Annotated in this window: 40 protein-coding genes (2 of these 40 cut by a window edge); 22 read left to right on the top strand and 18 right to left on the bottom strand. The window is 62.7% G+C overall.

Features of this window, described 5'->3' with window-relative positions; genetic code table 11:
* Positions 1 to 1265 carry the end of an adenylate/guanylate cyclase domain-containing protein gene (locus IVB23_RS01550; protein WP_247802297.1) on the top strand. Its footprint begins 1849 nt before the window's first position, so only the last 1265 of its 3114 coding nucleotides appear in the window; its start codon lies beyond the left edge, outside the window; the stop codon is at positions 1263 to 1265.
* 108 nt (positions 1266 to 1373) lie between these two features.
* Here IVB23_RS01550 and IVB23_RS01545 read toward each other — a convergent pair whose 3' ends face one another.
* Positions 1374 to 5198, bottom strand: a complete 3825-nt coding sequence (locus IVB23_RS01545) for a hypothetical protein (protein WP_247802296.1) — start codon at positions 5196 to 5198, stop codon at positions 1374 to 1376.
* 403 nt (positions 5199 to 5601) lie between these two features.
* Between IVB23_RS01545 and IVB23_RS01540 the strand changes: the two genes are divergently transcribed.
* The 4 genes from IVB23_RS01540 (at position 5602) to IVB23_RS01525 (ending at position 10000) form a co-directional block, all read left to right on the top strand.
* Positions 5602 to 6165 (top strand): hypothetical protein, encoded by a 564-nt coding sequence (locus tag IVB23_RS01540; RefSeq protein WP_247802295.1) that lies wholly within the window; start codon positions 5602 to 5604, stop codon positions 6163 to 6165.
* 81 nt (positions 6166 to 6246) lie between these two features.
* The gene (locus tag IVB23_RS01535) at positions 6247 to 7275 is read left to right on the top strand and encodes a hypothetical protein (RefSeq protein ID WP_247802294.1); all 1029 of its coding nucleotides are present in this window, start codon (positions 6247 to 6249) and stop codon (positions 7273 to 7275) included.
* A 309-nt stretch (positions 7276 to 7584) separates the two neighbouring features.
* Positions 7585 to 8607 carry a hypothetical protein gene (locus IVB23_RS01530; RefSeq protein WP_246515382.1) on the top strand — a complete coding sequence of 341 codons (1023 nt, stop codon included), beginning with the start codon at positions 7585 to 7587 and terminating at the stop codon, positions 8605 to 8607.
* Positions 8608 to 8770: 163 nt separating this feature from the next.
* On the top strand, positions 8771 to 10000 hold the full coding sequence (locus IVB23_RS01525) for a matrixin family metalloprotease (protein WP_247802293.1): 1230 nt from the start codon (positions 8771 to 8773) through the stop codon (positions 9998 to 10000).
* Positions 10001 to 10231: 231 nt separating this feature from the next.
* Here the strand turns inward: IVB23_RS01525 and IVB23_RS01520 are convergent, their stop codons facing one another.
* The 9 genes from IVB23_RS01520 to IVB23_RS01480 all read right to left on the bottom strand — a co-directional run bounded on the left by IVB23_RS01520 (position 10232) and on the right by IVB23_RS01480 (position 22310).
* Positions 10232 to 11818 (bottom strand): class I SAM-dependent methyltransferase, encoded by a 1587-nt coding sequence (locus IVB23_RS01520; RefSeq protein ID WP_247802292.1) that lies wholly within the window; start codon positions 11816 to 11818, stop codon positions 10232 to 10234.
* Between the two features lie 5 nt (positions 11819 to 11823).
* Positions 11824 to 14463: a type VI secretion system ATPase TssH gene (gene tssH / locus IVB23_RS01515; protein WP_247802291.1), complete on the bottom strand. Its 2640-nt coding sequence runs from the start codon at positions 14461 to 14463 to the stop codon at positions 11824 to 11826.
* 97 nt (positions 14464 to 14560) lie between these two features.
* Positions 14561 to 15625 (bottom strand): type VI secretion system baseplate subunit TssG, encoded by a 1065-nt coding sequence (gene tssG, locus IVB23_RS01510; protein ID WP_247802290.1) that lies wholly within the window; start codon positions 15623 to 15625, stop codon positions 14561 to 14563.
* Positions 15589 to 17556 (bottom strand): type VI secretion system baseplate subunit TssF, encoded by a 1968-nt coding sequence (gene tssF, locus IVB23_RS01505; protein ID WP_247802289.1) that lies wholly within the window; start codon positions 17554 to 17556, stop codon positions 15589 to 15591. The genes tssG and tssF overlap by 37 nt, the downstream gene beginning before the upstream one ends.
* Position 17557: 1 nt before the next feature.
* Positions 17558 to 18106: a type VI secretion system baseplate subunit TssE gene (tssE, locus tag IVB23_RS01500; RefSeq protein ID WP_156505323.1), complete on the bottom strand. Its 549-nt coding sequence runs from the start codon at positions 18104 to 18106 to the stop codon at positions 17558 to 17560.
* 183 nt (positions 18107 to 18289) lie between these two features.
* Entirely contained in the window at positions 18290 to 18775 is a 486-nt protein-coding gene (locus tag IVB23_RS01495; protein ID WP_061881606.1) for a type VI secretion system tube protein Hcp, read from the bottom strand.
* A gap of 50 nt (positions 18776 to 18825) precedes the next feature.
* Positions 18826 to 20328, bottom strand: a complete 1503-nt coding sequence (gene tssC, locus IVB23_RS01490) for a type VI secretion system contractile sheath large subunit (RefSeq protein WP_028178525.1) — start codon at positions 20326 to 20328, stop codon at positions 18826 to 18828.
* A 17-nt stretch (positions 20329 to 20345) separates the two neighbouring features.
* On the bottom strand, positions 20346 to 20873 hold the full coding sequence (tssB, locus tag IVB23_RS01485) for a type VI secretion system contractile sheath small subunit (RefSeq protein ID WP_028178526.1): 528 nt from the start codon (positions 20871 to 20873) through the stop codon (positions 20346 to 20348).
* Between the two features lie 123 nt (positions 20874 to 20996).
* On the bottom strand, positions 20997 to 22310 hold the full coding sequence (locus IVB23_RS01480) for a type VI secretion system ImpA family N-terminal domain-containing protein (protein ID WP_247802288.1): 1314 nt from the start codon (positions 22308 to 22310) through the stop codon (positions 20997 to 20999).
* A gap of 356 nt (positions 22311 to 22666) precedes the next feature.
* Between IVB23_RS01480 and tssI the strand changes: the two genes are divergently transcribed.
* The 9 genes from tssI to IVB23_RS01435 are packed head-to-tail and all read left to right on the top strand — an operon-like array spanning position 22667 to position 36290.
* Positions 22667 to 24535, top strand: a complete 1869-nt coding sequence (tssI, locus tag IVB23_RS01475; protein ID WP_247802287.1) for a type VI secretion system tip protein TssI/VgrG — start codon at positions 22667 to 22669, stop codon at positions 24533 to 24535.
* A gap of 5 nt (positions 24536 to 24540) precedes the next feature.
* Positions 24541 to 25104: a hypothetical protein gene (locus tag IVB23_RS01470; protein WP_131868666.1), complete on the top strand. Its 564-nt coding sequence runs from the start codon at positions 24541 to 24543 to the stop codon at positions 25102 to 25104.
* A gap of 12 nt (positions 25105 to 25116) precedes the next feature.
* The gene (gene tagH / locus IVB23_RS01465; protein ID WP_247802286.1) at positions 25117 to 26493 is read left to right on the top strand and encodes a type VI secretion system-associated FHA domain protein TagH; all 1377 of its coding nucleotides are present in this window, start codon (positions 25117 to 25119) and stop codon (positions 26491 to 26493) included.
* Between the two features lie 47 nt (positions 26494 to 26540).
* A complete protein-coding gene (tssK, locus tag IVB23_RS01460; RefSeq protein ID WP_026201979.1) occupies positions 26541 to 27878 on the top strand; it encodes a type VI secretion system baseplate subunit TssK in 1338 nt (445 codons plus the stop codon).
* Positions 27875 to 29407: a type VI secretion system protein TssL, long form gene (tssL, locus tag IVB23_RS01455; protein WP_197966267.1), complete on the top strand. Its 1533-nt coding sequence runs from the start codon at positions 27875 to 27877 to the stop codon at positions 29405 to 29407. Before tssK ends, tssL begins: the two co-directional genes overlap by 4 nt.
* Before the next feature lie 42 nt (positions 29408 to 29449).
* Positions 29450 to 33001, top strand: coding sequence for a type VI secretion system membrane subunit TssM (gene tssM / locus IVB23_RS01450; RefSeq protein WP_247802285.1), 3552 nt, complete (start codon positions 29450 to 29452; stop codon positions 32999 to 33001).
* A complete protein-coding gene (gene tagF, locus IVB23_RS01445; protein WP_197966448.1) occupies positions 32998 to 33699 on the top strand; it encodes a type VI secretion system-associated protein TagF in 702 nt (233 codons plus the stop codon). The genes tssM and tagF overlap by 4 nt, the downstream gene beginning before the upstream one ends.
* 6 nt (positions 33700 to 33705) lie before the next feature.
* Positions 33706 to 34482 (top strand): protein phosphatase 2C domain-containing protein, encoded by a 777-nt coding sequence (locus IVB23_RS01440; RefSeq protein WP_197966269.1) that lies wholly within the window; start codon positions 33706 to 33708, stop codon positions 34480 to 34482.
* On the top strand, positions 34479 to 36290 hold the full coding sequence (locus tag IVB23_RS01435) for a serine/threonine-protein kinase (RefSeq protein ID WP_247802284.1): 1812 nt from the start codon (positions 34479 to 34481) through the stop codon (positions 36288 to 36290). Before IVB23_RS01440 ends, IVB23_RS01435 begins: the two co-directional genes overlap by 4 nt.
* A gap of 7 nt (positions 36291 to 36297) precedes the next feature.
* Here IVB23_RS01435 and IVB23_RS01430 read toward each other — a convergent pair whose 3' ends face one another.
* Entirely contained in the window at positions 36298 to 37278 is a 981-nt protein-coding gene (locus tag IVB23_RS01430) for a DUF4424 domain-containing protein (RefSeq protein ID WP_197966449.1), read from the bottom strand.
* Between the two features lie 98 nt (positions 37279 to 37376).
* A complete protein-coding gene (locus IVB23_RS01425; RefSeq protein WP_061881617.1) occupies positions 37377 to 37658 on the bottom strand; it encodes a hypothetical protein in 282 nt (93 codons plus the stop codon).
* Between the two features lie 159 nt (positions 37659 to 37817).
* Here IVB23_RS01425 and IVB23_RS01420 point away from each other — a divergent pair, with 159 nt between their 5' ends.
* From IVB23_RS01420 to IVB23_RS01410, 3 genes are all read left to right on the top strand, one after another.
* Positions 37818 to 39551 carry a hypothetical protein gene (locus tag IVB23_RS01420; protein ID WP_197966272.1) on the top strand — a complete coding sequence of 578 codons (1734 nt, stop codon included), beginning with the start codon at positions 37818 to 37820 and terminating at the stop codon, positions 39549 to 39551.
* Between the two features lie 140 nt (positions 39552 to 39691).
* On the top strand, positions 39692 to 41482 hold the full coding sequence (locus tag IVB23_RS01415; RefSeq protein ID WP_247802282.1) for a caspase family protein: 1791 nt from the start codon (positions 39692 to 39694) through the stop codon (positions 41480 to 41482).
* 18 nt (positions 41483 to 41500) lie between these two features.
* Positions 41501 to 42163 (top strand): DUF4384 domain-containing protein, encoded by a 663-nt coding sequence (locus tag IVB23_RS01410; RefSeq protein ID WP_247802281.1) that lies wholly within the window; start codon positions 41501 to 41503, stop codon positions 42161 to 42163.
* 19 nt (positions 42164 to 42182) lie between these two features.
* Here IVB23_RS01410 and IVB23_RS01405 read toward each other — a convergent pair whose 3' ends face one another.
* The 4 genes from IVB23_RS01405 to IVB23_RS01390 all read right to left on the bottom strand — a co-directional run bounded on the left by IVB23_RS01405 (position 42183) and on the right by IVB23_RS01390 (position 47607).
* Positions 42183 to 43361, bottom strand: coding sequence for a hypothetical protein (locus tag IVB23_RS01405; protein WP_061881621.1), 1179 nt, complete (start codon positions 43359 to 43361; stop codon positions 42183 to 42185).
* A gap of 88 nt (positions 43362 to 43449) precedes the next feature.
* Positions 43450 to 44460 (bottom strand): hypothetical protein, encoded by a 1011-nt coding sequence (locus IVB23_RS01400; RefSeq protein ID WP_247802280.1) that lies wholly within the window; start codon positions 44458 to 44460, stop codon positions 43450 to 43452.
* 138 nt (positions 44461 to 44598) lie between these two features.
* Positions 44599 to 46482, bottom strand: a complete 1884-nt coding sequence (locus IVB23_RS01395) for a caspase family protein (RefSeq protein ID WP_247802279.1) — start codon at positions 46480 to 46482, stop codon at positions 44599 to 44601.
* Between the two features lie 411 nt (positions 46483 to 46893).
* Positions 46894 to 47607 (bottom strand): isoprenylcysteine carboxylmethyltransferase family protein, encoded by a 714-nt coding sequence (locus IVB23_RS01390; protein WP_247802278.1) that lies wholly within the window; start codon positions 47605 to 47607, stop codon positions 46894 to 46896.
* Positions 47608 to 47794: 187 nt separating this feature from the next.
* On the opposite strand from IVB23_RS01390, the gene IVB23_RS01385 reads away from it, so the two are divergent.
* The 5 genes from IVB23_RS01385 to IVB23_RS01365 all read left to right on the top strand — a co-directional run bounded on the left by IVB23_RS01385 (position 47795) and on the right by IVB23_RS01365 (position 55303).
* On the top strand, positions 47795 to 49582 hold the full coding sequence (locus IVB23_RS01385) for a caspase family protein (protein WP_247804728.1): 1788 nt from the start codon (positions 47795 to 47797) through the stop codon (positions 49580 to 49582).
* 20 nt (positions 49583 to 49602) lie between these two features.
* Entirely contained in the window at positions 49603 to 50163 is a 561-nt protein-coding gene (locus tag IVB23_RS01380; protein WP_061881624.1) for a hypothetical protein, read from the top strand.
* 520 nt (positions 50164 to 50683) lie between these two features.
* Positions 50684 to 51715 (top strand): TRAP transporter substrate-binding protein, encoded by a 1032-nt coding sequence (locus tag IVB23_RS01375; protein WP_061881625.1) that lies wholly within the window; start codon positions 50684 to 50686, stop codon positions 51713 to 51715.
* Positions 51716 to 51730: 15 nt separating this feature from the next.
* Positions 51731 to 53620, top strand: coding sequence for a TRAP transporter large permease subunit (locus IVB23_RS01370; RefSeq protein WP_247802277.1), 1890 nt, complete (start codon positions 51731 to 51733; stop codon positions 53618 to 53620).
* A 21-nt stretch (positions 53621 to 53641) separates the two neighbouring features.
* The gene (locus tag IVB23_RS01365; RefSeq protein ID WP_247802276.1) at positions 53642 to 55303 is read left to right on the top strand and encodes an acyl-CoA synthetase; all 1662 of its coding nucleotides are present in this window, start codon (positions 53642 to 53644) and stop codon (positions 55301 to 55303) included.
* Positions 55304 to 55362: 59 nt separating this feature from the next.
* Here IVB23_RS01365 and IVB23_RS01360 read toward each other — a convergent pair whose 3' ends face one another.
* Positions 55363 to 56340 carry a TRAP transporter substrate-binding protein gene (locus tag IVB23_RS01360; RefSeq protein ID WP_061881628.1) on the bottom strand — a complete coding sequence of 326 codons (978 nt, stop codon included), beginning with the start codon at positions 56338 to 56340 and terminating at the stop codon, positions 55363 to 55365.
* Between the two features lie 39 nt (positions 56341 to 56379).
* Positions 56380 to 57671: the 3' portion of a TRAP transporter large permease subunit gene (locus IVB23_RS01355; RefSeq protein WP_197966280.1), read on the bottom strand. The gene runs 22 nt beyond the window's last position; the window shows 1292 of its 1314 coding nt (coding positions 23-1314); the start codon falls outside the window, past its right edge; the stop codon is at positions 56380 to 56382.

Below are 57671 nucleotides of genomic sequence, written 5' to 3'. Positions count from 1 at the left end.
GTGCACGTGCCCAATATCAGCTTGCCATGGAGGCGCTGGATCGCGTGCCGCACCGCGCGCGCGAGCAGTCCCTGCGTTGGTGCTTGCTGGCCAATAAATTAGGTTTGGTGAGCGTATTCGACCCGCTATCGTTGGCCGACGACACCACCGTGTTCGAGCGGGCGGTCGCGATTGCGTCCTCGCTCGGCGACCTCAGTGCAATGGCCAGTGCGTATGAATGGCTCGGCTACATGTGCTACGCATTCGGGCGCTTTCGCGAGGCCGTGACACACACAAGGAAAGCACTGGAATTGGCACGCAAGCTCGGTGAGCACCGCCCGATCGCTCAGATCGAAGCTTCGCTGGGCCAGATACTCGCCGCAAGCTGCCAGTACGACGAAGCCATCACCTTGATCGACGCCGCCAACTCGACCAAGCAGCAACGCAGCCGCCGGCACGGCGCCCTCGCCATCGGCACCGCCTACGCGTTGTCGTGCAAAGGCAGTGTGCTCGCCGATCGCGGAGATTTCGACGGCGCTCACGAGTGCTTCAGAGAAGCGATGGCCCTGGTCGAAGGCTCGACCCACCCGGTCGTCGGTTCGGTGCGCAATTGGATTTCGGTCGTGCTCGTCTGGCAAGGTCGCTGGCAGGAGGCGGAGCGGCTCGCCGTCGAGGGAGCTCGCGTTGCCGAGAATATGCGCAGCCTGCTGCTGCTGGCGGATTGCCGCGCCGCGTCTGGATTGGCCCGCTGGTCGGCGACCGGCGATGCCGAAGGTTTGCAGCAATTGCGGAACGCCGTGCAATGGATGGAAAGGCGAAACTTCCACTTCTACACGTCGGTTCAATATAGCTGGCTGGTCGAGGCGGCAGCAGCCGAAGGCGATGTCGATACGGCACGGCGGTATGCCGTCCATGTCCTGCGCCGCGCGCGCGAAGGCGAGCGGCTGGGCGAGGCGGCGGCATGCCGTTCGCTCGCGAAACTCGCGGCCCTGCGCCAGGATTTCAGGCTAAGCCAACGCTGGTTGCAGCGGGCCGAAGCGTCCGCAGGCTGGCGGGCCTCGCTACGCGATGCGGCCCTGAATCTGGCAGCACGCGGTGAGCTTCTCGCGCAGCAGGGGCAGGGCGAGGCGGCCCGCCAGACCGCACTGGAAGCCGCCGAGAAACTGCAGGCGCTCGGCATGCGCTGGCATGCGGAGCGGGCGATCCGGCTTGTCACCGGCACGCCCGTCATCTGCGCCAACGATGAGCACGGCCTGCTCGGTGGCGGTCAGCACTATGCGATCTAGCCAAGCGCGACGACTGCGCGCAAAGGCGTCCCGCGTCCGGGGGGCGTCTCGAAAGATGCCGCAAGCGAGCTGCTCGCCTCGCTCCTCGTCACATGCGATAGCCCTGCTCTAGGGTGAGGGCGGCGGCGCGGGAACCCTGCCGTCCATCGTCAAGCTCAGTGGAATGGGGCCGGTGCGCAAGGGCAGCGGCGTCTCCACCAGTGCGCTGAAGAAACCCAGCATCACGGCAAGTGCCGGGTCTGCTCCGGGACACGAATGCGTGGGATGGCCCGTGATCCTGCGGTTGCCGCCGAAGGCATAATAGATGTCCTGACGCCCTTCGACGAGATTCTGCTGGGTGGCGGAGACTGCGCCGGCGACGATGACATCTCCCGGTCTGATCTCGACATTTCCGATGGTGTGCGAAACGATGGCTGTCCGCCAGATCAGTTCGGGCACCGCGCGCAGTTGCATGGCCGGGATGAAGTCGTCTCTCAGCCGGTTGAGGGCATCGGTGTAGTCCTTTGCCACGGTGCCGGCATAGCGGGCGCGCAACGCCCACAGGGTTCCTTCACGCAGCCATTCGTTCAATATCCTGCGCAGGTTTCCGTCGACGGTCGGAATGAAACCCATCATGGCGCCGGCGATTGTGCGCGCCACGAACGGGATGTCGTCCTTGCCCCGCGGAGAGTTGAAAACAGCATTCGTGACGGGTCCGTTTGTCGGCCCGAACCGCTCGAGGAACCCGACCATGGCGCGGCGTGCAGCGTCGCCATGTGCCGCGCCGACCGCCTCCACTTCCTTGTTCGGATGAGGCTGGAAGATGTAGCGCGAAGGGGAGAGGAAATGACCGGGGTAACCGGGCGGCTCGCCTGGCTTCCAATCCCAGCGATAGCCGGCGCGGCGGAAATAGCCGCCGTCTTCGCTCAACCCGAACCACCTTTCGCAGAAGGCTGCGAGCAGCGGATCCACCAATTCGTGCACGTCGACAGTCAGTTCCCAGCTCGCTTCGCCGTCGGCGGCGGCATAACCAATCGTCTCCTTGACCATGAAGCCCAGCACCTTCTGTGTGACCGCGCGCGCCAGCTCGAACGAGGCGAATTGGTCGAGGGACATGATCGCAGCGTTGCACGCCGCGGATTCCTGCTCGTAGGCCTGATCTGCCTGTCCGGCGTCGCGGCCGAGATAGAGGATGCCGAATGACCGCTGCATGCGGGGAAGATAGCCGGTGATGGTCAGCTTGGTGTCGGAATCGGTGAAGACCTGCTGGACGAGGTCGCGGTCGGCCACCAGAACCCCGAAGGGCGTGCGGAGCACGCCGCCGTGGCGCTCGCGGATTGCACCCCAGATCGACGCGTTGACGAAATGCGAGGCTGAATCCGGATCTTCGAGCGCCGTCTTCCACGCGGCCATCGCCGCGGCTTCGCCCTGCCGGCTTTCGATCAGGCGCAGACGCGCGATCTCTCGTTCACCGTCATCCACGCTCCACGTCACCGCCGGTTTGCACCCCTGGCTCGCCGCCCATTGTTGCAGATCGGCAAGCGCCTTCTTCGATGGCGCAAAGAAATAGGCTCCCCATTCCAGACGTACGAACGGACAGGGCTGGTCGTGGAGCCGGTCCGAGCCGTCCAGCGCGACACGAACGGTCTGGCCGCCATGCTCGAAACGAAAATGCCGAAGCCGGCCGGGTTCGGCGAGGCCGAGGAACGGATCGCTTTCCTGGGAGGAGGATCCCGAACTGTTGCCGCCGGCGAGCCAGCTTTGCACCACCTCGAACTGCTCGCCGAGGCTGGCATTGTAGGCCATGAAAATCAGGCCGCGCTCCGGTTGCGGGACCGATTTGGCGGCTTGCGGGTCGTCACGGTTGACGGGCGGACCGTAGGACATGCCGCGCCTGACGATCCGGGGGGGCCGGGCGCCGGCATCCGCCTTGGTGATCGGGATGCGCGGATTGGCGCGCCGTATGTGCGCGTGAAACGGGCACAGTTGGGCCTGCGCATCGGCGTCGTAGTTGAAATCGTTGCAGCCCTTGTCGGGAGGCGGAGTAGGGGTCAGAGGTTGGCCGGCCTTCGGATGTCCGGTCGGCCAGCGTCCCATCATCTTGGCCATCAGCATCTCGCGCGTCAGGGCGGGTGCGTCCGGGCCGGCCGCCTCGGTCGCCTGTCGCGTGGCGCGGGACAGGACGTCCTCGAGCTGCTCGACATCCTGTCGCAGCTTGCGCAGCGCCATGAAACTGCCGTCGCGGAGCATCGCGTGAGCACGATTGGTCGCATCGCCGAGCGGCGCCGTCTCGTCGGCGAGGTTCGGGTAGCCGCACAGAATCTCGCCGAGATGCACCCGATTGGAATAGCTCTTGCCGGCCTGGCTCTCGTACAGCACCGGATTCGAACTGCCGTCGGCGAATCCGAAATGGTCCTTCATGTTCTCGGAGGACCCATCGCGTTGCCGCTGCATCCACTGAATCGAGAGCGGCCTGACGCCAGGATCCACCTCGACCAGGCGGCTCATTTCGGCCATCAACGGTTTTCTCGCATCCGCCGTCGTCTGCGGGTCCTTGGACAGCAGGCGAAGCTGAAGGACGGCATGGACGGAGCTCATGCTGATGCGCGGCGAAGGATCATCTTCGCGCAGGTCCGGTGCGCCGATGCCGAGCGCCCAGTTGCTTGCCGGAAGGCGCCAGCGCTGGGGATGATTCCAGCGCACGTCGCCGAGCAGGCCGGCGCGTCTTTCCATGCCCTGCAAGAATTCTTCCGGCAGTGTGCGCACCTCTGCGTCGGACAGTCCGGCGTGACGCAGCCCCTCGATCGTGAATGCGATGTTGGTAACGATCTGCCCCGGGGTCAGAGCGTCGGTTTCGGACGTCACGTGCAGGACGTTGAGAAAAGTCGCCAGCGCGACCGGACTGGCGAACTGCAAGAGCAGCAGGCAGCCGTGATCCGACGCGGGGTAGGCGGTCAGAATCCCGCCTTGCACGTTGCCGAGATCCCGCAACGGCAGTTCAGCCGGCAGGGCGAGCGGCAGGTTGCGCCGTACCGGCGCCACGTCGGGCGGGGTCATCAACCAGAGCAGGGCCTCTTCATAGCGACGGCGGGCCCGCTTGACGCCTTCGGCGTAAATGGGGTCGTTGATCATGGTGACGAATTCCGGCAGCAGCTCGTGGGCGGCCCGATGCAGAACCACCCCGTCATGCGTCCCCGGCGGATAGAAGTCGGCCAGATGGTAGAGCGCCGCCAGCGCGCGTATGCCGTGGCGAAACGGAGGCCGGCCGGCAGCTTCGATGGTGAGCGGTTGACTGAAGCCGGCGTTGGTGGGATCGACGCCGATCTTGCCGTCGACCTTGAATATCGATCGTCGCGCAATATCCTCCGGCGACGGAATTCTGATCTGCGTGACGATCCGATCGGCGCCTGGGCCCGAGGCTCGCCGATAGACGCGCTCCTCCATCCGCAGGAAGCGCGTGTCATCCACGGTCAGGTCAGGGGTGGAATAGAGGAAATAGGCTTCGGTCTGCCTGCTCTTGAGCCAGATGCCCCAGTTTTCGTAAGTGTTCTCGTGACCCAGCTTGTAGCCCTCGGTATTGCAGAAGATGAGGTCGAGCAGACGGGCGGCCTTCTGCCAGATGACGCGGACATAGGCTTCCCAGGAGCCGTCGAACGTCGCGGTCAGCAGCACATAGTCCACGGCGTTCTCGGCATCGTCCTCGGGTTCGAGTACGGCGATGCCCACGGAGTGAATGCGTCCGACGCGGTCCACGGAGTCCGACAACACACGGGCGAGTTCGTATTCATACGCGCTGGCGCGTCCGCCATTCAGCGCCCGCAACACGTATTTGACGCGAGTCTTGTACGTGGTCGCATCCAGCGACGGCACGAACCCTTTCTTGATTGGAGCAAGGACCCTGAAATCGGACGTGCCGGCCATGCTGCCGGTCTTGATGGTCAAATCCCGGCGCATTGTCTCTGCCTCCCTCGTGCGAGCGGCGTTGCGCCCGCGAAAATGCAGCTACTACAATTTTGCTTCCGCAAACATGTAATCTGGCTCACAAGATTTCCGATGCGCTGATTGATTTTGATGCAGGCCTCTCGGCCGCATTGTCATCGTCGCGGCAGCAGTTCGAACCACAGAGCTTCCCAACTCTGCGGCTCCGGCGCCCTTGTTTCTATGAACTGGCCCACAATTCCGAACTTTCTTCTCGATCGCAGATCGAAAAGTCGCCGAAACAAACCAGCGCCGCCGCACCTTGCCTTTGAACTTCCCCGACCGCTCGCGTCACTACTAGTCATAGCCGTGGTGGGAACCGAGGCTCCCTCCAGTGCTCGGCTTTGCGCAGGACACGCCAGCAACGGGAGAAATGGCCATGGGACGCGCGCCGCAGCCACTGCCGCAATACACGCCGCCGGGCCCGGTGGAACAGATGCCGAATATGGCGACGCAACCGCGGTGCTCGCCACTTGCCAAGGTTCACAGCGCCGCCGTCTTTCCCTACGTGGCCAATGAAGTCGCAACGTCCCGCACCGAGGTCGGCCATCTCGGTGTGGACGTCAGTCTGGTCCCGCCGGCCGGCATTTGCCAATATCTCATCATCTGGGATTTCGGCGTCGACTGGCGGCATCTCAAGAACATTGCCAAGCGCGATCCGCTGTTGGTAGCGCAGCTCATCCGATTCGAGACCGACAAGTCGCTGCAGTTTCAGATCGTCGGATACAGCGACAGCGCCGGCGGCGAACGGAACAACATCTTCCTGCGCACGGGCCGCGCCAGGAACGTCTTTCGCCTGTTCGGCCCAAGCGCCCGCTCGCGCGTCTTCTCCGTCAAGCCCGCTTCACACTACGAGTATCTGAAGGACAACACGACCGTGATGAACAGGGCCGCCAATCGCGCCGTGGTCGTCGAAATCTTCGTCGGCGGCGGGACGATCTAGCCACTTCCCACAGGACGGAGGCTCTCATTTCCGGGCGCGAATTTGGCGTTGTCGGACCGGACGAGGACAGGAGAACCAGCCATGGCCGCCTTTCAAGAGGTCTTCCGCCGCTCCGGCATCGACGAGCACCGCAGCCCGCCGGGCATGGTGGTGCCGTTCGGGGGCTCCAACATCGTGGCGCTGATCGACCCCGGAAGAAAGCTCAAAGTCGATCCCAACCCCCATGCCCTCGGGATCAAGGAGATCGATGGCGCCGATATCCGTAGGCGCCTAGTGCAAGCCAGAGACACCTTCTCCGAACCCGATATCGATCCGCAGCTCAGGGCGGCGTCGCTTCCTGCCACCTTCAACAGCGATGCACGGTTCTTCGAAATCAATGGCCGGATCAAGCCGATTGGCTTTCCCGGCCTGGAGGTGGTGGCTCGGTCGGCTGGCCGGAAGATCGAAGCCAGGCTCCATGTGGCCGTGCTGCCAGAGATCAAGATTAAGGTGGCGTTCCGCAACGTCATGGTTCCGGGGACCGGCGGCGCTCCGGCGTTTCACGCCAAGAAGCCCTGCAACGAGCAAGATGAATTGGCGACGATGAACAGTATATGGAGGCCGCAGGCCAACATCCGTTTCGAGCGGGTGCCAAGCGACTGGCTGGTCATCGACGACTCGCAGGCTCGCGTCAAGCAGGAGCTCGCCAATGCCACTGGCATGAAGGATGCGAGCCTGGCGGCCCTTCCCGATGCAATCGAGGTCGAAAAACTGAAGAGCTTCTTCGTCAAACACAAGGTTAAGGGCGCCCATCTCACCATTTTCTGCGTCGATAAGCTTTGGTCCAATGGCTCGTCTCTCAATGGATCGTTCGCTCGATCGTTAGACCTTGCCTTCATTAGCTCACAACGCGGGCCCAACACGTCTGCCCATGAAGCCGGGCATTTTCTCGGCTACTACTCGAAGAGCGCGACCAAACCTTGGGACAGCCAAGGCCACACGCTGGAGACCGATCCGAAAACCGGAAACGAAAACAGGGCGGAAGACATCAAGATGCTGATGCGCGGGGGAGGCGCCGGGTGGAAAATTCCGTTCAATCTCGTCAAGGAATTCCGCGACTTCCCCGGCTAACACTCGGAAGATCGCATGGAAGCTGCAGGGTCCTCTCGCGATTGCAGGCGATACTGAACGGCTTCGCTGCGACATCGCAATGAAACCAACGCTGCGTACGCTCATTCCGGTCAAAACCACGGAGTGTCCTATGGCTTCGCTTTCACCTACCACGACGGCGTCGATGGCACCTTCACGTATCTGACGGGATATCTGAGGGCGACGATGAACCGCCAAAACGTCCAGAGCGACCCATTAATTGATAGGCGGATCTTTCGATCCGAGTTCTACCCGTTTCGCAGTCGGTCTCTCCGTTGGGAGATAAGCAACATGGCATCACCCGGGAAAATCCAGGAGTACGGATCGCAGGCATCGGATACGATTGCGGCGAAGTTATTCAACTTTGACGTCGGCAAGTTCGCCATAAAGCCGGAACATTCCAATTGGCTGAATAACGTCGTCGCTCCGAAATTAAGGGACGGAGGAAGCCTTACGATCATTGGACTTGCAAGTCGTACCGGTAGCGACGATTTCAACATGCTATTGTCGCATAATAGGCTGCGGGCCGTAGTTGATTTGCTTCGCAAGCAAGTGCCCAACAATTTCAAAGTCGCGTTCGAGGTGGCGAAAGGGGAACGCGCGGCCATGTATGCAGGTGAAATGGATGGTGTGGAAAACGAGACCTGGCGTGGTGTCATCATCTCAGTTTGGAATAAACCAAACCCACCGCCGCCACCGCCGCCACCACCGCCGCCTCAAACGAGACCTCAATACTATCCGGCTGAACGCAAATTCTTCAAGCGTTGGCTCGGCTTCGGCGTTAAGTCTGGCGGGCAGTTGTTAATCGGCGGCGTCGAGAGCACGACCGCGTACGTCGTGAACTTGGGAGATCTGGAGACCTTTGATCTCCAGATTGTCAGCAGTCGGTGGGGACTAGGTCTTGGAGGCAGCGGAGGGGCCGTTGCTGTCATCGGCTTTGGGTTCAGGGTTCCATATGAGTTGGACCATGAATCCTTGAATGACTGGGGCGTCAATGTCGCATTTACCGAAAAGCTGATCTCGAAATCGGCACTACAATCCATCCATCACAGCAAGTACTTCATCGATGGCTTGAAAAACGGTAAGTACGTGGCGCCCACGCTAAATGCGCGAAACGCCTTTACGGCTGTTGGAATACTTCAGAACGTGAGAAATGCACTTCACACGCTGTACGGAGGACTTGAGGCAGCCAAGGGCTCGGGCGTCATTGTGCTCGACTTGCCGCTTTTGGGTGTTGGACTTGAATTGTCCGCTTTCGTGACGCGAGGAAAGATGTACGTCTCGAATCCTTCCCATTGGACAGGACCGGATTGAAGGCTCGGGCAGCATGCGATGCCGTTTGATGCCGCAGTTTGGTCAGAGGCGGGAAAGGTGCGGTAGAATGGGAAGTCGTCGCGATCGCTGCCGTGCCCTTTGAACCTCATTAGCCCCGATGAGACCCATCGGAAAGCGCGGAGATCATCGGACGGAGCGGATCATGGTGATCAACCTGAAACCCATCAACGTGATCGGTTTCTCCATCGCGGAATCCGTCGGCCTGAAGGGTTCGAACCAGCCCGACGATATCTTCGTGATCAAGACGCTGTTGAACGGCATCGCGCCCCAGGACGGCGGGGCCGATGGAACGCTCGATATCAACGATCTGACCAACACGCCGGAAGCCATGGAGCCGGTGATCGACGCGATACTCGTGTTTCAGAATGCCCACACTGGCCTGCTGCACGACGGTCGCGTCGACCCTGAAAAGAATACGATCAAGCGCATGCGTCTGATGTTCAACCGTCGCAAGGGCGGCGGGCTCGACGTGAACCTGACGATTACGCCGGACGGTCCGATATTCGGACCATGTGATGCGCGCGGCTTCAGTGCCGCAAGGCTCAGGCTGGTCGGCGACGAATGGTCGGCATTCGACGGCCTTGCGCCGGTTCGCCAGATGGTTCCGATCGGCAAGACGCGGAAGCTGAAGTTGAAAGGGACAAATGGCGCCGCGGTGGGATTTGCCCTCGAGAGTCCTAAGGTGGAAATCCTCGAACGAACGAGCGACACCGTCACGGTAATCGGACGTTTGGAGGGTGATGCCGACTTGAGCGTCATCGTCGAAGGCCAGAGGGGTCCGATCCCGGTTCGCCTCCAGGTGCGCAAGGCGTCTTCGATTCCGATCGACGTGGTTCATCTCGGTCGGGCGACGCTCGCCAACGGCCTCATGATCGCTACACAGCGCGCCGTTACCAGCGTCGTCAGTCGGATCTACGACAATCAGGCAAACCTGACGTTCACATCTGGCACAAGCCGAATCGTCGATGCAGTGACCACCGAAGGCCGGGCAGTGCCGATCGATCCGAACAAGAAGCTCAGCATCCGCTCCGGCTTCGGCCCACTGACCACGGCACAGGAGTTCCGATTTGACGATCTGAAGTCGCTCGTCACTAATCGTGCGGCGATCACCATGTTCATTTCAACACAAATCATCGATGACGAAGACTCGAACGTTGCCGGGCGCGGCGATCCCGGCAATCGGATGCTATGGTTCAATCCCGCTACACCGGGAAGCGTGAACACCAATATTGTGCCCGCGCATGAGATCGGGCATGCGCTAGGTCTGGGCCACATCACGACAAAGAACAACACGGGCTTCCTGATGAACCCGACCGTACAGTTGAACAATATAATCATCCCATGCGAGACACTGGTCCAGCTCCCGTCGTGACGACACACGCCTGCCTTTGATGTAGCAATAGTACAGGCGGTCAGATCACGCTCAACTGCGCGAATGGAGGCGATGTGGCACATCGCCAGACAAGGCAGCCAAATACGGGCGGCGTTCGGTAAGCCCGCACAAATGACACGGGCAAAATGCCAAGCTCGGAAGGTCAGGCGCGTATCTCGACGTCCGCCGCGGTGGTCTTACGCCGTCGTTTCGAGTTGGATCGCTATCGCATCACGCGACCAACAAGCCCAGCTTGCCAACCATCGCAAGCGAGCGTTCGACGCTTTCTCGGGTCGACAGCAACAGCGGCTCGGCGGGGTTTCCGTCCTTGTCCTTTTGTTCGATCCGGATGGTCGACCCGAATGCTTCGGTCATCTCGGCCGTAATCTCGTCGATGGTACGAGCGCCATCGAGCAGTTGCAGGAAATGCCGCGTCCGGTCGTCCTCCAACTGTACCGTTTGGTGGAGCAGGTTGGTGACCAGCGGACCTGTCTGCGACTGCTTGCGGGCCAGCAAGCTCGCCTGCGGGTGGTCGGTAACTTCCTTCAAGAGGAAAGGCGGCGAGACCAGGAAGGAGACCTCGCCGCTGCAGGCCAGGATGTACATCGCATCCGTCAGTGCCCGTTCGTCATCATCGGCTCGGCGGCCGTCCAGCAGCGCGCGCGCACCATCCAGCAACTCACTGAATGACAGCGCCCGCGGCCAGGCCCGTCCGAGGCACAAATGCGCGGCCTTCAGAATCGGATTGGTCACCGTAATCCTGCTGCCGTCGTGGTTCTCGAACTCCATCGGGGAATCGTCGGTCAGGCAGGCCTCGGGATCGAGCGGGCTGGTCGTGCTCAGGAGGTGGTATCGCCTGACGAAATCCACGTCGATCTGCCGGTTGAGGGAAACATCGTCGTGGCAGAACAAGGTACGACGGAAGCCGTTGCCGTCGACAAAGTCCTGATACTGGTCGCGCGCCATGAACTCGCTCTCCGGGAAGCGCTGCAGCGTGGCACGGACCTCCTCGGAATGGCCGACGAGATAGCGGCGCGCGAAATGGGAATCGCCGAGATACTGCAGGCCGTGGCGGGCGGCATCCTCGGCGACCTCGTGCAGCAGGAAGGCGGTTGCCTCGTCGTCGAGGTCGTCGTGAAACAACAATTCGTCCGGAGCCTTGAGGACACGATTGTACTGGTCCCGCATGATCGCGCCGTGCACCGTGTCGGCCTTGGAGCCCTCGCTCAGGAAGTTCAGAATCGCGCGGGCCTGTCCGACCTTCTCCTTCATGCCGGTGAGGCGGCGCGTGTGATACCGCATCATGTCGCGGACCATGTCGCGAAGATGCGAGAATGGGTGCGCATTGTAGCTGACATAGCAGACCCCGCGCGGCGCCAGATTCTGCTTGAAGATCGCCATCATCTTCTCGCGCACGTGGGGCGGCACCCAGGAGTAAACGCCGTGCGCGATGATGTAGTCGAACTTCCCGAAGCTTGTGTCGACATTCATGATGTCGCAGTGCAGAAGCTTGATGTTGCTCAGACCCAAGGTAGCGATATTCTGCTGGCCGCGCTCGATCGTCACGCCGCTCAGGTCGACGCCGACGAATTCACTGTCCGGATATTGAAAGGCCATCGGCAACAGGTTGCCGCCAACGCCGCAGCCGAGCTCCAGCACCCGACAATGCTCGACCGGAGCAGGCTGCATGCCATAAACGGTGGCGATCGTTGCGAGATGATTGGGGTGGGTGAGCCCGTAGACGTGGCCGGGGTAGTAGACCTCGTCATACGGCGTGGGGCCGGTAAGGGGATGGCGATGCTCCGACTGAATGTTCATCGCGCTCAGCTCCACGAATATGCGAACTTGTCGTCCGCGATCGAGACGCGTGTCTGCTTGATCTCTTCCTTGGCAAGCGATTTGCTGAGGAATTCGCGCGAGAGCTCCGGCAGCAGGGTATTGGTGATGATGTTGTCGATCATGCGTCCGCCGGAATCCGGATCGTTGCAGCGTGACACGATGTGCTCCACGACTGCATCGTCGTAGCTGAAGGCCGCGTTGTGATTGTCGCGCAGTCGTCGTCCGATGCGGTCGAGCTGCAGCCGGGCGATGCCGGCGAGCATCTCGTCCGAGAGCGGGAAGTATGGGATCGAGACGATGCGCCCGAGCAGTGCGGCAGGAAATACCTTGAGCAATTCCGGCCTCAGCATCCTGGCGAGCTCTTCCGGCTCATTGCGATACTTCGGATCGCGCGAAAGCCCCATGATCAGATCGGTGCCGACGTTGGTGGTCAGGATGATCAAGGTGTTCTTGAAGTCGATCCGTCGCCCGTTGCCGTCCTCCATGACTCCCTTATCGAACACCTGGAAGAAGATCTCGTGGACGTCGGGATGGGCCTTCTCCACTTCGTCGAGCAGGATGACACTGTAGGGCTTGCGCCGGACGGCCTCCGTGAGGCGCCCGCCTTCGCCATACCCGACATAGCCGGGAGGCGCTCCCTTGAGGGTCGAGACGGTATGCGCCTCCTGGAACTCCGACATGTTGATCGTAATCATGTTCTGCTCGCCGCCGTAGAGGGTTTCGGCGAGCGCCAGGGCGGTTTCGGTTTTACCAACACCGGACGGTCCGGCCAGCATGAACACGCCGATCGGTTTCGACGGGTTGTCCAGCTTGGCACGGCTGGTCTCAACTCGCTTGGCGATCATCGTCAAGCCGTGGGACTGGCCGACGACGCGGCGGTTGAGGATCTCCGGCAGCTTCAGCACGGTTTCGATCTCGTCCCGCATCATCCGGCCGACCGGGATGCCGGTCCAGTCGGACACCACGGACGCCACCGACTGCTGGTCCACATGGGCGTAGACCATCCGTTTTTCCGGATTGATGCCCTCCAGCGTCTCGAACTTGCCGCGCAGCTCCGCGCGCTTGGCGGCCGGATCCTGATCTTCCTTGGGTTCGGACAGGATGTCACGAATGCTGCGGATGTCCTTGACTAGCTCCTGCTCCTTGGCCCAGTCGGCCTCGAGAGTCGTCAACTTGTCCTTCAGTGTTGCGATATCGCTGTCGATCGCGGCAACGCGCTCGTTGTCCTCGATGCCCAGGTCGCTGTCGCTGACCAGCGCCGATTTCTCAGCTTCGCGAGCGGTAATCGCGACGCGCGCATCCTCGATCAAGGCCGGCGTCGCGCTCTGGCTGATCGCCACGCGGGCCGAAGCGGTGTCGAGCAGGCTGACGGCCTTGTCCGGCAGCTGTCTAGAGGGAATGTAGCGGTGCGAGAGGTTGACGGCTGCAACGATTGCAGCATCGGAGATGCGAACACCGTGGTGCTTTTCCATCGGGCCGAGAAGGCCCCGCAGCATCACGCAGCAGGTCTCGACGTCAGGCTCGTCGATCTGGATCGGCTGGAAGCGCCGCGTGAGCGCGGGATCCTTCTCGATGTACTGGCGATACTCAGCCCAGGTGGTGGCGGCGATCGTGCGTAGCGTGCCGCGGGCGAGGGGAGGCTTCAGGAGGTTGGCCGCATCACCGGTGCCGGCTGCGCCGCCGGCGCCGATCAGTGTGTGGGCTTCATCGATAAACAGGATGATGGGGGTCGGTGAACTCTGCACCTCATCGATCACCGAGCGCAGCCGCTGCTCGAATTCGCCCTTCATCGAGGCGCCGGCCTGCATCAGGCCGATGTCGAGCGCGCAGAGCCTGACACCGCGTAGCGGTGGCGGCACGTCGCCGGCGGCAATTCGCTGGGCGAACCCCTCGACCACGGCCGTCTTGCCGACGCCGGCCTCTCCCGTGAGGATCGGATTGTTCTGCCGCCGCCGCATCAGAACGTCGATCAGCTGGCGGATCTCTTCGTCCCGACCCAGGATCGGGTCCATCTCGCCCGACTTGGCCTTGGCTGTGAGATCCTGCGCGAACCGGTCGAGCGGCGTCGTCCCCTTGGGGCTCGCCTGATCCGCGCCCTCCGTACCGGCGCCGACCAGCCCCGAGCCGTCCATCGGACGCATGGACTCCTCGTCGGAGCCGGCCCAGACGGCGCGGCGCTCCGCGGCCAATGCGTCGACGTTCACCTTTGCAAATTCCTGGGAGAGGTTGTTCAGCGTGCGACGGATGTCATTCGACTTGAGCCCGGCCACCAGCAGATGGCCGGTGCGGATCTGGGTTTCGCCGAAGAAGAGCGTGGCGTAGTGCCAGCCGCGATCGAGAAGATCGATGACCGGATTGGCGACGCCCGGCATATCGGTTTCGTTCTTGCGGAAGCCGTTGATGACGCCAGCAAGGTCCGACAGCAACCGTGACCGATCGAGCTTGTAATGGTCGACCGAGAGGCTGAGGTCGGTGCGATCCTGCTGCAGGATATGAAAGAGCCAGTGCGCAAGCTCGACGTTGCGGTTGCCGGCGCTCTTGGCGTGGCGGAGAGCCTGTATGAAGGCATCATAGCCAGCCCGGTTCAATTTGCCGGTTACCGCTTCAAGGCTGATGTCGGTCACAGCGGCCCCTCCTGCTCAATTGCTCCGCGGATGCCTCGCACCTGGCGGAATTGCCTCGAATCCCATGATGTTAGGACGACAGGGGCGGCCGATAGGTTCAAATCGCCGCGGCATCCGCTGCGCTGCTCCGACGGGCTCTCAAGCGCTCGCCAAGCTGAAAGCGGGCATCGCGGCGATATTCTTCCGTGGACGTCCAGTTCGGCGAGACCCAGGTGGTCCATCCAAGTCGCCCGCTCTGGCCGAGTCTGACCGGGGCGACTTCTCCCGCTGGAATGGCGAGTTCAACCTCCCACTCCAGTTCGTCGCCGATATAAAAGAAGACGGCGTCCGCCAGCGGCTCCGACAAGTTGCGGCTTTCGGTCGGCAGAAACTGCTCGTATTGAGCAAAATTCTTGACGAAGACCCGAACCCTGATCTTGTCCTCGACGCTGAACACCCGTGAGCCGAGAAGAGCGTCTCGACCGAGGCTGGCATGGGCCTGCCCGATCCGGCTGCAGTGACTTGGGTCGAACGCGAGCCAGGTCCCGACAAACTCGTCGATCTCGACTTTGACATCGAACAGCCCCTGCAGGAACCGCGTCAGCCGTGACGCGCACTTCGCCCTTGGGGCGATAAGCCCGGCGAAGCCGAGCTTTGCCATGTCCGGTACGGTGTCCCGATTGGCGAAGACGTCGGAGCCGAGGCCCGCGAAGGAGCCGACATAGGCGATGAAGCGATCCTCTGCCGGCCGATCGTGCTGCGCGATCGGCCGCGCATCGGCCCAGGCGCGAAAGAACAGCTGCAGGAAGCGCCCGTTGAGCAGGTCGAGAAATCGCGGGAAAGCGTCATCCCGCATCAGCCACCAGCTGAGACTTTCATCAGTGGTGGCAAGCGGCAGCGCACCCTGCGGCCCGAGCAGACCCAGAAACTTGACGAGTATCCTGAGCCGGCCGTCCTGGTCGTCGACCGCTGCAAGATTGGAGGCGGGGAACTCCAGATATGGGACTTGACCGAGGTCGACATACTCCTCGCGGCGCGCGGCGCTGTCGCCGATCCGCGGTCGATCCCGGTTGGCTCGCTCCAGCTGGCGCAGCGTGTTGAAGAAATCGAACCGCCAGGGCTCGGACTTCATCTGGTCGATCAGCGTCACAACGGTCTCCGCGTGCCCATGCGCGGTTGCCACCGCATGATCTCGCCGCGCTCCGGCGTTGAGATGACTGTCTGGGTAAACGTATTGAAGCCCGAATAGTCGGCGAAGAAACGCTCCAGAACGGCTCCGAGCAAGAACACGCCGCTCCCCTCGAAAGCCTTCTCGTCGAGTACGACGCTGATCTCCAGCCCGCGCGCTGCGCCGCTACCCGTGCGCTCTCGCACCCGCCGCACCACCGGCCGGCTTTCGATCGAGCGCACGCCGCGGATCTTGCGTTCCGTGGCGTCGTCGTACTGGTCGGCGAACAAAGACAGCATTTCGCGCAGCGCGCCGGCGTTCTTGCCGCCACCACGCTCGACAAGACCAAGGTAGTTCAGGCTCAGCATGTTGATCAGCCGCCAACTGACAACTCCGCTATTGGCGACCTCACTGCGGCTGCGCAACTGAGCCACCACCGGCTCCCGTGGACGTGTGGGACCGGCGACGCACACCAGATCGAGGGACGTATCATCCAGCAGGCGGAAGTCGGCGCCGCCGTGGCCAACCGGCAGGTGCTCCGTGAGATGCCGATTGGAGCACAGTGCCCGGACGCTGAGTTCGGCAACGGGGTTTTCTCCGCTCAGCTCACCGGGCTCGAGCAGTGACAGGAACATGTCGGTCCCGGTGTAGTCGGACGAAGAGCCATACGTCTTCTCCTCCATTGTGCGGCGTCGAGGCAGGCGGCGGACGGTGAAATAGAGACCCTCGACCGATCCGCTGGTCGGGTCGACGGCAGCCGAATACAGCGGGCGCACCAGACGCTTGTCCTTCTCCGCCGGAAGGTGCGCGTAGACTTCGATCACCTGGTGCGGTTCGTATTCGAGATAGCGACTACGATCGGGCACCACGTGGTATTCGTGGGTATTCGATTTGACGGGGATGCGATCGCTCGTCTTCTCGAACAGATTGATCGCCGGCGCAGTATAGAGCTTGAAGGCGTCGGGACGCACCGCGGCGGCAAGCCGCGAATTGTGTTCATCGAAAGCGAAGACGATGTCGATCGACTTGCTGCGCAGGCGCGGCATCACGCTGCGAAGTCCGGTCAGGTTGACCCCAAGGAACTTGCGTGGAAATGCGAAATATTCCCGCAGCAGCTCCGAGCCTCGGAAGATCCGATTATCGTTGGGAAACAGCGACTCGTTCTCATCGAAGCCGATCTGTTGAACGCAGTCGAGCGGCGCACGCGTCACCACGGGATCGCCGAAGTCGTCGAGATGGCGGAAGTAGACACCTCTGCAATTCGCGATCAGTTGCTCGTAAAGCGCGATCGAATCTGACTCCGCGCCGGAGAGGTAGATCGGGAGCTCGCCCACGCGGCAGCCTGCAAACCAGGTTTCCGGTTTGGTCCGGGCCTCGGTGTCGGGCGGTTCCTCATCGAGCCGGGCCGCGGTACGGTGGGTCAACGACAGTCTCAGTCCCGCTATGACATCGCCGCCGACCGGTATCCCGAGTGCCTGCAGTGCGCCGGCTGTCGAAAAGTATTCGGCGCCGCTGATGTCGAACGGCCAGAGCACGATGTCGCGGCAAAGTCGAAATCGGCAGGCGAGGCTTCGCTCTCTCTCGCGGTACGTGGCGTCGAAATACGCGCCGCGCGCGATCTTCTTGCCGTCGCGCAGCGCCGGATCGGCATAGGGTGGCCGCGCCGCGACCAGCATGGCCGACGGAGTCGGGGCAAGATAGTTCGGAACCAGCTGTTCGAGCAGGTTTGCGGTGAATTCCGGAAATTCGTGCTTGAGCTTCAGCTGGACGCGGGCGGCGAGAAACGCGGCGCCCTCCAACAGGCCGGTGATCATCGGATCCGAGCGATCCCGGATCAGGCCGCCGAGGCGTTCCGCGATTCCGGGGAATTCTTCGGCGAAGTCTCCCGCCTGCTCGTACAGCAGTGACAGTTCACGATTGTAGAAGTCCAGGAATTCGCGGTTCATGCTAAAGTCGGTTGATCTGAATATCGCCGCTGTCGAGCTCGACGTCGGCGACGAATTCCACGGGAACGTTGAGCGGTTCGGCTTTCATGTCAGCGTGAACGATGAATCGCAGCTTGAGCTGCTCAGGGCCGACCGAGCCGTCGCGGCGGACGCGGATTGTCTTGCGATCGAGCCTCGGCTCAAAAGTCGTCAGGGTCTCGCGCAGCGCGCTGCTGAGTTCATCGTCCGTGACCTCGTCGATCGAACGATGGGCAATATCGGGAAAGCCGTAGTTCAGGATCGACATTCGCACGCAATCCCGGCCGGTCATGTCCAGTGTCGATTCTAGAGCGATCGTATTCAGGAGCGTTTCGAGGTCATGGGAGACCTCGCGCCGCAGCAATGTTTCCGAGATCGGATGGCGTCCCGTGCTGCGCCGGCCTGCGATGATCCGTTCACCTGACTGGTCGCGCAGATTGAGCTCTTTGCGCGCATCACGTGCCTCGTGAGCCGCGCGAAAGGCCAGCATGAGCGGTGGAGAAAGCCGATCCTTTTTTGGCGTAAGCGTCATTCCGGTCCCCATGTCGGCCGGCGCATATGCAGCTTCGGGGGCGGCAATTGGCGTCCGGCGTGACCTGCCGTGATCAAGCGTCCAGCCCGAAAACCGGGATAGCCCGAAAGGTGCGGGCGGGATCGCGTCGCATGGCACCGGTTTCCGCTATCGGTAAACCGGCGCCAGACGAGGATCCGTAGATCAAGCCCATTCCTTGTTGGCAGGAACGTCCCAGCCGAAGGTCGGCGACGCCCCGGCGGCGCCCTTCTCCGTCTGGGTCTTGTAAGTCATCTTGACCTTCGCAAAGTTCAGACTCACGTTCTCGGTGAGACGATCTTCGCCGTGCGACCCGCCGGTCGACACGCTGGTGACCAGAACCTGCTTCATCTCGATCTTGAGATATTCCAGCGGGTTCTCGCCGGCCTTGCGAACGGTGAGGATCGCGGTATCAATGTGCTTGCCGTTCGCGCAGACCTTGAACAGTTCCGGCGTGGCCTTGTCGACGAAGTGCGTGAAGTGGAGATCCTGGACGCTGACCTTGCCGGCGCCGCCGCCGGATCCGCTGTGGAATGTACCGGTCTGGCTTTCGCCGAAAGACCAGCTCAAGATATCGATTTCGTCAGGATGTTTGTCGTCCTTCGATTCGCCCTTGATCGGATCGAGTTTCAAGAAAATATCGACAGCCATAGCATAATCCTCTCAAAAATCTTGATATTGACGGTCGCGATGACGTGACGTCAGGAGCTCGGGCCCGGCAGGCGCGAGACAAGGCTGAGGCCGACGTCCATCGCTTCAAGTTGAAAGTGGGGACGGAGAAAGAAGCGTGCGTTGTAGTATCCCGGGTTCTCCTCGTTTGCTATGACCTCAACCTTCGCAGCGGCCAGCGGCTTGCGCGCTTTCTGAGCTTCTGACGACAGGGCCGGATTGGCATCAACGTATTCGTTGATCCAGGTCTGCAGCCAAACCGTCAGCTCATCCTTCTCCTTCATGGATCCGATCTTGTCGCGAACCATGCACTTCAGATAGTGCGCAAAGCGAGACACTGCGAACATGTAGGGCAGACGTGACGATAGGTTGTCGGACGCGGTTGCATCCACGCCTTTCTCGCCGAAATACTTCTTCGGCTTGTAGAGCGACTGCGCACCGATGAAGGCCGCCTTGTCGGTGTTCTTGCGATGGATCAGCGGGATGAGGCCCGCCTTTGCAAGTTCGTGCTCGCGACGATCGCTAATGGCGATCTCGGTCGGGCATTTCAGGTCGACGCCGCCGTCGTCGGTCGGGAACGTGTGCGTCGGCAGGTTGATGACCTCACCGCCGGACTGCACACCGCGGATGCGCGTACACCAGCCGAACTCCTTGAAGGCGCGGTTGATATTGACTGCCATCGCGTAGGCGGCGTTGATCCAGCCGTATTTGTCGCCGGTATGCCCGTCGGTTTCTTCCTCGAAGGCGAACTCCTCCACAGGCTCGGACTTGGCGCCGTAGGGGAGGCGACCCAGTACCCGCGGCATGCAGAGACCGAGATAGCGTGAGTCATCCTGGTCGCGCAGACCCTTCCAAGCCGCATATTCCGGCGTGTCGAACACCTTGCCGATGTCGCGCGGATTGGACAGTTCGGTCCACGAATCCATTCCCATCAGCGTGGGCTCGGCCCCGGCGAAGAAGGGGGCGTGTGCCGCGCCGGCAATCTTGCTGAGATCGCGCATCAACTGCACGTCGGTGGGCAGATGGCTGAAGTAATAGTCTCCGATCAGGCAGCCGAACGGCTCGCCACCCAGCTGGCCGAATTCGTACTCGTAGACCTGCTTGAACAGCGGGCTCTGATCCCAGCGGGCGTCCGGGTAAAGCCGGAGGTTGCGATAGAGCTCGCTCTTGGAGACGTTCATCACGCGAATTTTGAGATTGGCGTCCGTCTCGGAATTGAAGACAAGGTAATGCAGACCGCGCCAGGCGCTTTCGATCGCCTGGAACTCCGGCGCGTGGAGGATCTCATTCATCTGCGCGGTGAGCTTCTGGTCGATCCGCGCGATCATCTCCTCGATGGTGTCGAGGACGTCGGATTTGATGACGCTGGTGTCCTTCAACGCTTCCTGGACGAGCGTTGATACCGCGTTCTCGACTTCGGTCGCCGCGCGTTCGGTGCGAGGCTTGAAGCTTTGCTTCAGCAGGGTCGCGAACTCGTCAGCCTCGACGGTCCCGAGCTGAGTAACGGTTGCTTTCTGACCAGCTTCTTTTGCCATGGTCCCCAGTCCTTCCCTTATTTCTCAACGTCGGGTTCGGTCGGCTGGCTGGCTGCGCGCTCCTGCAGCGCGGCCATCAGCTGCGGATCGCTGAGAAGCTTCTTCAACTGATCCTCGGCGGCCACCTTGCCGTCCATGTAGCGCAGCAGGTTGGCGAGCTGTTCGCGGGCCTCCAGCAGCTTTGCCGTGGCTGGAACTTGCCGGGCGACCGCCACCGGCGAGAAGTCGGCCATCTTGTTGAAGCGCAGGGCGACGGAAATCTTCTCGTCGGGCGCATCGCCCAGACGATTGGCCACGCGTGTCGTCACGCCGGGCTGAATTGCCGCCATGCGGTTGTCGAAATTGTCCATGTCGAACTCGAGGAATTTGCGCTCCTCGACCTTGGACTTCTCGACGCCGGCGTTGTTGCCGGAAAGGTCGGAGAGGACGCCCATGACAAACGGCAGCTCGATCAGCCGCTCGGCGTCGTAGGGATCTTCGTAGGTGATGTGCACGCGCGGTGCGCGGTTTCGCCGGATGAATTTTTGACCGCTGTCCGTAGCCATGGCTGCCCTCTCTACAAAATCGCTTTGGAAACCGACTTGTGCGACGCAGGCTGATAAGGCGGCTCAACTCGCAGTCGACAAGCTTCCTTATGTCCTGTTAGTGCCGTCGAGCGAAAAGCGGGTTCAATGCGATTTGTCGATTGTCTTGAGCGTCCCCTCGGGCAGGACGTCGTTCAAGAGGCTGAGGAAGTCTCGCTGCGCGAGATCGCGCGCGCGATCGACCAAAAAAGGGATCGGGCTGGACGGCTCTGCGGCTCGGAAAAATGCCGCCACCTTCGCCAGCAGGCCGAGAGCTTGAGTTCTGTTTTCTACACAAAAAACAACATCTTGAGATGCGTTCTCGACCGTGGATGAGGGTGTTATGGCGAGCTCCGCCATCCGTTCGATCGGCAGGTCGAAAACCTTGTCGCGTCCGATGTTGATCGCGGCGCTCTCCACGTGGGTGGGCACCAGCATCCGCATCACCTCGATGAATGACTTGCCGACCATTTCCTGCGCCTGGCGCACCAGCAACAGCGCCGGGTTGGACGGTTCCATTCGGGAAAAATAGTCCGCCACGGCCGCAAGCGCTGCGGTGGCCTGTGCTGACGAAGCCAGCGCGCCGGTCGTTTCCAGTGGCGCTTGCGCGTCAACCGGTGCCGCATCGTCCGGTAGCGCGGCCGCTGCGGCCGGATCACGCTCCGTGACAAGACCCGCAAGCCACGCGGCCATACCGTTTGCGACTCCGGAGACTCGATCGAGGCTGATGGGTTGACCCGTGTTCAACTTTTCGTGCCAGATCGCCTTGATGCCGGAGATTTCAGCCGCGACCGCCGAGCACCGGGCACTCACGGCCTTGAGGGTGTCGAGATCGGTATCGCCGATGATGCGCTCGATGGTCGCTAGATCGGGGCCGCCCGCGTCGGCATCGCCGGGGGCAATTTCGCCTTTGGCGACCTGATAGGCCCGGTAATTGATGCTGCCATGCCTGCGGTTCTCGATCAGCGGAAGGAATTGGAGAGGGTTGATCACGGTTGGAAACACATCGATCGCTTCGATCGTGACGGCCCGAAGCGCATAGTCGTCGTCTTGGGCCCTCGGATGCACCGCGTCCCACTGATCCCTCAGCAGCGTGGTGGTCGCCTTCAGGCAATTCAGAAAGCCGTCGAGATCCCGGTTGAGGATGGAGAACTTGGCCAGCAGCATGTTCAGGCGCAGATCGCGGGTGCGCGCCAGAAGGGGCCGTACGGCCTCGAACTGGCCCGCGATATCGACGGCCTTCGGATCGAAACGTCCGCGCTCTCCGTTGGCGTTGACGACCTCGAAATACGACATCGGCAGCAGGGATTCTGCACCTGCGAAAAAATTGAGGTACTGGATGTCGCCGGCGGCGTCGAGATCCGGCCCGCAGGGATCATCGGCCGCTATGGCCTGGGTGAGGGATGCGACGTCGAGCATGCGAGGATCGTCCGTCTCCTGAGCCATCCGCCCCTGTGCCGAAGCCGTGTCGTCCAGCGGATCGGGCAGGGGAAGATCATGATCTGATTACCTTGGTAGGTCAGATCCATGATGGCCCTGGTTCATTCCCCAACGATCATGACAGTTTCGCGTGAACCGGCAAGCTTTTGGAGGCGACTATACTTGAGGGGCGAGGTGGTTCCTTGGACGGCTGCCGTGGCGCGTCAGAAGGCCCACCCACCCCCGGGGCGGACTTGCCGGCCCTGTCAGCGGCAGAAGGGATTTCCGCGGTTCTTGCATGACGCCTGATCGGCACTTCTGCCGATCACGCGGACGAAGAGGGAGTTAACGCCCACATGGGCCAGCTTACCCAGGATACCCGCCTCTGCGAGCTCAAGACGCCTCTCGGCAAAGACGTTCTGGTTTTCGTCGGATACGAGGCTTCGGAAGGACTCAGCGAACTCTTCGAATACCGCATCGAGTGTCTCAGCGAGGATGCCGATCTCGACTTCGACCGCGCGATCGGCAAGCAGTGCACGCTGACCATCAAGCTGCACGAAAAGGAACGCGAGTTCAGCGGCATTCTCACGGAAGCCCAATGGCTGGGGGTGAAGAACGACTACTTCAGCTATCGGATCGTGCTGAGGCCTTGGCTATGGCTGTTGTCGCGAACCACCGATTGCCGGATCTGGCAGGACAAGAAGGCGCCCGACATCATCAAGGAGGTCTTCAACGATCGCGGCTTCACCGATTATGAATCCAAGCTGACCGAAGAGGGCTCCTGTCCGAAGCTCGAATATTGCGTTCAGTACCGGGAGACCGATCTGAACTTCGTTTGCCGGCTGATGGAACAGCACGGCATCTACTACTATTTCAAGCACGAGGGCGGCAAGCACACGCTGGTGTTGGCGGACTCCAAATCGTCGCACAGCCCGATCAACGGTCTTGCCACGATACCCTACATTCCACTGACGGGAGCCGACCGGCGCGGCGAGCAACACATCTACGAATGGGTCGCGGAACGCCAGTTTCGAACCGGCAAGGTCGAGCTCAACGACTACAACTACCAGAAGCCCAACGCGCAGATGATCAGCGACGCCAAGGGTAACGAGCACTACACGCGGTCGGAGATGGAATTCTACGACTATCCAGGCAAGTTCAAGGAGAAATCCGACGGCGAGCGTTACGCGAAGATCCAGCTCCAGTCCGAACAGGCCATGGACCGGCGGCGGCGCGGCAACGGCGACGCGGTCAACCTGTTCCCCGGCGGACTGACCAAGCTCGAAAAGCACCACAAGGACTCGCAGAACATCGAATATCTCGTGGTGCGAGCCACCCATTCGTTCTCGATCGAATCCTATCGCACCGGCGGCCCGAGCGACGCCGGCCAACACGTCTATTTCGGCAGCTACGAGTTTCTGCCGAGCGATCGGCCGTTCCGCGCGCCGATGCTGACGCCGAAGCCGAGGATCAACGGCGTCCAGACCGCCAAGGTGGTGACCAAGGACGACAATTCCAGCGAGGAGATCGACGTCGAAAATCTCGGCGAAATCTATGTCCGGTTCTTCTGGGACCGGAAGAAAAAGCGGTCATGCCGGTTGCGCGTCGCCCAGGTCTGGTCCGGCAAGAAATGGGGCGGTCAGATCATTCCGCGCGTCGGGCAGGAGGTGGTCGTCGAATTCCTGGAAGGAGATCCGGACCGGCCGCTGGTGATCGGCACGGTGTATAACGACGAATACAAGCTGCCCTACGACCTGCCGTCCAAGAAGACGATCGCGGGATTGAAATCGGACTCCACCAAAGGGGGCGGCGGCTACAACGAGTGGAACTTCGAGGACAAGAAGGGCTCCGAGAAGATCACGGTGCACGCCGAGAAGGACCACGACGTGACGGTCCGCGACACCGAGACGCGGACCATCGGCGAAGCCGCGCTCGGTGGTGACACCCGCAAGACCACCCTCGTCAACGGCAATGACAAGCTCGACATCGCGCTGGGCGGCCAGCATATCACCATGACGATGGATCAGTCCGTCACCGCGGGCCTGACCATCACGCTCATGGCGAATGTCAACATCACCCTGCAGGTTGGTCCCAGCCAGATCATCCTGACCCCTGCGGGTATCGTCATCAACGCGCCGACGATCGCGATGACGGCGCAGGGCGCCATGGCACTCGCAGCCGGGGGACCGCTGGGCGCCCACGGCCTGCCAACTCTTGTCGGCTGACCGCTATGAGCCAGGTTCGGTTCGCTACGGTGCAGGATCTGTTTCAGGCCTATCCGATGGCGCGCCACGATGTCGGCAAGGCCGAGGTGGACAAGCCTTCGCTGGACTTCCTTCAGGACGCCACCGATGCGCGCAATTGGCACGGAGCCGTCTCTTTCTGCGCGTATCTGCTGCCCAGGCGCGTGGCGGTTGCCTGGGGATGCCGCTCGTTGCGACGGATGTTCGACCAGTTCGACGCCAACGACAGCAGATCGCTGAATTTCGTGGAGACCTGGGTCCGGCAGCCGGACGAGCAATCCCGGAACAAGGCGCTGGCGGTCGGCAATGCCAACGATCCCGAGCAGCCGGCGACATGGCTGGCGCTGGCGGCCGGATGGTCCGGCGGAAGCGTGGTTCCGGCAGAATTTGCGCCGGTCGAGGCCAAGCCCGACCAAGCCGCGCGCGCGGTGCGCGCGGCCCTGCTGATTGCCCTTTGCCGGCTGCCCCGCGAGTCCCGGGACCGGATAATGACGGCATGCCTGGAGGATGGTATTCAATTGGCACGCGGCGAACCGCGCCCTCCGCGCTGACGAGACGATGAGATGGTGCTTCGCTTCAATATCGAGAACGAACCGAATCTTCCGGACGGCGGCCCTGTATCGTTTTCGGTCACCGGCAGGCGTTCGGTCGATATTGGCCGGGACCGTCACCTCGACTGGACGTTGCCCGATCCGACGCGGATGATTTCCGGAAAGCATTGCGAGGTGCATTTTCGCGACGGCGCCTATTGGCTGCATGACGTCTCGACCAATGGCACTTTTCTCAATGGCGCCGACCAGCGCATCCGGGGGCCGCACCGGTTGCGCGACGGCGATCGACTTACCATTGGCCACTACATCATCGGAGTTTCGCTGGAGGACGAGGCGGGCGGGCGTGTCCCGGACCGCGAGGCGCAACCGCGCGCTTCTCCCATCCAGCAGCCTGCCGGGTACCAGGAGCTTTGGGCGGCCGACCGCGACGTGCCGCCGCCGATCGATCCGCAGCAGCTGAAGAACCCACGCGAGGCGGCGCGGCCGATCAATCCGGAGTTTCTGGATTGGGCCGCGAGCGTCCCGGCGCCGGGAGTGGATCCGTTTCGACGTCCATCACTGGCGCCTCCGCACCAGCCCGATGCGCAGGACGACATGAGCTGGGCCGCCGGCCCGGTCGCGACGCCGAGAGCACTGGTCGAGGCAGCACCCGCCATGCCGACCCCGCGCCGGCCATCGGCGTGGACCGATGATGAAACAGCGCCCGTCCAGCCGCCGCCATCGCCGGCCCGGCCACCCGTTGAGCAGTCCCGCCCGGCACAAGTGGTGGGCGAAGGGCCAGCCGCGGCCAAGCCGGTCGGCGGCACCGAGTTCGCGCCGCTGGTGGCACGTGCTGCGGGCTTGCCGGACAATTTCTTTGCCAACAAGACCGACGCGGAGCTCGCCGAACAGCTCGGCATGATCTTGCGCATGACCGTGGACAATCTGATGGCGCTGCTGCAGGCGCGAACTCAGGCCAAGCAGCTGACCCGCAGCACCAGCCAGACGACCGTCCAGGCCGTGGAGAACAACCCGCTGAAATTCTCGCCGACCTCGGAAGAGGCCATGCGCATATTGTTCGGGCCGCGGACACGCAGCTATCTCGACGCGCAACGAGCCTTCGCGCAGGGCTTCGGCGACCTCAAATCGCATCAGTTGAAGACGTACATGGCGATGCAGCACGCCGTCCACGAGCTCATCGCCGGCATCGATCCGACGCTCATGGCGCGCGAGCTCGAGCTTCAGCGCGGCGCGAACTCCTGGTTCGGCTCGAACAAGGGCAAACTCTGGGACGAATTCCTGACGCGCTGGAAGGCGCATCTCGGCCGCGACAATAGCGCGCCGATCGATACTTTCATGTTGCATTTTTCGGACTATTACGACCGCGCCGACAAGGGCGGATCAAAGTGACTATCGGCGACCACGCGGTCGCCAAACGCTGCTGAGTGGATGTAGGAATGTCTTGGTACAGCAAGGTTTTCTGGTCAGAAGGACTGTTTCTGCGGCCGCACCATCTGCAGCAGAACGATCGCTATATCGAACATTTGCTGGAAAAGCGCGTTCGCTACACAACGCCATACCCCTGGGGGTTCGCCCAGCTCGAGATCGACAAGGACCTCACCGAACAGAGCAAGTTCGCGGTGCGCAACGCGTCCGGCGTCATGCCGGACGGAACGCCGTTCGACATCCCCGCGGACAGCCCGATTCCGGAAGCGATCGAGGTGCCGGATTCTGCCGCCGGCCAGATCGTCTGGCTGATGATGCCGATCGCAGCGCCAAACACCCGCGAGGTTGATGAGGATCGCACCGACAGCGCCAGTCGCTATGTTCGCACGTCCGAGACCTTCATCGATTCGACCTCGGCGCTGCGCATCGAGGAAGAGATCGACATCGCTTATCCGCGGTTGTCGTTCGAACTGCGCAAGACCAGCAAGCCGGGATACATGGGACTCGGCATCGCGCGCATTCTGGAAGTGCGCGACAAGAACATCCTGTTCGACGACAAGTTCGTGCCGCCGATGCTGGTCTGCGCCGCACATCCCATCATCGACGGCTGGCTCAACCGCATCATCGGCTGGGTCGAGACCAAGCTCGACGAGCTGGCACGTTACGCAGTCGATCCGTCGTCCGGAGGCGGGTTGCAGAGCGTCGACTATCTGGTGCTGCAGGTGCTGAACCGGACCATTCCCGTGCTGACCCATTTCCAGCGTTCGGGCAGTGTTCATCCGGAACGACTGTACGAGGAGCTGCTGAGGTTTGCCGGTGAGCTTGCGACGTTTGCCACACCAGAACGCCGTGCTCGCAACTATCCGGCGTACGATCACGACGATCTCGAGAATATCTTCACACCCCTGGTGAGCGACATCCAGGACTTCCTGAGCGCGCGGCTGGGCCGGCGGGCGATCCGCCTGGAGATCATCGAGCGCGCCCAGAATGCGTTCGTGTCGCCGATCCGCGATCGGGCGCTGTTCCGGAATGCGACCCTGGTGCTGGAGGTCGCCGCACGGCGGCCGCTCGTGGAGATCCAGAACGACTTCCCGCATCTGTTCAAGGTCGGCCCGAACACCAAGATGAACGAGATCGTGCACGCCAACTTGCCAGGGTTGACGCTGGTGCACCTGCCGACCCCGCCGCCGCACATCCGGGCCATCACCGATCACGTCTATTTCTATCTCGATCGCAAGTCGCCGCTATGGCCGGAGTTCAGCACGGCGGCCTCGATCGGGATGCATTTCTCCGGCGACTGGCCGGAGCTCGAGCTGTACCTTTGGGCTATCCTGGAAGACAGGCCATGAGCGACAGGGACAAGCCGGTCAATCCTTTCGGTCGGGGCGAGCGGACGATCATTCGTCCCAATCCCGGCGGGAGGTTGCCGCCGGCGCCCACCGCTCAGCCTCCGGCGGGCGAGGGACCCGCGGCACGTCCAAGCTACTCGCCGTCGCCTGTGCCGCCTCCCGGCGCGCCCGCGCCTTCCTCGCCGTCATCCTCTTCTCCCATTCCGCAGCGCCCGAGCTACGCCGCTGCGCCGACCAGCCAGCCGGCCGAGGAATGGATATCGACACCCGCGCAGGCACCGGTGCAGCAGGGGATGCTGCCACCCGGACCGCCGTTGCGCATCGACGATCTGGTGGCGCCAAACGCCAATCCGGTGATGCGTGCGGCCGGCCCTTTGCTGCAATTGCTTGGCCGGTTGCGCGTGGCGCTCATGCGCGCGTCATTCGCAAGTCTGATGGAGCAGGTCGCCGACGCGATCAAGTTCTTCGAGAAGGATATCCGTTCGGCGGGGATCTCCGAGCATCAGGCCAACACGGCGAAATACATCCTGTGCGCCACCGCCGACGATATCGTGCAGCACATCCCGACCGATGAGCGCCATGTCTGGACGCAATATTCCATGCTGAGCCGGTTCTTCGGCGAGCGGGTGGGTGGTGTCCGTTTCTTCGAGATCCTCGACCATTTGAAGGTTGATCCGCTGATCAACTATCCAGTGCTCGAACTGCAGCATGCCTGCCTCGCGCTCGGCTTCCAGGGCATCCACCGTACATCGGCAGGCGGGCTTGCGAACCTGCAGGTGATCCAGCGCAACCTCTACGAATTGTTGCGCCGGGTCCGTCCCAAGACGGTGAGCGACCTGTCGCCCAACTGGAGGGGGCAGGCGCTGGCCGGTCGCCGGCAGCGTCTCCGCGTTCCGGTCTGGCTGGTGGCAGCCGTGGCCGCCGCGCTATTGACGGGGTCCTATTTCGTCCTGCGAACGCTGCTGGCCGGCCGGGCGGAGAACGCTGCCGAAGTCGCTCTGGCGCTGCATCCCAGCGATCCGATCGAGCTCAAGCGCAAGGTCATTGCACCGCCGCCACCACCACCTCCGCCGCCACCGCCGGACCGTATCACCCAGCTGCAGCGCATCCGCAATGCGCTCGCCAAGGAGAACACCGCCTGTGCCATGACCGCGGACCAGACCGCGAGCTTCATCGTGATCAGGGTCTGTGACCTCGCGTTGTTCTCGTCAGGCCAGGCCACCATCCTCGACGGCTTCAAGCCGGTTGCGGCCCGCGTCGCAGTAACCCTCGACAAGGAGCCGGGACGAATCCGGGTCGTCGGTCACACCGACAGCTCGCCGATCCGCACCGTGCGCTTCCCTTCGAACTTCGAGCTGTCGGTCGAGCGCGCCAAGGCGGTTGCCGCCGCGCTCAAGCCCGGCCTCACCGATGGTTCGCGCGTCGACGTTGAAGGCAAGGGAGCGGACGCGCCGATCGCACCCAATTCGACGCCTGACGGACGCGCCAAGAACCGGCGTGTCGAGATCTTTATCGAACGCAGCGAATAAGCAGGCTCCACGGCTCACGCGGTTTGCGACAGGTACCGATCAATGCTTGCCAAGGATATCATCCGCATCATTCTCTACGGAGTTGGGCTCAGCTCGCTCGGCGCCGTGATCTATTTCGCAGGTCCCTTCATTGCATTCGGCGACTGGCATCCGCTCGAGAACCACATCATCCGCCAGATCGCGATTCTGCTGCTGGTCACGGCCGCAGCGGGCGTCGCCGGCTTCAGTTTCTTCAAGCGGCGCAAGAATGCCAAGGAGATCGCCGACGGGATCAGTGCGGCAGATCAGCCCGTCAGCGACGAGCCGGTTCTCAAGGAACGCATGAAGGATGCGCTCGCCACGCTGAAGACCGCCAGCGGCAACAAATCGAGCTATCTCTACGATCTGCCCTGGTACGTCATCATCGGCCCGCCCGGCGCCGGCAAGACCACCGCGCTGGTCAATTCCGGGCTCAAATTTCCGCTCGCACGCGGGGCGACGCCGGCTGCGGTTGCGGGGGTCGGCGGTACCCGCTATTGCGATTGGTGGTTTACCGAGGAGGCCGTCCTGATCGATACGGCCGGCCGCTATACCACCCAGGATTCCAGCGCCAAGGCCGACAAGGAAAGCTGGCTGGCCTTCCTCGACATCCTCAAGAAGAGCCGGTCACGCCAGCCGATCAACGGCGTCCTGGTCGCCATCAGCATCGAGGACGTGCTGACGCTGCCCAAGCAGGAACTCGCGCTTCACGCCGACGCCATCAGAATGCGCTTGCTCGAGCTGCATCAGAAGCTCAAGGTCAGCTTCCCCGTCTACGCGCTTTTTACCAAGGCCGATCTCGTTGCCGGCTTCACCGAATATTTCGCCTATCTCGGCGAGGCCGGCCGTCGCCAGGTCTGGGGCGCGACATTCCAGACCGCTGACAAGACCCAGAATCTGGTGGGACAGATACCGGTCGAGTTCGACCGTCTGCTGGAGCGCCTGAGCGAGGAGACACTCGACCGCCTGCAGGACGAGCCGACCCCGCAGCACCGTGTGCAACTGTTCGGCTTCCCGGCACAGATGGCTCGGCTCAAGCCCCAGATCCACGACTTCCTCAACCAGATCTTCGAGCCAACGCGCTACCACGTGAACGCGAACCTGCGGGGATTCTACTTCACCTCGGGTACGCAGCAAGGGACGCCCATCGACCAACTGATCGGGTCGCTGGCGCGCACGTTCGGCGCGGAGGAGGTCGGTTCCGGATCCTATTCAGGGACGGGCAAGAGCTATTTCCTCGCCGATCTCATTTCCAAGGTCATCATCGGCGAGGCCGACTGGGTCTCGACCGACCGTGCGGCGGTGCGCCGCGCACTGATTCTGAAAACCGCAGCGCTATCCTTGATCGGTCTGGTCTCGATCGGGCTGATCGCAGGATGGCTGACCAGCTACAAGCGCAATTCCGACTTGATCGCGCAGAGTGTGCAGGCGGACAACGAATATGCAGCCGCCGGAGCGCCTCTCATCAAGCAGACGCTGATCGACGATCATGATCTCGACAAGGTGTTGCCACTGCTCTATCGGCTGCGCAACGCCCCGGCGGGCTACGGTTCGCGCAACGAGTCGGTGCCCCTGTCGGCCCGTTACGGGCTCAGCCAGCACGCCCGGCTGATGTCGCCCTCCAAGGCGGCCTATCATGCGGCGCTCGAGCGCATGTTCAGGCCACGCCTGCTGTATCGTTTGGAGGAGCAGCTCAACGCGCGCATCAACGAATCTGCATTCGTCTACGAGGCGCTCAAGGTCTATCTGATGCTCGGCGGCCTGCAGTCGCCGGACCGCGATCTGATCCGCTCCTGGATGCAGCGCGACTGGCAGGACAATCTCTATCCCGGCGCAACCAACGCAGAAGGACGGCGCCTGCTCGACGAGAACCTCACGGCGATGTTCGACCTCGAGACGGAGCAGCCCCCGCTTGTCGAGCTGGACGGCCGGCTGATCAAGCAGGCGCAGAACTCCCTCGCGCGCCTGAGCGTGTCGCAGCGCGCCTACGAATTCCTGAAATCCGAGGCTCGCTCATCGACTGCAGGCGACTGGATCGCCGCCCGCCGCGGCGGCCCTGACATGGCGGTCGTGTTCGAAACCACGACGGGGCAGCCTCTGGACGCTGTGCGGGTGCCCCAGTTCTTCACGTATAACGGCTTCCAGCAGAACTTCGTCGCCCGGCTGCCGGGTTTGTCGGAGCGCATGAAGAAGGAACGCTGGGTTCTGGGCGATGCCGGCCAGCAGTCGGCCATCGACCAGCAGTACGACAACCTCGCCGGCGACCTCGTGAACATCTATTCCAACGAGTTTGTTACGACTTGGCGAACCGCGCTGGGCAGCTTGCGTCTGAAGAAGCTGCTTGCCGACAAGCCGAAATACGAGGTGCTAAGGGCGGTTTCCGCGCCGACCTCACCGATGCGGCAAATCCTGGAATCGGTGCGCGACGAAACGACACTGACCAAAGAGCGGCCGAAGCCGGCGAATGCTGCGACGAACCCGGCCACGCCTGCTGTGGCCGCGCCGCCACTGTTCACCAACGCCCAGGATGGACCACTCGGGGCGACGATCGAAGCACAGTTCAAACCATATCATGCGGTGCTGGAAGGCGACAGCACCCGCCGGCCGATCGACTCGACCATCGCCAACCTGAACGACATCGCGCAGAATCTGACGCTGATCATCGAGACCCCGCAACTGACCGCGCAGGCGACCGCTTCGCTTCAGAGCCAGGTTGCGGCCCTGCGCAACAATGCCTCGCGCATGCCGCCGCCGTTCTCCGACATGCTGCGCGCGGCCGCCGCGGAGTTCGAGGGCAGCATTGCCGCCTCGACTGCCGGACAGATCCTGCAGGCGCTGCGCGATCAGGTCACGCCGGTTTGCCAGCAGACAGTGACCAACCGGTATCCGTTCGTCCGCGGCAGCAATCAAGAGGTGCCACTCGCCGACTTTGCCAAGCTTTTCAGTCCGAACGGCATCATGGACAAGTTCTTCACCCAGTTCCTGGCGTCTTACGCCGACACGTCGCGATCAGATTGGACGTGGCGGAAGGAGAGTCCCGTCGGCCGATCGTTCTCGCCCGACACGCTGAAGCAGTTCCAGAATGCGGCCTATGTCCGCGACGCCTTCTTCCAGACCGGCGGTGGCGTACCGGCGGTGTCGTTCGCAATCCGGCCGCCCGGGGCATCCGGGCCGGGCGTGACGGTCAAGACCGAGATTGGTGGCACGACGATCACCAGCCCGGTCACGCCGGGCCCGCCCACGGCTTCGTCCATGTTCGGCGGGCCGCAACCTCCGCCACCACCGCCGCAGCCTCAGAGCAACGCACCGACCACCGTTCTCTGGCCGGGTCCGTCGCCGCGGACGGCAATTTCGGTCAGCAACGATATCGGGCCGCCATCCGTGCTCGAGCGCATCGGTCCCTGGTCGTTGTTCCGGATGCTCGAGGCTGGATCCTTGGTGGTGAAAGCAGAAACCGCCAGCGCGACTTTCATCGTCGCGGGGCGCGAGCTCAACTATCAGATTTCGACCGGGTCGTTGCGCAATCCCCTCAACCTGTCGGTGCTCCGCGAGTTTCGTTGCCCGACTGGAATATGAACATGCGTTGTGGGCTATTCGGCAAGATCGGCGCGAAGCGTGATTTCATCGCGATCGCCACCCCGCGCAGCTTCCTGGAAGCCTGGGAGCCATGGGTGCAGTCTGCGCTGTCGGCCAGTCGTCATCAGCTTGGCCCGGGCTGGCAGCAGGCGTTCCTGACCGCACCGGTCTGGCGATTCTGGCTTGGCGCCGCCATCTGCGGCACGACGGTGGCGGGGGCAATGATGCCTTCGCTCGACGGGGTGGGGCGGTATTATCCATTGACGGTGCATGCGGTGTCGGACGAAAGCGCCTTACTGCCGCCGCCGAGCATCGATCCTCAGGATGAATGGTACGGGCAGGCGGAGGCGTTCCTGCTTTCGACTCTGGATCAAACTTCGACCTTTGAGCAGATATCGGGTGCTCTGGATCGTCTCGTGGTGCCGCGACCGCAGGCGCCGATCGCCGACGAATCGCAAATGATCGCACTGGGCGCAACGACCGTCGGAGCGGTTTCGGCGGATGACGCATTCACCAAGTCCTTTGCCGCGCTTTCCGCTGCCAGTCCGCAGATCTATGCTGCGGCAAGTTTCTGGTGGACCGCGGGTGGCGAAGGCTTTCCATCAATGGCGCTCGCTTGCCGCGGATTGCCGGACCCATTTCACTACTCCACAATGCTGACCGGCGATCTCGGCCGTACAGCATCCGGGACGGGGTGACGCGCGATGGTGCATATCCCTTCCTTGTTCGATGTCGGCAGCGTCACTCATGCCGGACGGGTGCGGACGCGCAACGAAGATTCGTGCCTGGTCCGGACCGATGTCGGCCTGTGGGCCGTCGCCGACGGTATGGGCGGTCACGAGGCCGGCGATCTCGCCAGCCGCATCGTCGTGCAGTCGCTTGATACGATCGGCTTGCCGGACTCGGCCGCCGACTTGCTGACGCAGTGCGAGGAGCGACTGTTCCATGCGAACCGGCAGATCCTGTCGCTCAGCAAGGAACGGCAGGGTGCCACCGTCGGCACCACGGCGGCGGTTCTGCTCGTGCGCGACGGCTATTATGCCTGCATATGGGCGGGCGACAGCCGGGTCTACCTGGTCACCCGGGGCAGCATCAATCAGGTATCGCATGATCACAGCGAGCTGGAGGAACTGATTGCCGGCGGCGCGGTGTCGCGCGAAGACGTCAAGGACTGGCCGAGCAATGCCATTACCCGGGCCGTCGGCGTCGCCGATGATCCGGAGTTCGAGGTCGTGACCGGTCCGGCCGAGCCGGAAGACGTCTTCGTGATCTGCAGCGACGGCTTGACCAAGCATGTGCAGGACGACGAGATCCTGCAGCATGCGATCACGCGGCACGCCCAGGCGGCTTGCGATGACATGCTCGCTTTGGCTCTTGATCGGGGAGGGCTCGACAACGTGACGATCGTGGTTGTGCGGCTGCTGGTGCCGCGATCCTCAGAACCGACGAGATCGCCGCTGGATCGGGAGCCGCAACCATGAGCGTTAACGATCCATTCCCGTCGGGCTACCGTGGTGTGCCGCCCGGCACCCGCCTCAACGGCATCTACGAGATCGAAGCCGTGATCGGCGCGGGCGGCATGGGCGAGGTCTACAAGTGCCGTGAGATCCAGACCGGATCGCCGGTTGCGGTGAAAATGCTGCTGCCCGACATGGTCGACAACGAGGCCGCGCTCGCGCTGTTCCGGCGGGAGGCAGCGGCGCTTCACAATCTCCCGCACGACGCGATCGTTCGCTACTTCCTGTTCACCGTGGAGCCCGTGCTGCAGCGACCGTATCTCGCGATGGAGTTCGTGAACGGCCGTTCGCTCTCGAACATGCTCGACGAAGGGCCGTTGACTTTCGAGGCGCTGGTCAAGCTGATGCAGCGCGTTGCATCGGGACTGGAGGCCGCCCACGAGCACGGCATCATCCATCGCGACGTTTCCCCGGACAACATCATCGTGCCGCTCGACGATGTGAGACGCGCCAAGATCATCGATTTCGGCATCGCCCGATCGACCCAGATGGGTGACAAGACCATCATCGGTTCGGGCTTCGCCGGCAAGGACAACTACGCGTCTCCGGAACAGGTCGGCCTGTACGGCAACGAGATCACGGCGAAGTCCGACGTCTACAGCTTCGGCCTCGTGCTGTTCCATGCGCTGACCGGACAGAAGCTCGACATGGGCGGAAGCCAGTTTCAACTGGTGGAGAAGCGCCGGCGTGTGCCCGATCTCGGTGCGGTAGACATGCGCATCAGGCCTTTGCTGGAGCGGATGCTGCAGCCCGATCCGGCGTTGCGTGCGACCATGGCGGAGGTCGCCAAGTGGACGCCGACAGGTCCGCCCCAGACATCCACCGCGCCGTTGTCCGGCTTCGATCCGCTGGCGCGGCCGGAAACCGCGGCGCCGGCCTGGCAGGATAGGGCGCCCTCAACCGCGCAGAAGAGGCCGCGCAGTCTCTGGCTCTATGCGAGCGCAGCCGCGGTGCTGCTCATGTTGGGCGGGGGTGGATATGCCTTCTACAAGCTGGTCTGGTCGGCGCCTGGCGTGGCGGGCTTGCCGCCGCCTCCGAAACTCGCGGGGACAATGTCGCCGCCGAAAGTCGAGCCCTCCGCACCACAGCCCGGACGTCAGGAGCCGGTGAAGCTGTCACCACCGTCGGCGGTAACGCCTACTCCGCCAGCCGAGGGGCAGGGACGCGCCGAACGCATCCGCAAATATGTAGCTCAATACTCCGGCGGCGATTGCTTCTTCATCTTGCCGGTTGCGGTCAGTCAAACCGCCGCCGTGATCGAAGGCTACGGCGCCTCGACGGCCCCGTTCGATACGTTCGACAAGGCGTTTCGGCGGGACCAGGGATTTGAGGCTTCGGTCGGTGTCAGGCAGGTGACCCAGGCCCAGTGCCCGGCCGTCAAGTTCTTAAGCCAGGTGGGAAGCGACCAGATGCGAGTGCCGCGCGTCACCCTGTCAGCGACGGAACTGAAGGCCGGCGAAACCCTCAACGGCACCATCGAGAACTTCGCCAATCGTGTGGTGGAATTGCTCATGGTATCGGATCGCGGTGAGGTGCAGAGCCTGTCTTACCTCCTGAAGCCGGGTATTGACTCGCTGTCGTTTTCGCTCCCGGTCCCGCGCGCGAGCGGTCCGCAACTGATCTTGGCCGTAGCGACTCCGCAGGTTCTGGACTCGTTGCGCCAGCCGCGACCGACCGCTGCCGACACGTTCTTCCTGCAGGCGCTGAGTGACGCCCAGCGCAACCGCGTGACGATCACCGCGGCCGCACGATACGTGATGCTTACGAACTGATCGGCGCTCAGAATTTTCCGATCACCAGGATCTTCAGGTCGGTATCCGGCTTGAAATCGCTTGCCGTATATTCAAGCGTGTTTCCGGCCGGGGAGGCCTTGAGCCGGCCCTGGCAGAAGCTGACCATGCGGTCGCTGCCACCGGGGTCGATGGTCAGCTTGAACGCCCGGATCGGCCCGGCCCAATTCGCGCCGGTCTTGAGCACGTATGAAATGCGCCGCTCCTGCAGCTTGGCGGTGTTGACCGTGCCGTCGCCGGCGCGCTTGTCGAGCTCGGCAAGGAACCCGTCCGTGACGCAATACTCCTTCCGGTAACGCGCGACTTCCGGGCCGAGTGCGTTGCTGCGGCGCAGGCCCGGGCGCAGTATGGTGTCAGCGCTGGAGCCGACGCTCGGCCGATACTGGTGTTCGACGACAACGGTGCGCGAGGGCGGAAACACCTGCTGGCGCACGGCAGACGTCCTGGTGACCCAGCCTGGAGCATATTGCTGACGGCCGTTGTCGCTCATTCCGGCAGGCATCAATAACCCCTCGTCCACAAGTCGGGTTCGGGTTGCTGCCGGGAGGTCGGTCATGCGGATTTCGCGGTTGCCGATGGGCAACAGCGGCAGCTTGAACTGGCGGAGCAGTGCGCTGACATCCTTGTCGCCAATCATGGCGCGCTGATCAATCGTCAGCGGCGCTGGGCTGCCGTCGATCCTGGTCTCGAAGTCGACGAAGTTCACCGGGTCGTTCGACGGCAGCGCGATGTTATCGGCCTCCGACAGTTCGATGTCGGGCAGCGGAAAGGCCACAGTCAGCGTCACCGGCTTGTTGGTGACGTTGGCGAACTGATAGCGAACGATGATCCTGTCGAGTGCGATACGCAGGTCCTCGCTCTCCATGGCCACATCGCGGGTGCGAACGAACTGGAGCCCTCCGATCGACAATTCGGCGGCCGAGTCGTTGGCCCATGCCGGCCAGTTGGTCGAAACCAACAGGGCGACCATCACGGCTCGGACCCGCAACGACGCGCGGGGCAGCGGTCCGTTCAGCATGCTCGTCTCCATACGGCGTCGCAACATGTGCCGGTCCGCCCGGCAATGAATCAGTCGAGGGCCTGGTAAAGATCGCCCCATTCGGGCTTCCAGACGCCGTCCGGATCGCACACCACGATCGCGAGCTTCACGTCATTGGCCAGCCGGATCGCGCCGCGAAAGGCGTCCTGGGCCGGCAATGGGGCGCTGACCTGGTCATTGGACAGCCGCCCGCCGCTGCTGGCAGCCGGCATCACAACCGATCCGGTGGCGCCGTCGATGTCGCGTTTCAGGACCAGCGTAATGGCGTCGGGCTGGATCTCGTTGACCTGCTCAAATCTATTCTTGGCCATGGTTTCTGCACCGCAAGCTGAAGACATTCGGGCTATCACCGTCCGGTGATAGAATTGAACGCGATTGAGATTGCTCACCACTAATTGACGCGCCGCATCAACGGCATCTCGGATTAGTCGATCTGGCGCGACAATCGGTTCGGGCACATTGAGGCGAACATGTTTCGTCCAACGAGTTGGATCTGGGTCTTCATCGCCGGTGCGAGCATTTTCGCTACCGGGACGCACGCCGAGGACACCGTGGTGCGGAGCTTTTCGGGCGGCTCGGCTGCCTCCATGGTCGGCATCGTCCCGGCCGGCGAGGACGTGGAACTGGCAGGCCCCCAGGCGCTCAGTGCCGACGGGCAGGGCAACCTGTTCGTGCTCGATCAGGTCAACGGACGCATACTCCAGTTCGATCCCAAGCAACCGAATTCCGATCCTGACGTCCTCAAGATGCCGAGGGATGTACAGCCGACCGACCTCGTCGTTCACAACGGCGACATCATGGTTTGGGACGGCGGCGTTCGCACGTTGAAGGCGGCGCCAGACCAGTCCACGCGCGGGCTCGGCGGCGACGAAATCCAGCTCGAGGAGGTCTCGAGCCGCGGCACGGACGACCAGGTCGCCATCTCCGCCTTCGCCCAGATGGGATCGCAGCCACCCGGCAGCGCGACCGAGCTGCTCGACCAGAACACCCGCGCGGCCGTCGTCAAAACAGGCCGGCAGCCCGACCGGCAGTACGTCGCGTCCCGCAGCAAGGGCTCGGTCATCGCCGATATCATCCCGGACAAGGGCAATTCCAGCGTGCGCATCGAGATCCAGACCATGGTCACCAATGAGACCATTGGCGCGCTCGGCCTGCGCGTGCGTGACCAGCTCGGTACGGTCGAGTTCCTCGAGATCGACAATAGCGATCGCTTCTATGTGTTGGCCGAAGACATTCCGCCATCGGGAAAGAACGCATCCACGTTCGTCGTGCGCTATGCCGCCAACGGCCGGATCGAGGGAATCTATGAGTTGCCTCTCGAGAACACCCCGCTGACGAGGCGGTTCGTCACGATCTCGGGTGACGGCGACGTCTATTTCCTGCGAACCAAGCCAACCGGTGTCGATGTGGTTGGCGTCGGCTTCCGCCCCCTGCGCAACGCGTCGGTGATCGACGCTCGGCCGTCGCGGACGGCAACCGCGCAGCCTTCCAACAATAGCAAGTTCAATGCGACAGCGGCGGTGCGGCCGTCAAATCGCCAGCAGGCGATCGAGACCGCGTTTGCGTTCGAGGGTGTGCAGTGGAAGCTGACGCAGGCGAACTATGGCAACGATCCGGACAGCCAGTGCAGCGGATTCAACCGCATTCGCCGCCCATGGTACCTTCAAGGCAAGGTGAACCAGGAGGTGCGCGGCGTACCCTATTGCTGGGGCTGTCACGGCTCCCTCGCAAACTTCCGGCAGCGCATCGAGAGCGGCACGTTGGCCGGGAATGTCTGCACCCGCAACGCGCCGCGGCCGGATGTGGCGGGCGTCGACTGCTCGGCGTTCGTCAGCGCCACGTGGGGACTCTCCGTCCATTATACGACCGCCGCCATTCCCGCGATCGCCGCGCCCGTGGCGAACCCGTGGGAGTTGAAGCCCGGCGATGCACTCAACAAGCCCGGCTCCCATGTGATGTTGTTCCTGCGGTTCACGCCGGATCGCAAGGCGGAGGTGATGGAATCCTCGACCGGCGGCTGCAACGGACGCGTTTGCCGCAACATCTATCCGTTGGCGAGCCTGCTTGCGCGTGGCTACACTCCGGTTCGCTTCCGTGCCTTCGCCGACGACCAGACAACCGTTTCGGCTGACGCCTACCAGGACGCCGATGCGCCGACGGGCCGCAAATCGGCGGCTGCGAAAACCGCGACCAAGAGGCGCTGAACCATGTGTGTCACTGGCGCTACAGATGGATAGCGAACGCTGTTCGCACGCTGGACCCGGGACGACAGGACGAGGTGTCGCCGCCACGTCCGACCGGCGCGGCTCGGGAACCGGCCTGCATGACATCGAGGTGGATCACGATGCGAAGGCCCAGAGGATTTGAGTACGGGATCTGGTGCGCTGCCGCCATCGCGCTTGCTGCGGTGATCGGTCTGCCGCTGCAGCGCGCCCAGGCAGCGGAAGCACTGGCGATCAGCAATCCGGATGGGGCGGCCGTGCGCGCGCTCGTGATCGGAATCGACGATTACCAGCACGTCCGCAAACTGAAGGGCGCAGTCGCTGACGCTGGAGATCTCGTGTCCAGCCTGAAGACGATGGGGGTTAGCGATGTCGTCGAGTTGACCAATGCCCAAGCGGACAGGGCGAGCGTCTTGCGTGAAATCAGTGCATTGGTGACGCGGACAAGGAATAACGACCTCGTCTTCCTGTCGATCGCCGGCCACGGCACCCAGGAGCCTGAGCGCGTCAAGGGCTCGGAGCCCGATGGGATGGAGAACGTGTTCCTGCTGCCCGGCTTCGAAACCACGTCGAAGGGGTCCGTCGAGCGCATTCTGGGGAGCGAGTTCAACCATTTCATCCGGCAGCTCGAGCTGCGCGGCGCGAAGGTGATCTTCGTTGCGGATACCTGCCATGGCGGCGGAATGGTGCGCGATATCGACCCGCGGGCTGCGGAGATGAGCTTCCGGCAGGTGCCGCGCTACACGTTGCTTGTCGATGAATTGAAGCCGGTATCGGACAGCAACGGTCCGAAATCCGAGCTCGATCTCGACCACACGGCGTTCCTCGCCGCTGTTGATCGCTACACCAAGGCGCCCGAAGTACGGATTCCCGGGATCGATGGGCTGCGCGGGGCTCTCAGCTACGCGGTGGCGCGGGCAGTGGAGGGCAGCGCGGACATCAATCGCGACGGCAAGGTGACGCTCAAGGAGCTCTTCGCCAATGTCCGGCAGGTGGTCTATCAGCTCTCGGACCAGCGCCAGAACATCGTGACGATATCGTCACCGGCGCAGGTGCCGGAGACCGCCGTCGCCTTCGAGCTGACGCGCGGCGTGGTGCTGATTCAGGGCCCAGCCGCGAGGGCGGCCTCCAGTCAGGCTGCTGATGCACAGGCGGCTGCCCCGCCGGCTGCGACGACCAAGGCTCCGGCGCTGCCGACGCTGGCCGCTGCACCCAATACGGTTGCGCCCGTCGCCGCTCCGACTGGCGCAGCGCCGACTGTCGCTGCACCGGCGCCCCTCCGTCTCGCGGCACCGATTCGTCTGGCGGCGCTCGACGGCAAGATGAGCTATTTCGCCGGCGTGACGCCGAAGGACGCCACCGTGCAGGCCGTTCAGCCGACGGACAATCCCGACCTGATCTGGGACCCGGTCTCTCATGACGTGATCGCCTGGGGCGATGTCGTCGCCTATGGGATGGACCTAGCCAATCTGCCGACGGTCGTGGATCGCACCGCAGCAATGCGCGAACTCAAGCGAATGGCGACCCGATCGCCGCAGATCATGCGTATTTGGCCGGATGATCGACAGCAGCGCGCTGGTCAGACCATCGAAGTCGAACTGTCCGATGTGGCTTCAAGGGCGTTGCTGCTGTTCAATGTATCCGGCGACGGCACCATCCAGATGTTGTACCCGGTCGGTACGGATGCGGCGGTGGCCAAATCGTCGAACTTGCGGCTGCCACTCCGGGTGGGTGAGCCGTTCGGTGCCGAGCAGATCGTTGCTGTAACCTCGCAGCGGCGCATGGTGGATCTCGAGACCGTCCTGATTCAGCTCAATCGGCGACGCGCCTCAGGGCACTTGATCAAGAACCTCGAGCGCTACCTGCCTGCGGACGCGCGGATCGCCTCGATCGGCTTTTTCAGCGCTCCCTGACATCTGTTTGGGGGAGCCATGTGGCGATCGGAGCTGATCCGCCGTAAACGACTATGCTTCGCATTCGCCCTGCTGCTGGCGGGAAGCGGGGCCGCGCCCGCGGCGCCGTTGCAGCCGGAATCTCTACATGCGAGCCTGCCGAGCGCACCATGGTTCTGGCGCATCCAGGCGACGCGCGGACAGACCGGCGCCGCACAGAGCAATGCTGCAAGTGTGTCCCTCGAGATCCTGCCCAGCCTGACCGTCAACGTTGGCGGCAAGGTGTCATTCGGCGTGACTGCGAAGAAGGCAGGCTATCTCATTCTGGTCGATGTCGATGCGGACGGACGGATGTCCCAGATCTTTCCGACTCCCGAATTGTTGGAGCAGTCGGACGGCCGCGACATCAATCTCGTCAAGCCCGGCGTGCAATTTGTTGTGCCGACCCCGGCAGGGCGGCAACGTGGCTTTGAATATGTCGTCGCACCGCCGACCGGCTCGGCCGTCATGGTTGCGATCCTGAGTGAACGGCGCGTGCAATTGCTCGATTTGCCGGATCTCCCGCGCAAACTACAGGATCAAGCCGATACGTTGAGCTACCTGTCGGCGTGGACCAGGGAGCTGCGTGTGCCGGACGGCAGCAGTGGAAAACTGGTGCCGAGCAATTGGTCGTTCGACGTCAAATCCTATTCCATCAAGTGAGCCGTGGCTGTCGGCTGTCTCAGAATTTGAACCCGAGCGTGAGCGTGCCGGCTGCTTCCATCTTGCCGTCGGCCGAGCAGCTCCCGTTGAGCGCAATCTTGACACGCCCGAACTTCGCGATGTCGACGCTGACTCCAACGCGGGAAAAGTCGTTTGGCGAGCTCGGGATGATGAAATTGACGTTGTCGAGCGCCCAGAAGGGCAGTTTGCCCTGCAGGTTGGTCTTCCAGAGCAATTCGACGAAGATGTGCCGCAGCGCGTCAGGGTCGACGATGATGGTGCCTTTGCTGTCCGTGACCACGAAGCCCATCTCGTCGATATGGACGTTGCAGATCCGGTTCGACACGGCACAGTGCACCGAGGTGAGATCCGGCAGGTTCGGTGAATCGCCAAACCGTCCGGAAGCCTTGGGATCCATCGCCGGTCCGGTACGCGGATCTGGTGTTGCGATCGGTCTTTCCTCCGGAAATGTCTGCCAGATTTGCCGAAAGCCGATGCCGTCGGTGGCCAGGAACGAGGCCATGCCGAAGAAATGACCGCGGCCGGATCTCTCTCCGCGAAAAAAGACATTGTTGCCGGCGGGATATTTCAGGTTCGTCAGCACATCGAGAAGACGCTTGTGATCCTTGGCGACGAAATTGATGCCATCGAGCACGAGCCGCCCAGCCTCCAGGTGCGAGCCGATGTGATCGTCGAGATCGATGCCGAGACCCTCCACCCGCCGGTGGATCTTCCTGAATACGTCGGTATCTCTCGCGGTGACCACCCGGGCCCGTCGCAGGGCGTCGAGACGTCGCTCCTCGTCTTTCTCCAGGATGTAAATCCGACAGAGCCCGGGCCGATCGATCGCAATGTCGAGATGCACGTGCGGAGCCTTACCGGTCTGCGTGAAGCCGACGCTCTTGACGCCGGCCTGCAGCCACGGATCGTAGCCCGGCATGTTGATCTGGTCGGAGCCTAGCCGCGGTGCCTTGCCGGCGGCGTCGAGCAATTGCCGCCAGTTGTCGCACATGAAATCGAAGCCAAGCGGATTCCAGTACGGCACGAGGTCGTGGATCTTGTAGAATCCGTAAAGCTGAATGCCGGCTTCGCGCAGCTTCAGCGCGACCTTGTTCATGTCCGCCCGCATCGCGGCGCGGTCCTGAGCCGAGTTGCCGGCTCTCGGCGCGGTGTTCGGATCGAAAGGTGGTTCCGTCATGTCGTGTCTCCTCGCATCATCACAGCCAAGGTTAAGCAGCGAGCCGGTGACAGGCGAATTCGTGCCCGTCGGGGAGGGGCCTTCGACGCTACAGCCTACTCAGGCGGCTGTAGAAACCGCCACGGGCAATCATGTAGTGAATGTCCTTCGGAAAGGGGAAAGCGCCGCGAACGTTGGCAATCGCCTGTTTGAGGAATTCTCCATTGCGCGACGCCGGCTTGTGGCCCAGTGGAGGTTTGTCGGCGACCTGCGGGATCATGAAGCGGTCGACGAAGGCCGGATCCAGATCATTGACCCTGACCATCTGCCCAAAGGCCGGAAATGCATCATAGTGACCCACGCTCACAGTGAGGTTTTTGAGAGCAGGGCGCGGTGAGGGAGGGCGATTGCCGTCGAGCGTTGCGAGTCCGCGTCCGACCAGATCCAGCTTCACCGATTGCGAAAGGGTGGTCGGGCCATAGACAATTTCGAGCGCGCAGGTGCTCTGACCCGACAACCATTGGTACCAGAACGTGGCGTCGTCCGGTTGCGCTTTGGCGCCGTAGAGGCAATCAAATCCCCAGCAGGCCGACAGGTTCGGCTGATACTTTCCGAGGCTTCCGACCAGGTTCCGCATGCCGCTCCCGCCGCCGGAATGGCAGGCGATGACGAGCTTGCTGACCTGGAGCTGGGGTATGCTCCGGGTGCCGTTGCCGGTGCTGGCGACAGGCGCCACGAACTTGGCAAGAGCCCCGAGAATTTCGTCCAGATAGCGTTCGCCCCATTTGGCGGAAGCCAGATCCTTCACGCTGTAGTTTCCGGCAAAGGTGTCACCGACGGCATATTCGTAGCCCAGGAATGGCGCGACAAGCACGACATCCTTCCCCGAATCCCGGACCTGTTCGCGCAGACGCGCAGGATCGTTCCGGAACAGGTATTCATGATCCCTGACATAGAAACCGTGTAGCCAGATTACGACATCGAACTTGGTAGCGGCCGTTGCGTGCTTCGGTGGCAGATAGACCGCCGTCGGCCTCATGCCGGGCGCCTGCCGTTTCGTGAAGAGCGTCACACCCGGAAAGGCGCCGACATCTTTCTGCTCCAGCTCGCAGGTTGTCACTCAGGTCACTCCTTCGGACACCTCTTTTGCGTGGCGCTAGAGCGTTTTCGAGCGAAGTGGACACCGGTTCGCATCAAGAAAACGCGTCAAAACAAGAGCCTAGAGCCCCGTTCCGATTCCATCGGAACGGAAAAGGCTCTAGTTGCAGACCTCGACATTTCCAGTGTTGCCGCCGGGACCTCCACCGCCGCGGTATTCGAGGCGGCAGCCACGATTGACCTGACGGCAAATATGCTGGTCACAATAGATGCTGCCACTGCTTCCCTTGGCAGTCGCCTGTCGCCGTGGCGCGGGAGCCTCCGCAGCCGGCGCGAACCTCTCGCGGGCCGGGCGATCCGCGCGGGTCGGCCGCTCGCCCGTGTTGCGGTTTGCGACAGGCTTCTTGCCGCGCCGCTTCTCGCATTCATTGTCGTCGTTGAGGAACGAGCCCTCGGCGCAGGTGATCCTGCTGCACTGGTCGCCGTCAGCCTTGTAGCCGCGTTCACAGACCAGCGGACAGACCCGCGACGACTTGAGCTTGATTGCGTCAAGTGCGTCGAGACTCGCAAGCTTCGCGTCGAACTTGGTTCCCGCGTGGCGGTTGAAGAGCGAGAGTGAGCGCTGCGAAGCGGCATTCCATTCGCCATCGACGGCACCGGTGAAGCATCCGACGCGGCTCAATTCGCTCTGTACCGACCTGGCGAGATCGGCCTGAGGGATATCGGCCCTGGCCGGATCGGCCTGCTGCGGCCCGGCGCTCAGAGCGGCGAGCTTCGCGTCTGTATCACTCTGAGCGGCCACAGCGGCTGGGGGCGGACTCACCGTGTTGGAATTGTCGATGGCAGCCTTGTTCCGAGTGAGCGCGGTGCTGATCGATCCCTCGGATGTGGTCCGCTTCCGCTCGGCATCGGCCGCTTGCTGCTGCGCCGCCAGTTTTGTTCTTTCGGCCGCAATGCGGGCGTCCTCCGCAGCCTTCAGATCAGCGGCCGCCTTTTCCTGCTCTGCGCGCAGGGCGCCTTCGGAGGCAAGCCGGGCTTGCTGCTGTTGGGCCTGGCGCGCCTTTTCGGTTGCCGCAACCCGTGCCTCCTCTGCCTCGATCTGGTTGAGCTGAAGTTTGGCGAGGCTTGCGTAATATCCGTCTGGATGCTGGGTCAGGAATGCGCCCAGAGCGTCTTTATTGTTGAGCTGCAGCGCCAGTTCGTAGTCACGGCGAACCTCCGACTGGGGGTTGGCCACTGCGGGCGTGGGCTCCACGGCCTTTGGAGCAGGCACGAGCGCAACGTCCTCGCCGCCCAACGAGCCGTAGACGTAAGGCTCCTGCCGGTTGCCCGTGGCTTGCAGGACGTCGTCGCGGACGAACCCAAAGGCCCTGCGCAGGTCGAGACCCGGCTTTGCGATATACTTGACCAGTGCGGCCGCGTACGGGCTGTTCTGGCTATTGCCGTCGAGCGCCGTCAACCCGGCCTTCGCGGCGAAGGCGATCAACGTATTGGAGACCGTTGGCTCGACCCTGGCGAGCCCGCGGCTGATCGATCGCGAGGCGACCGTTCGCCTCATCGTGTCGGCAAAAGGATTGTTGCGGCACGCGTCGACGATCACGACCCGTAGCTGTCTTGCAGGCTCGATCGCCAGCAAGACACGGTCGAGCGAGAACGCCTCGTCATAGATGTCCGTATCACGTTCAAGCCTGGCGTCGGTTGGGATCAGATAGTTCGTGCCATCGATCTCGATCCCGTGGCCTGCGTAGTAGACGAGTGCGATGTCGGCGTCGCGCGCCTGATCTGCAAAATCCCTCAGGGCTCGCTTCATGTCCGTCGCTGCGAGGTTGAGCCTCGAGTCGACCACGTCAAACCCTGCGGCTCTCAACGTCGCAGCGATGGCGCCGGCGTCGTTGGCCGGGTTGGGGAGCAGGGGAGCGTTTTGATATGTGGCATTGCCAAGCACCAGGGCCACGCGCTTTGTCGCGAAAGCCGGCTGAGCAATCAGGAACAGCGAGGCAACAAGAAGAAGAGCGTACAACTTGATCTGCGTGTAATTGCTCATGGCGCGACGTCCAACATCAGCCGAAGAATGGTAGCGTCAACGAAGTTGGCATGGCCGCGCAGAATGCTGACTTAAACTCATAGATCCTGGCGACCGCCTGGCTCGTGCAAGGAACAGTCTCGAGCCCGCTCCATTCCTGATGTTGGTCGCGTATTCCAGTGAACGCGTTCAAGGGCCTCGGACGATTGTTGGGGGCCGGCGAGCGGTCCCGCCGGCGCTCTTCGCACTTCGGTTCCTTGAGGTAAATTGTTGATATGTCTAATTTTACTGATCTGTTTGATCGTTTGCCTGAAGCGCCGAAGACGGCCGAAAGTCGGTTCGGATCGAACTCCGCCGGTTGCGGATCGAGCGGATGTGAAGCGTGGTGTCAGGCGTGCGGATCGATCGCCTTGGCGGGTGCCTGGCCCCGGCCTATCGGCCGATCGCCCGGCACGTGGGGATCAGAAAAGGAGTTGTCGTGCGGTAGGCGTCATATTCGGGAAATGCCCGCTTCAGGATCCGCTCTTCGTTGATCATCCGCCGGCATTGGATCATCACGATCACGATGGCGACAAGGACGGCAAGCGGTGAGAGGACCTGGAGTGTTACGCCGACGAGGGCAATCCCCTCGCAGAGATAGAGAGGATGCCGGACGATCCGATAAGGCCCATCCGTCACAAGACGCCTGGCCTCCGCTTGAATGCTGAAGGATCTGCCGAGCCAGCGGAGCACCACGATGCAGAGCGAGGTACCCACCAAGACCAACGTCGAGGACACGGCCGACCAGACGGGGCCGAGTTCCGCCTTCGGAAGAAATGCGAGGACGATGCTCAAAAAAGTTCCCAGCAAGGCTGAGACCCGCGTCTCGATGCCCTGCGATTTCATGATCGGCACCAGCCGGGTGATGGTCGTCAGCGCGACGAGGCCGAGGAACAGGATGTTGGCAATTCTGGCCGCAAGCGAAAGCCAGTCGTGGATATTGTCCGGCGGAAGCAGGTGAGGGACGCTGGCAGCGCCCATAAAAGCAGACCCGCCATAGATGATCACGACAACTGCCCTGGCGGTCCAATCCAACAGGGCATTGCCCCCGCGCCCGGCAATCTCCTTCCGCGCTGTTCCCGCCTGATCGAGCTTCGCGTCAGTCACCGGGAGTGATCTCGCGTGTTCGAAACTTGCCTCATTAGACGGCAGGCTTGCGGTGAGGTCAATTGACCGGCCAGCCTGCGCAGTCGTGCCGCCCCTGTGGGTTCCACAACCGGATCATGAGATCGCATTGAACCGCTTCCGTCGTGATGACACAAATGATGGAAGAAGATCAAAAAGTAGTACTGCCATGCATTTGCACCGATCTGTGGCATTGCGCCGTACCCTGTTTCTTCTCGCTGCGCTGATTGTCTGTCAGCCGGCATGGGCTGCGAACCGTGTCGCGCTCGTCATCGGCAACTCGGCCTACAAGAACGCCGCAGCGCTTGCCAACCCAGCCAATGATGCTGCGATCGTTGAGGAGACGCTGAAGAGAGCGGGATTCAGCGTCGTCCAGACCCGCACGGATCTCCAGGCATCGGAGATGCGGCGGGCGCTGCGTGATTTTGCCGATGTGGCGCGCGACTCGGATGTCGCCGTCGTCTACTACGCGGGCCACGGGATCGAGCTCGAAGGTACGAACTACCTGATCCCCACGGATGCGACGCTCGAGCGCGACACGGATGTGTACGACGAGGCCTTTTCGCTCGAGCGAGTGCTGCTGGCGATCGAGCCGGCACGGCAGCTGCGGCTCGTGATCCTCGATGCCTGCCGCAACAATCCTTTCGCCGACAAGATGAGGCGGACGGTCGGCTCGCGGGCTGTCAGCCGGGGCCTCGCCAGGATCGAGCCGGCGACCTCGAATACGCTGGTTGCTTTCGCTGCCAAGGCTGGCTCGACGGCGTCCGACGGTGGCAGCAAGAACAGTCCCTATGCCTCGGCGCTGGTGAAATATATCGCTACTCCGGGCATGGACCTGCGCAGGGTGTTCGGCTTCGTCCGCGACGACGTCATGAAGGCGACCGGCAACAAGCAGGAGCCCTATGTGTACGGTACGCTTGGTGGCGATGATGTGCCGCTCGTGCCGGCACCGGCCAAGGAAGCGGCCGCCGCAGCGCCTCAACCGGCCCCGCCGCCGCTGCCTGCAACTCCACCGGTCTCGGCGCGTGCCGAAATTCGGCACGATTACGAACTCGCGCTGCAGATCGGCAACAAGGATGCGCTGAACTACTTCCTTGCCCAGTATCCGGACGGCTACTACGCAAATCTGGCCAAGCTGCAGCTTGCCAAGATCGATGCGGAAGATAAGCGCGCCGCCGCAGCGGAAAAGGCGCGCCAGGCCGAGCAGGAGCAGGCGCGGCTCGTCAACCAGGGGGCCCAGCAGACACAACTGGCCAAAGCCGCCTCGGACTTGAAAGCAGCGCAGGACGCTCGTGCCGAGGCGGAGAAGGCCAGAGAAACCGCGCAACAATTGGCCGCGCAGGCCGAGCAGCGTCGCCGGGAAGCTGAAATAGCCGTCGGAAGAATTGGCGCTCAGGCTGGATCCGACCCGTCGCAAGAGGCCCGCCCGAACTTGGATTCGAAAGTGGCCGCGCTGCCGGCTCCACAGACGTCCGCGCCGGCACCGCCGTCCAAGGCCGAGCTTGCAAAATCGGTACAAGCCGAGTTGCGCCGGGTCGGTTGTTTCAGCGGACCGGCCGATGGCGACTGGGATGCGGCCTCACGGCGTTCGCTCGAGTTGTACAACAAGAATGCCGGCACCACGTTCGATGCCAAGGCTGCTAGCCCTGAGGCGCTCGACGCGATCAAGCTTAAATCGGCGCGGGTTTGCCCGATAGTTTGCGGATCCGGCCAGAAACGCGATGGAGATCGGTGCGTCAAGATCACCTGCGCCGCGGGCTACTTCCTGAATAATGACGATGAGTGCGAGAAGCGCAGGGCCCGTCCGACACCATCCGCAAAGCTCGAGCGCAGGAGCAGGGACCCCGAAGAAGCTCCGGCACGGCCCGCAAGGCCGCCGAGGCCCGAGGCTAACGCGGGCGGAGGCAGCGGCGGTGGCGGTGGCGGAATCGGCTTCATACCGTTCTTCCTGCCGTAAGATTCTCGGTAGCCCGGCGCATGTCCATTCCGCTTAGACTTTACGTCACACCATTCGCCAACAGGGGCGTCCTCGAGCCTGCGCAATGGGACTGCGACACAGCGAAGAAGGCGCTCGATGTCGTCAATACGATCTGGTCGAAGGCGAAGATCGCCTTCGTGATCAGCGATTGCATCATGGAAAAACCGCTCGACATGGCGCCGAGCAGGCGCAGCAGCGATGAGGTCCTGCTGGGCGTTCTCGCATCCCGGCACGACCCGGACAATGCGATCCACATCTTCCTGGTCAATGCGATCGCAAGTCTGAACGCCGGCGGAGGTTCATACCCGAATGGCTCTCCCGAGCCCGCGAGCTTCGTCCAGTGGTATGGCAATGACCACGCCAATGGACGCGCCTGGGCGCACGAACTCGGCCATCTGATGGAGCTCGATCACGTCGAGATCGACTATTCCAACGAGAAGCAGGCGGCGCAGCGCGTCAAGAACCTCATGGTGAAGGGATTGAGCGCGGGAAGCGACTTGACCAGCCAGCAGATCAGAACGGCCAAGGGCTCAAAGCTCGTCAAGAGATTTGGCGGTTAGACGCCATCGGATTTGACCAAGAGTCGCTCACGCAAGTGACTCTTCGACAAAGGGCGCGACGCACACCGCGCCAAGCTGCACTCGACCAATCGAATGGCGGACATTGGCTGAACGCGTCCAAGGCGATCATGGCCTACGGCTCGGTGCGGCCAGACTCTAGGGCGAGAAGGCTCAGCAGGCGGGAACCTTGCGGCTTATCTATGATTCGCATAAGGTATATTATGGAATATATTTATCTGCAATCAGATCAATTGTTTAGACGAAACTCCTGCTATCGCATCTTCACTTGATCGCGGTTTTTGGTCTGGGCCTCGACGTCGCCCGAGCTCTTGACGGCTACTGTGCATGGGGTTGTTTTTCAGATTTTGAAATCGGGCCTGCGTGCCGAAAGCCGATATTGCCGTGACGTTGTCCGGCTGCAATAAGCGAGGCCTCGCGAGATCGCAGATGACCTGAAGACCGACCGTCCGTATAGGTTTGCATCTCAGAACAACAACAAACCTTCCGAGGAAGCAGACCCATGGTCTTTTCGACGCGCTTTTCCCGACGCACGCTTCTCAGGGCCTCCGCCGCGACCGCGGTCCTGGGCGGCCTCAGTGCGCCCCATGTGGCCCGCGCCCAGAGCGCCGAGTTCACCTACAAATATGCCAACAACCTGCCCGACACCCATCCGATGAACGTACGCGCCAAGGAGATGGCTGCGGCGATCAAGAGCGAGACCGGCGGCAAGTTCGACCTCCAGATCTTCCCGAACAACCAGCTCGGGTCCGACACCGACATGCTGAGCCAGATCCGCTCCGGCGGCGTCGAGTTCTTCACGCTGTCGGGACTGATCCTGTCGACCCTGGTGCCGGCGGCGTCCATCAACGGCATCGGCTTCGCGTTCCCGGACTACGACACGGTCTGGAAGGCCATGGACGGCGACCTCGGCGCCCATGTCCGCGGCGAGATCAAGAAGGCCGGCCTCGAGGTCATGGACAGGATCTGGGACAACGGCTTCCGCCAGACCACGTCGTCGACCAAGCCGATCACCGGGCCGGACGACCTCAAGGGCTTCAAGATCCGCGTGCCGGTGTCGCCGCTGTGGACCTCGATGTTCAAGGCGTTCGATGCCGCGCCCGCCTCGATCAATTTCAGCGAGGTCTATTCGGCACTCCAGACCAAGATCGTCGAGGGCCAGGAGAACCCGCTCGCGATCATATCGACGGCAAAACTCTACGAGGTGCAGAAGTACTGCTCTCTGACCAACCACATGTGGGACGGCTTCTGGTTCCTGGCCAACCGCAGGGCTTGGGAAAAGCTGCCGCAGGACGTGCGCGCCATCGTCGCCAAGAACATCAACGCCGCGGCCGTGAAGGAGCGCGAGGACACCGCCAAGCTCAATGCCAGCCTGCAGCAGGAGCTCGCGGGCAAGGGCCTGACCTTCAACCAGCCGACTGTTGCGCCGTTCCGGGACAAGCTGCGCGCCGCCGGCTTCTATGCCGAGTGGAAAGGCAAATACGGCGACCAGGCCTGGGACCTCCTGGAGAAGGCCGTCGGCAAGCTGTCGTAACGCGTCGGGGCCGTCATGGCTCATATCGAGGTTGAGGTGACCGAAGTAACGGGCGAGGTGGCTGTGCAGTCCCCTCGCCGACCTTCGTTGCTGGGCTCAACGGAACGCGTGCTCGGCCTCCTCGTCGAAGTCCCGGCGGCGATTCTCGTCGTCGCCGAAATCGTGATCCTGTTCGCCGGGGTGGTCGCGCGCTACGGCCTGCACCGGCCGCTGATCTGGTCCGACGAGCTCGCTTCGATCCTGTTCCTGTGGCTGGCCATGCTGGGCGCGGCGGTCGCCTTCCGCCGCTCCGAGCACATGCGCATGACCGCGGTCGTCGCCAGCGCCAGGCCTGCGATGCGGGCCTATCTCGATCTGGTCGCAACCTGCGCAGCACTGGCGTTCCTGGCGCTGATCGTCTGGCCGTCCTTCGACTATGCCTACGAAGAGAGCTACATCACCACCCCGGCGCTCCAGATCTCCAACATGTGGCGCGCCGCCGCACTGCCGACCGGTATCGGCCTCATGGCGGCCTTTGCTTTGCTGCGGCTGCTGCGCGCGGCCGATTACCGGATGGTCGCAACTGCCTTCGTCACCGTTGCTGCCGCAATCGGCCTGTTCTGGCTGTCGGAGCCGCTCCTGCGGCAGCTCGGCAATCTCAACCTCGTCATCTTCTTCGTCGGCGTTGCCGGCTTCTGCGTCTTTGCCGGTGTTCCCATTGCGTTCGGCTTTGGCCTGGCGATCTTTGGCTATCTCGCGCTCGCCACGCGCACGCCGGTCATGGTGCTGGTCGGGCGCATGGACGAGGGCATGAGCCACCTCATCCTGCTCTCAGTGCCGCTATTCGTGTTCCTCGGCCTCCTGATCGAGATGACCGGCATGGCGCGGGCCATGGTGGCGTTCCTGGCGAGCCTGCTCGGCCATGTCAGGGGCGGCCTGCATTACGTGCTGGTCGGCGCGATGTATCTGGTCTCCGGCATTTCCGGGGCCAAGGCCGCCGACATGGCCGCCGTCGCGCCCGTGCTGTTTCCCGAGATGAAAGAGCGTGGTGCCAAGCCTGGCGACCTCGTCGCGCTTCTTGCGGCGACGGGCGCCCAGACCGAGACGATTCCGCCGAGTCTCGTGCTGATCACGATCGGCTCGGTCACCGGCGTCTCGATCGCAGCCCTGTTCACAGGCGGCCTGTTGCCCGGCGTCGTGCTCGCGATCACGCTGTGCATGCTGGTGTGGTGGCGCTACCGCCGCGAAGACATGAGCCACATCCGCCGCGCGACGGCGTCCGAGATCGGCAGGACCTTCGTCGTCGCCCTGCCCGCGCTCGCGCTGCCCTTCGTGATCCGCTACGCCGTCGTCGAGGGCATCGCGACCGCGACCGAGGTCTCCACCATCGGCATCGTCTATGGCGCCCTCGTCGGCCTCCTCGTCTACCGCCGCTTCGACTGGCGGCGGCTGTTTCCGATGCTGGTCGAGACGGCGGCGCTGTCGGGCGCGATCCTCTTGATCATCGGCACGGCGACCGGCATGGCCTGGGGCCTGACCCAATCCGGCTTCTCGCGATCGCTGGCGGCGGCCATGACGGGGCTGCCCGGCGGAGCGGCGACCTTCATTGCCGTCTCGATCCTCGCCTTCACCATCCTCGGCAGCGTGCTGGAGGGCATTCCGGCCATCGTGCTGTTCGGACCGCTGCTATTCCCGATCGCCCGCGCCGTCGGCGTGCACGAGGTGCACTATGCCATGGTGATCATTCTCGCCATGGGTATCGGGCTATTCGCCCCGCCGTTCGGCGTCGGCTATTATGCGGCCTGCGCCATTGGACGGGTCGATCCGGCCGAGGGCATCAGGCCGATCTGGGGCTATCTGCTGGCGCTGCTGGTGGGACTGATCATCGTCGCGATCTTCCCCTGGATCTCGATCGGATTTCTTTGACGCGATTTGAGGAGTGTGTCGATGAGTGAGCGGCAGAACGCGTACAATATCGGCCTCGACAAGACACCCGCCAACTATGTGCCGCTGAGCCCGCTGAGCTTCATCGCGCGCAGCGCCGCCGTCTATCCCGATCACGTCAGCACCGTCTATGAGGGCCGCAGCTTCACCTGGGCGCAGACCTATGAACGCTGCAGGCGATTTGCGTCGTGGCTGGCGGGCAAGGGTATCGGCGTCGGAGACACCGTTGCGGCGATGCTGCCGAACATTCCGGCGATGAACGAAGCGCATTTCGCCGTGCCCATGACCGGCGCGGTGCTCAACGCGCTCAACATCCGCCTCGATGCGCCTTCAATCGCGTTCCAGCTCGACCATGGCGGCGCCGGGATCATCCTGGTCGACCCCGAATTCTCCGGCGTGATCACCGATGCGCTGGCGCAGATGAAGGGCCCCAAGCCGCGCGTGGTCGACGTCGACGACGCATCGTTCAAGGGCGGCACGCGCATCGGCGAGATCGAGTATGAGGCAGCCGTTGCGCAAGGCGATCCCGGCTTCGTGGCGGTCAGGCCGAGCGATGAATGGGACGCGATCGCGCTGAGCTACACCTCCGGCACGACCGGAAATCCCAAGGGCGTCGTGACCCATCATCGTGGCGCCTACCTCAATGCCGTCAGCAACATCCTCGCCGGCAATCTCGGCCAGCATCCGGTCTATCTCTGGACGCTGCCGATGTTCCACTGCAACGGCTGGTGCTTCCCCTGGACCATTGCGGCCGCCGCCGGCATCAATGTCTGCCTGCGCAAGGTCGAGCCAACGAAGATTTTCGAGCTGATCAAGCAGCACGGCGTCACCCACATGTGCGGCGCGCCGATCGTGTACAACACGCTGATCAACGCACCCGATGCGCCCAGGGAAACGTCAACCGGCAATGCGGCCCGCCGCGTCGTCGGCCTGATCGCCGGCGCTGCGCCGCCGGTCGCGGTGCTGGAAGGCGCCGAACGCATCGGCATCAAGCTGACACACGTGTACGGCCTGACCGAGGTCTATGGCCCCGCCTCCGTCTGCGCCGAACAGCCCGGCTGGGACGAGCTTCCGGCGGCCGAGCGGGCTCGGATGAAGCGCCGGCAGGGCGTGCCCTACCCGCTCGAGGAAGCCGTCACCGTCATCAACCCGCAGACCATGCAGGAGGTGCCGCGCGACGGCGAGACCATCGGCGAGGTCATGTTCCGCGGCAACATCGTGATGAAGGGGTATCTCAAGAACGAGAAGGCGACCAGCGAAGCGTTCGAAGGCGGCTGGTTTCACACCGGCGATCTCGGCGTGCTCGACGAGCATGGCTACGTCATCATCAAGGATCGCTCCAAGGACATCATCATTTCCGGCGGCGAGAACATCTCCTCCGTCGAGGTCGAGGACATCCTCTATAAGCACCCGGCCGTGCTGTTCGCGGCCGTGGTCGCCAAACCTGATCCGAAATGGGGTGAAGTGCCCTGCGCCTTCGTCGAATTGAAGGACGGCGCCAGCGCCAGCGAGGCCGACATCATCGCCTTCTGCCGTTCGCATATGAGCGGCTTCAAGACGCCGAAGGCGGTCGTGTTCGGACCCATCCCGAAGACCTCGACCGGCAAGATTCAGAAATTCCTGCTGCGCAACGAGGTCGGATCAGCGAAAGCGATCTCGGCCTGAACAGGGTCTGCAGAGCCTTCCGCCCGCGCGATCACGGCGGGCGGAAGCTCTCTCAGTCCTCACATCTTCCTGTAGGCGTCGACCACTGCCTGACCGTCGGCCCCAGCCTTCTTGAGCCAGTCGGCCGTGAGCTGTTCGCCAATCTTCTGGAAGCCGGCCTTGAGCGCCGGGCTCGGCGGCTCGACATTCATGCCTTTCGCCTTGAGCTGATCGAGATACCAGGTGCTCTTGTCCTGCCAGGCCTTCCAACCGCGGGTTTCCGCGGTCGCGGCGGCCTTGAGGATGGCCTCCTGGGTCGGCTTGTCGAGCGCCTCGAACGCGGCCTTGTTGACGAAGGTATAGTCCTTCGGAATCCAGGCCTGCACGTCATAGAAATATTTGAGCGACTCCCAGGCCTTCGAGTCGTAGCCGGTGCCGCCGGACGACATGAAGGAATTCACCACGCCCGTCGCCAGCGCCTGCGGCAATTCCGCCGCCTGGATCGTGACCGACTGCGCGCCGACCAATTCGCCGATGCGCGCGGTCCCGACATTGTAGGCCCGCCACTTCAAGCCCTTCATGTCTTCGATCGTCGCGAGCGGCTTGTTGACATAGACGCCCTGGGGCGCCCAAGGCACGACGAACAGCAGCTTGAGACCCTGCGCATCGAGCTTCTTGACGATCGCGGACTTGGAGGCCTGATAGAGCTTCATCGCGTCCGGGAAGCTGGTCGCCAGGAACGGCACGACGTCGATGCCGAAGATCGGGTCCTCGTTCTCGTGAATCGACAGCAGCACCTCACCCATCTGCGCCTGTCCGGTCACCACCGCGCGCTTGATGTCGGGTGCCTTGAACAGCGAGGCGCCCGGATGAACCGTGATCTGGAGTTTGCCGGAGGTTGCGGCTTCGACATCCTTGGCGAAAGCGACCAGATTTTCGGAGTGCGGATTGTCCGCAGGATACGCTGCCGGCAGATTCCATTTGGTCTGGGCCAAGGCCGGTGTCGCAGCCATCACGACGCCGGCGATCAAGGATGCGCGGACTAAACGAGACATCATTGGACTTCTCCTCACAGTAAACTTGAAAACCGGATGCGGTCAGTCTGGGAAAGCGAGCTTGGGCAGAAACATCACGATCTGCGGATACTCAGTGATGATGAACACGGAAGCGAGCAGCAGGACGAAGAACGGAAAGGCTGCCCGCGCAACGGTGAACGTATCACGACCGCTCATATTCTGGAGCACAAACAGATTGAATCCGACCGGCGGCGTGATCTGCGCCATTTCCACATGAATGATGAGATAGACGCCGAACCAGACCAGGTCGAGCCCGGCCTGCCTGACCATCGGCAGCACGATGACGGCGGTCAGAACGATCATCGAGATGCCGTCGATCAGGCATCCCAGGATGATGTACATGATGCTCAGATACAGCGCGAGCATGCTCGGCGTGAGCTGCTGCCCCTGGACCCAGGTGGCGAGCGCGGCCGGAATGCCCGTATAGGCCATCGCGGCCGTGGTGTAGGCCGCGCCTGCCAGGATCAGCATGATCATGCAGGTCAGGCGCGTCGCGCTCATGATGCTCTCGAGGAAGTTCTTCCGCGTCAGCGTGCCACTCCACCACGCCAGCAGCAGCGCGCCCGTGACGCCCCATGCCGCGCATTCCGTGGCTGTCGCGAAGCCCAGCACCAGCGAAAAGAAGACGGCCAGGATCAGGAGTAGGCAGGGTGCGAGCTTCGCCGATTCTTGAAGCTTCTGCCGGAATGGCATCGGCGGATCGCGCGGCGGGACCTTCTTGGGATTGAGCAGCGACCAGATGATGATGTAGCCCGAATAGAGCACCATCACGAGCACGCCCGGCAGGAATCCGCCGAGAAACACCTGAAGCACGGAGACGTTCGCCGTGACCGCGTAGACCACCATCGGGATCGAGGGCGGAATCAAGAGGCCGAGCGTGCCCGCGCCTGCGAGCGAACCGAGACTGAGGTTCTTGTCGTAGCCGCGCTTGTCCAGCTCAGGCAGCGCGATCTTTCCAATCGTCGCGCAGGTCGCCGCCGAAGAGCCCGACACCGCCGCAAAGATGCCGCAGCCGATCACGTTGACATGGGTCAGGCGTCCCGGCAGCCACTGAACCCAGGGCGACAGCCCTCGGAACATCTCTTCCGACAATTTGGTGCGGAAGAGGATCTCGCCCATCCAGATGAACAGCGGCAGCGCGGCCAGCGTCCATGACGAGCTGGCGCTCCAGGTGGTGGTGGCGAGCACGGCGCCGAGCGGGAGGCTCGTCGTCAGCGCCATCGCCACGAAGCCGACAAGTCCAAGCGAGACCGCGATCCACACGCCGCTTCCCAGCAGCAGGATCATGACGCCGAGCAGAACGAACGACAGCT

Origin of the sequence: Bradyrhizobium sp. 191 (assembly GCF_023100985.1) — a bacterium.
Lineage (GTDB): Bacteria > Pseudomonadota > Alphaproteobacteria > Rhizobiales > Xanthobacteraceae > Bradyrhizobium > Bradyrhizobium diversitatis.
Note: the sequence above shows the minus strand (reverse complement) of the source record. Positions and strands in the feature narration are given on the sequence as shown.

What these genes read in the sequence shown, in the direction of transcription:
- tagH (WP_247802286.1), top strand. Translation starts at nt 25,117, where the DNA reads ATGGTGCTTCGCTTCAATATCGAGAACGAACCGAATCTTCCGGACGGC.
- IVB23_RS01435 (WP_247802284.1), top strand. Translation starts at nt 34,479, where the DNA reads ATGAGCGTTAACGATCCATTCCCGTCGGGCTACCGTGGTGTGCCGCCC.
- IVB23_RS01545 (WP_247802296.1), bottom strand. Translation starts at nt 5,198, where the DNA reads ATGCGCCGGGATTTGACCATCAAGACCGGCAGCATGGCCGGCACGTCC.
- tssC (WP_028178525.1), bottom strand. Translation starts at nt 20,328, where the DNA reads ATGGCAAAAGAAGCTGGTCAGAAAGCAACCGTTACTCAGCTCGGGACC.
- IVB23_RS01395 (WP_247802279.1), bottom strand. Translation starts at nt 46,482, where the DNA reads ATGAGCAATTACACGCAGATCAAGTTGTACGCTCTTCTTCTTGTTGCC.
- tssI (WP_247802287.1), top strand. Translation starts at nt 22,667, where the DNA reads ATGGGCCAGCTTACCCAGGATACCCGCCTCTGCGAGCTCAAGACGCCT.
- IVB23_RS01405 (WP_061881621.1), bottom strand. Translation starts at nt 43,361, where the DNA reads ATGACGGAACCACCTTTCGATCCGAACACCGCGCCGAGAGCCGGCAAC.
- IVB23_RS01425 (WP_061881617.1), bottom strand. Translation starts at nt 37,658, where the DNA reads ATGGCCAAGAATAGATTTGAGCAGGTCAACGAGATCCAGCCCGACGCC.
- IVB23_RS01420 (WP_197966272.1), top strand. Translation starts at nt 37,818, where the DNA reads ATGTTTCGTCCAACGAGTTGGATCTGGGTCTTCATCGCCGGTGCGAGC.
- tssM (WP_247802285.1), top strand. Translation starts at nt 29,450, where the DNA reads ATGCTTGCCAAGGATATCATCCGCATCATTCTCTACGGAGTTGGGCTC.
- tssE (WP_156505323.1), bottom strand. Translation starts at nt 18,106, where the DNA reads ATGACGCTTACGCCAAAAAAGGATCGGCTTTCTCCACCGCTCATGCTG.
- IVB23_RS01520 (WP_247802292.1), bottom strand. Translation starts at nt 11,818, where the DNA reads ATGAACATTCAGTCGGAGCATCGCCATCCCCTTACCGGCCCCACGCCG.
- IVB23_RS01440 (WP_197966269.1), top strand. Translation starts at nt 33,706, where the DNA reads ATGGTGCATATCCCTTCCTTGTTCGATGTCGGCAGCGTCACTCATGCC.
- tssK (WP_026201979.1), top strand. Translation starts at nt 26,541, where the DNA reads ATGTCTTGGTACAGCAAGGTTTTCTGGTCAGAAGGACTGTTTCTGCGG.
- IVB23_RS01525 (WP_247802293.1), top strand. Translation starts at nt 8,771, where the DNA reads ATGGTGATCAACCTGAAACCCATCAACGTGATCGGTTTCTCCATCGCG.
- IVB23_RS01430 (WP_197966449.1), bottom strand. Translation starts at nt 37,278, where the DNA reads ATGGTCGCCCTGTTGGTTTCGACCAACTGGCCGGCATGGGCCAACGAC.
- IVB23_RS01360 (WP_061881628.1), bottom strand. Translation starts at nt 56,340, where the DNA reads ATGATGTCTCGTTTAGTCCGCGCATCCTTGATCGCCGGCGTCGTGATG.
- IVB23_RS01380 (WP_061881624.1), top strand. Translation starts at nt 49,603, where the DNA reads ATGTCCATTCCGCTTAGACTTTACGTCACACCATTCGCCAACAGGGGC.
- IVB23_RS01415 (WP_247802282.1), top strand. Translation starts at nt 39,692, where the DNA reads ATGCGAAGGCCCAGAGGATTTGAGTACGGGATCTGGTGCGCTGCCGCC.
- IVB23_RS01530 (WP_246515382.1), top strand. Translation starts at nt 7,585, where the DNA reads ATGGCATCACCCGGGAAAATCCAGGAGTACGGATCGCAGGCATCGGAT.
- IVB23_RS01470 (WP_131868666.1), top strand. Translation starts at nt 24,541, where the DNA reads ATGAGCCAGGTTCGGTTCGCTACGGTGCAGGATCTGTTTCAGGCCTAT.
- tagF (WP_197966448.1), top strand. Translation starts at nt 32,998, where the DNA reads ATGAACATGCGTTGTGGGCTATTCGGCAAGATCGGCGCGAAGCGTGAT.
- IVB23_RS01480 (WP_247802288.1), bottom strand. Translation starts at nt 22,310, where the DNA reads ATGCTCGACGTCGCATCCCTCACCCAGGCCATAGCGGCCGATGATCCC.
- tssF (WP_247802289.1), bottom strand. Translation starts at nt 17,556, where the DNA reads ATGAACCGCGAATTCCTGGACTTCTACAATCGTGAACTGTCACTGCTG.
- IVB23_RS01365 (WP_247802276.1), top strand. Translation starts at nt 53,642, where the DNA reads ATGAGTGAGCGGCAGAACGCGTACAATATCGGCCTCGACAAGACACCC.
- IVB23_RS01495 (WP_061881606.1), bottom strand. Translation starts at nt 18,775, where the DNA reads ATGGCTGTCGATATTTTCTTGAAACTCGATCCGATCAAGGGCGAATCG.
- tssL (WP_197966267.1), top strand. Translation starts at nt 27,875, where the DNA reads ATGAGCGACAGGGACAAGCCGGTCAATCCTTTCGGTCGGGGCGAGCGG.
- IVB23_RS01540 (WP_247802295.1), top strand. Translation starts at nt 5,602, where the DNA reads ATGGGACGCGCGCCGCAGCCACTGCCGCAATACACGCCGCCGGGCCCG.
- IVB23_RS01410 (WP_247802281.1), top strand. Translation starts at nt 41,501, where the DNA reads ATGTGGCGATCGGAGCTGATCCGCCGTAAACGACTATGCTTCGCATTC.
- IVB23_RS01385 (WP_247804728.1), top strand. Translation starts at nt 47,795, where the DNA reads ATGCATTTGCACCGATCTGTGGCATTGCGCCGTACCCTGTTTCTTCTC.
- IVB23_RS01535 (WP_247802294.1), top strand. Translation starts at nt 6,247, where the DNA reads ATGGCCGCCTTTCAAGAGGTCTTCCGCCGCTCCGGCATCGACGAGCAC.
- tssB (WP_028178526.1), bottom strand. Translation starts at nt 20,873, where the DNA reads ATGGCTACGGACAGCGGTCAAAAATTCATCCGGCGAAACCGCGCACCG.
- IVB23_RS01375 (WP_061881625.1), top strand. Translation starts at nt 50,684, where the DNA reads ATGGTCTTTTCGACGCGCTTTTCCCGACGCACGCTTCTCAGGGCCTCC.
- IVB23_RS01370 (WP_247802277.1), top strand. Translation starts at nt 51,731, where the DNA reads ATGGCTCATATCGAGGTTGAGGTGACCGAAGTAACGGGCGAGGTGGCT.